The sequence below is a fragment of the uncultured Cytophaga sp. genome, assembly GCF_937863595.1.
GTDB lineage: Bacteria > Bacteroidota > Bacteroidia > Cytophagales > Cytophagaceae > Cytophaga.
In genome coordinates this window covers 1-57671 of sequence record NZ_CALMGQ010000186.1, presented here as the reverse complement: position 1 = coordinate 57671, position 57671 = coordinate 1, and the positions used below count along the sequence as shown (strand labels likewise).

Here is a 57671-nt window from a genome sequence, read left to right as displayed (position 1 = left end):
TTCTTTATGGTAAATATCTTATTGAGTCTGGCATTGCAAAGCCAACAAAATAAAAGTGATGACTTTCCTATTACATAAAAAAAGCAACTCCTTGGAGTTGCTTTTTTTATGTAATAGGAATCAGACAATAGAATTAAACCATTTCCCTTAATTCTGTAACAGAGTCTTCTGATAAGGGTTTCGTTATAAAATGAATAACATGGTCGTTGTCTACAATACGATCAATGTCTTTCTTATTATCTGAACTTGATAATACGATTATTTTACTATTATCTTTAATCGAGTCTGGGAAGCTTTCAAATTCGAATAAAAAGACAAACCCGTCAACAATGGGCATATTTATATCTAAAAAAATAACTTCTGGTATGCGATCTGGATTATTTTTATTCGCTTCCAAATATTCTAATGCTGACTTTCCTGAATTTTTAACAATTATCTCTTCAGAGAAATGCCCCATTTCCAAAACACGTCTATGAATGAAATTGTCGGTTTCATTATCATCAACAAGCATTATTAATTTTTTATACGGCTTCACTTCTATCATCATACGAATGCGTTAATAAATTGGGTAACTCTACAGTAAAGGTTGATTCTTTACCGTATATAGATTCTAATTTTATTTTGCCTTCAAGTTTATCTACTGCACTCTTTACAATATATAAACCCAAGCCTGAACCTTGTGACTTCTCTGACGCCCTGAAAAACATTTCAAATATCTTATTGTGAAATTCTTCAGCGATTCCAGATCCATTATCATGAATTTTTATGACACAATAAAACTCAGAAACATCTATTTGGATGTTAATATAAGGATTATTACTTTCAAAACTATGATACTTGTATGCATTTGATAATAAATTACCTATTATCGTTTCTAGCCGATTGCCGTCTGAATAAAATGCAACTTTTTGATTGATTCGCTTCTCAATGTGTATCGTGCTTGCATTTTCTTCATATTTTAAGTTATTATCAATCTTCGTTATCAATTCATTAAAATCAATAAACTCTTTAACAACTTCCATTCTACTATTTCTTGAAAATTGTGTCAAATCCTTGATAAACACGTCCATATTACGAATACTGCGCGTCATCATTTCAAGATATAATTTTACTGTTTCGTTTGAATTTTCTTTTTGAGACAAATTAATTAATCCCAAAACAGATCGAAGTGGCGCTTTTAAATCATGAGAGACTTTATAAACAAAGCTATCAAGTTCGTAATTCGTATTCAATAACTCTTTTTCCGTTTCAATACGCTCGCTAATATCATGACAATTTACAATGATCCCATTTATAAGAGGGTCATTTAAAAAATTAGCTGCATTTACTTCACAATGAATTATTTGGCCATTTTTATGAATTAATTTTAAATCATTTATGGCAAACGTAACACCATGATTCTTTAAAACTCTTTTAATGGATAACCGATCACGTAATTCAATAAATGTATTCGAATTTAAGCCGAGTACTTCATCAATTTCATAGCCCAACATTTTTTTAATCACAGGGCTTACAAACTTTATTTTAAAATCTGAACTCAACACAATAATAATGTCAAATGCATTTTCCACTAATATTCTAAATTTCTTCTCTCGGTCGATTAATAATCGATGCTGAATTACCCCTTTTGTAATATCCCTTATAATTGCTTGATGTGCACCATCATCAAATAATCGCACACTCATTTCGCCATAAAAAGTGGATTGATCCTTACGAATAAACTCCTGTTGTACAACAATTCCTTTCTCTTGAATCAGGTTTGTTGAAAATGCATTTAATACATCCGTTTTTGAAACGATTAATTCATGAATGGGCCTCTGAACCAATTCATCATGGCTGTAACCAAAAAGTAAACATGCGCTGGGATTGGCATATGTAATTGTACCACTTGTATTCACTAGATAAATAGCATCCGATGCTTCATTTAAAAGCATTTCATATTTACCAGGTTTAAACGTGGATTTCCCTAGATGAATGAATTTCTTTATATATGATTTTATCCTTTCTAGCATTTAAACGACAAAGTTGCTTTTACAAAGTAATAAATTTTATTCGCACTAAGGAGTATGTATGATTAATTCTTGTCCAATTTTTAAGTTATAATCGGGAAGATTATTCCATTTCTTTATATCCTCGACGGTTACGTTCAGTTCTTTTGATATTTTATAGACCGTATCACCTGGTTTTACAACATATTTCTGCTCCCCACCAACCTTCTTTTTATACCCTACAATTAGTTTCTGGTTTACTTGTATAGCATATCCAGACAAATTATTCCAAGCTCTAATGCTGTCAGAATCTGCTTCGTATTTTCTGGAGAGACCAAAAACAGATTCACCAGGTTGTACAATATGAATAATAACATTCGCATCTATGATTGAACTGGGTGCAGAAGTTCCTTTTGTTTCGATTTGCTTTGGTGTAACAAGTACTGTTTGATTCTGCGGTTTCAGTTCTACTACTTCTGTTTTGTTTTCAACCTTAGGCGCCAGTTTCACTGCCTCTTTTACAAGTGGTTTTGGTGATGCTTTATATTCTATTGGTGTATCCTTCGGACGCGTACTTCGCAACCACAATACCCTATTTTCTTTTAAATATTCATTTTTAGACATGCGATTATGCTTGCGAATAGATGCTGTTGTTATTGCATAATTTTGAGCAATGGAGTTTAAACTTTCCCCTTTAGAAACTGTATGATAAGCAACGAGAGCCTTGCTCCTTTTCACTTGCATATAATAAAAATTGCCAGCAGCCACATTCTCATATCCCTTCAATTCATTATAATATAAAAAAGATTGTTTAGACAATCCGGATTTTACAACTAAGCTATTTATGTCATCACCTTTACTCGCTCTAATTGCTTTCACTTTATTAATAGAAACAAATACTGGAATTTTTAAGGTATCTACAAATGCTCTAATATCTGGAAAGGACTTTGGAATAATGAGTACTATATCCTTTTGATTCAGAATAACAATGGGATCATCATCTGGAGCATTTTGTTGAGTGGGTTTATGTTCATCAATAGGAGAAACACTTCCATGGCTTGAAGGAATAATAACTATGTATTCTTTATCACTTGGCACATGGCTATTCGTACACCATTTGTTATATTCTTTCAATAAATCTACCTCTACGTTGGCCTGTTTTGAAATTTCTTGAAACGATTTATCCTTTACACCCTTGTACTCGATTAACGATATTTCTGGGTGGTTTGCTTTACCTACCAAATTTTGATACGCAATTTTATAGGCTAAAAAACGAATAACATACCAGTGAATATCATCATCAATAACCATATGTTTAGCTCCCACATATTTAGTTTTAACATGAGACTTTACACCACCAGGACCCACATTATAAGATAACAATGCATACACCCAATTATCTAATGAAACATTATTTTTTTTAATATAGGTAGCTGCCCCTTTAGATGCGTAGCTAATATGCTTCCGTTCATCAACGTTGCCATTTACAACCACACCAACTTCAATGGCCGTTTCTTTTTTAAATTGCCAAAAGCCAACGGCATTTGAACTTGAAACGGCATCGGAAACCAAACTCGATTCTTGCAAAGCTAGAAATTTAAAATCTTCAGGAAATCCTTCTTGATGAAAGACATGTTCTATAATTGGAAAATATAAATTTGCGCGATCAATTTTTTGTTGTAGATATTTGCCACTACTATAAATCATGGTAACATCTGCTTCAATTTTTCTTTTGGCTGCAGGTGTTAATTCTAGTTTCATACCACCAAACTCAATTACGTCAGGCACTTCGGGCTTTGAAAACGTTTGAGCAGTACTACATAGCGCACATAAACTCAGAATACTTAAAGCAATTAAACGTAACATGTATGGTTATTTTTTTCTAATAAGTGTAATGCCATCTCGAACAGGCAAAATTACATTTTCTACTCGGGTGTCGTTTGCAATAAAGGTATTAAATGCATGAAGATTTTTAGTATCCTTATCCTTAGCCAACACTTCGGGTATTGCAACCTTACCATTCCAAAGAGTATTGTCTACCAAAATAAAACCTCCAGAAGGTACCATATCAAATACCAAATCGTAATAGGTTAAATAATTATGTTTATCGGCATCTATAAAAACCATATCAAACATCCCTTCTAAACTTGATACAACTTTTGTTGCATCACCAATTAAATAAGAAATAGAACGTGATTTATTTGACAGGGTAAAGTACCCTCTAACTCTATCCTCTAATTCTTCATTGATATCGATGGTAATAAGTTCTGCTCCTTCCGGCAAGCCTTCTGCCAAACACAGGCCCGAATAGCCTGTAAAGGTACCGATTTCAAGTATGCGCTTCGGACGTATCATAAAGGATAGCATCGACAACACACGACCTTGATAATGCCCCGAAAGCATGCGCGGCATTAATACATTGGCATAGGTCTCTCTATTTACTTTTTTAAGTAAATCAGATTCTACCGAACAATGTGCCGTAATATATTCTTCAATGACAGGGTTTGTAATGTCTATCATTTTACTTCAGGTTCGTAAATAAGCTTACTCATTTTATTCGGATTCATTAATTGATTTGCCAAATCAATAATTTCTTTTGATTGTATGCCATCAATTTTTCGGACAATCTGCTCAAACGAATCAATCTTCCCGAAGTCTAAATAACTTTTACCCATCATCTGCATAAAATTACTATTGTTCTCTTCAGCCATTATTAATTGGCCTTTTATCTGCTCCTTAAGCTTATGCAATTGGATGGTACTTAATTGTTTTTCCCGTACTTTTTCAAGCTCTTTATGAAAAACGTCTAAGGCTTTTTCAAATTGCTTCGCTTCTGTTGCAAAGTAAAAGCTGAATAAACCTGTATCGGTATAAGAGGTAAAATTAGAATCAATATTATATACATATCCTTTTTTCTCTCTCATAGCCATATTAAGCATGGATGTCATACCAGGACCAGCCAAAAGATTTGATAATAAAAATAAACCCAATCGACGCTCTTCTTTGATATTTAATCCCAAACCACCAATGATACAATGTGTTTGCGAGGCATCAATACTTTTTATTATTGTTGACGGTTTAAAGCCTTTATTTTTCTCTCTTTCCTTTAGAATATGATGCGGCTTAATATGTGAAAGATACGAATCTGTTATACTTTTAACTTCTGAAAAAGAATGCGGAGACAGCACCACAAAAGCCACGCGACTTGTATCTACATTCTTTTTTAAGAATTTTATTAAATCTTCTTTCTTAAAAGAGTAAAGCGTTTTCTCTGTACCTAAAATATTATATCCTAAAGAATGGTTTGGGAAAATTACAGATTCAAATTCGTCTTGAATAGCATCTTCAGGACTATCCGCATACATATGCATTTCTTCCAATACTACTTTCTTTTCTTTCTCTATTTCTTTTTCAGGAAACGTGGAATAAAAAGAGATATCGGTAAGAATATCTACTGCCCGATCTAAATGATTAAAGGGTAAGGACGCGTGAAACCAAATTTTTTCTTTGGTTGTATAGGCATTTAAATCGCCACCCACCTCTTCCAGCTTACTTAAAATTTGAAAAGTTTTTCTTTTTTCAGTCCCTTTAAAAGCCATGTGCTCCCAAAAGTGAGCAAGCCCTTGATTTTTTATATGCTCATCTCTACTTCCTACATCAAAAATATATCCGCAATGCGCAATGCGTGTGGAAGTAACTTGTTTGTGCAACAACGTTATTCCATTTGGATATTGATAAACATTAAATTCTTTTAGCATGCTGATTCTTAAATCGGTCTGTTATTGTTTTATTCCCAAATAATCTCAATCGTTGAAAATGTTTCTGCAACAACAGTAGTTCGAGCTGCATCCTTAGGACGTTTAATTTTCAATTTTCCTTTTTTAACACTCACAAGATCTTGATTGATTACAATCGTAGCATTCTTTTTATTAAATACGACTAACTGAACAGTGATACTTTTTTCAAAGGTATATTTAAACACCTTTTTAGAAATGTGCAACTCCGTAATATTCCCAAAAGTTGCAGCAGTATCTTTTGAAAGCACTAACGCTCTATCCGCTTGCGGAATTCCATACCCAATAAAATTATTTCCATAGGGGTACATATGTGCAGATTTCTGTACAATATCCTTCAACTGAAGATTGGTTAAGGTTGTATCGTTATTCATTAAGCATGCAACAAAACCCGCAATGGCTGGGCATGAGAAAGATGTTCCATTTGGTGAAAAGCATGAAACGTTGGGTTTTAAATAAGGCAAATCTGCAGGCCCAATACTACTATATGAAATTCGATCCCATGTAGCAGATCGTGTTGCACCAATCGACAATACTCCTTCTGCATCTGCAGGTGCTGAAATAATGCGCCAATTTGTATCTCCTTCATTGCCTGCCGAAACTGTTATAAAGATTCCTTTATCGTATACTGCAATTTGTGCAGCCTTCGTAATACGAGCAGTCTTACCATCCATTTCTGATTGCTTGTAATTATCATTCGGGTCATCCATCTTCGTAGCATACCCTAAAGATGTTGTGATTAAGCGTACACCAATACTATCCATCCATTCCAAGGCCATGATCCACATATCTTCTTCACCACGATATTCTCTATCACCATTTTCAGTACGTGCCAAATAAAAAGAAGCATTGACAGCCATACCATATTGCGCTTTCAGTGTTGTGTCATATCCAGCAATCATTCGCACTACCATGCGACCGTGATCGTCGGATGAGGTTGCAGCTTTTGAAATCAAATCCGTTCTGGTAGGATCTATAAAATCTCTTTGAGCTAATATCTTTTTGTCTCTTACCAAATAACTTGTTGCAGGGTCTTCTTGTAATTTATGAAACCCCGCATCAATCACTCCAATTTTCATGTTGGTGCCATCTATACCATTTGAAGTAAATGATTTCGCCTTCATTTGCTTCATTGCAGTATGCATCAATTCAGGCGTTACTTCTATCTTAGTAGAACTTGCAACCATATAGGTAGTAACGATATCAACCGAACGAACAAACGATAACTTTTCAATTTGTGCAACCTGTTGCGGATCTAAATATGCAGTAACCGCGTTGAGCCACTTTGATGTTGCAACAATACCCACATTCATTTTATTCAATGTTGAAATAAACGCGTGTGTAACTGGGATATCACTGTATTGATATAAAGGAATATTAAAATGTGTTCTATTTATAATTGTTTGTGCACTTAAATTATCTTTATAATTATAGCCCGATATTTCTTTATCTTTAAAAGAAATCCAATACTTTTGTATTTGCGCATTTCCTTTAAAGAATATTGCTATAATAAAGGAGATTACAAGAATAGCACGCTGAATCGTTTGCATATACGTTGATTTATTAATTGCTTCAACTATAAATTTAAGGAAAATGAAATACACCCCCATCGATAATAGCTTATTTATTCTTAATAGAAGTAAATTAGTAGCAAAATTAGTTCCGAATTCGATTGCTGTTTTTCATTCGAATGACATTTATCCCACCAATGCCGATGGAACATTGCCCTTTAGACAAAACAATGATTTATTTTATTTTTCAGGCATCGACCAAGAAGATACTATTTTATTGCTTTTCCCAAATGCTTTAGATCCTAAATATAGAGAGATGCTCTTTATATTAGAGACAAATGAACACTTAGCAATTTGGGAAGGTCATAAATTCACAAAATCTGAAGCAAGGACGCTATCTGGAATCGAAACTATTTTTTGGTTTCATGAATTTGATGACATCCTTAAGCAACTGATGTATGATGCCACAACGATTTATTGCAACCAGAACGAACATGGCAGAGCTAAAAAAATCATAGACACCCGAAACGACCGGTTCATTAAACAATGCCAAAAAGAGTATCCTCTACACCAATACATGCGGTTGGCACCTATTACAAATGAATTAAGAAGTCAAAAAGAACCACAAGAAATCGAAGCAATTCAGAAAGCGTGTAACATCACGAAAAATGCGTTTGAACGTATCCTTAAAACAATTAAACCTGGAATAAAGGAATATGAAATTGAGGCAGATATTATTTATGAATTTATACGCAATGGGTCAAGAGGACATGCTTACCAACCAATAATTGCTTCCGGCAAAAATGCTTGCGTATTACATTATATTCAAAATGATAATATATGTAAGGATGGAGAATTGATTTTAATGGATTTTGCTGCGGAATATGGCAATTATGCCTCAGACATGACTCGTGTAGTACCAGTAAATGGCAAATTCAATCCGCGACAAAAAGAAGTATATACTTCCGTATTAACGATCTTTAAAGCGGTCAAAAAACTGATTAAACCTGGTATTACACTACAGGAATTAAACAAAGCAACAGGAGAATTCACAACAACTCAACTAATATCATTGGGTTTGTTAAGTAAAGAAGAGGTTGCCCTACCAAATGGAAATTTGGCTTATAGAAAATATTTTATGCACGGCTTTGGGCACCATTTAGGATTGGATGTACACGACGTACATATAAAAAATGCCCCCTTAAAAGAAGGCATGATTGTAACATTAGAGCCCGGAATATACATTCCCAACGAAGCAATTGGTATTCGTTTAGAAAATGATATATTGGTAGTTAAGGATGGAAACGTGGATTTAATGGCCCACATCCCACTTGAATTAGAAGATATAGAATCGGTAATGCTTTCATAGTTTGAATGTTATAAATTCTAACTATTTCAATCAAATTTAATCCAAAAATTAACAACCTAAGGAGTATAACGCCCGTTTAAAAGATTACTTAAGAATCAAAATCATCTTTTTTTTTCTTAACAAACCGTAAATACCATGAAAAGAATTATACCATACTGTACGATTTTAGCGCTTTTGTTTTTAGGAACATCCTTTAATCAACCTGATGCTAAGAACTATTACGATACTGGCTTAACTAGCTTAAATCAAAAGGATTATATTAAAGCAATTGGCGATTTCACGAACGCTATTAGCTTAAATCCAAAATTTGGAGACGCCTATTATTATAGAGCGTATTCTAAGGAGTTACTTGGTAAGAAAATGGGCTTTGAAAGTTCTGAATTATGTTCAGACTTGATTTATTCCATGGTTTATGGAAAAGAAGAAGCATCTGATAAAATAAATGAATTGTGTACAGGTGAATGCTTCAATATGGAAGCTGCTTTTGTAGAGCCTGAAATTGTATACTGTGCAGACTTTAGCTCTCAAGTTTTAACTGATTTGCCTGCAAACGTTGAAAATTTACATTACTTAGTTAAATTGAACATGTTCAATAACAAACTAACAACACTTTCTCAATCTTGGACTCATTTAGATAAATTAATTTCTTTGGATTTAGGCAGCAATAGATTAACACTTTTACCACCAGTTATTGGCAAATTAACAGAGCTGAAAGAATTAAATTTAAATAAAAATTTACTTTCTTCATTACCTGCCGAAATTGGAAATTTAAAACATCTGCAAACATTAACATTAAGACAAAACGGTTTGAAATCGTTACCAACAAACGTTGGTTCCTTAACAGAACTTGAGACCTTGGATTTAGCATTAAACATGCTTACTGTATTACCATCTGAGGTAGCATATATGAAGAAGTTGAAAAAACTTGTACTTGTTGGAAATGAAATTTCTTCGAAAGAACAACAACGCATTAAAACGTTATTACCAAATACGGATATCACATTTGAGTAATCAATAAAAAAGAACATAAAAAAACCGACTTAAATTAATAAGTCGGTTTTTTTATGTCTTTAAAAGAATTAAGCTAAAGCAATACGCGCAAATTCAGATACTGTCAAACCTTTTTGGTATGTATCTAACATTTGAGAAATTGTTTTAGAATTGTCTTTTACAAATTCTTGATTTAACAACGTATTATCTTTGTAGAATTTATTCAATTTACCTAGAGCAATTTTTTCAAGCATTGCTTCTGGCTTACCTTCAGTTCTAGCTTGTTCTTTACCTATTTCAATTTCACGCTCTACAACACTTGGATCAACACCATCTTTATCTAAAGCAATTGGCTTCATTGCAGCAGCTTGCATTGCTACATCTTTACCAGCTTCAGAGCAATCTTTTCCGCCTGTATTTTTCAATGCAACCATTACACCCAATTTACCATTAGAGTGAACATAAGGAACAACTTGTTCGCCGTCCATAGATACATAAGAAGTAATAGCTACTTTTTCACCAATTTTACCTGTAAGGTCAATGATGTGATCGTGAACAGTACGACCATCAGCTAAAGCTAAAGCAGAAAGTTCTTCTGTTGTTTTAGGATTTTTAGCAACAGCAACATTCATTATTGCTTCTGATAAATTTTTAAAATCAATTACTTTAGAAACGGGTTCTGTTTCGCAAGCAAGTGCAATTAATTTGCCATTTTTACCATCTTTAGAAATCGTAATTGCAACGATTCCTTCAGAAGTAACGTTTTCTGCACGTGCTGCAGATACTTTTTGTCCTTTTTTACGAAGAATGTCAATAGCTGCTTCAAAATCTCCACCTGATTCAGTAAGAGCTTTTTTGCAATCCATCATACCTGCTCCGGTCATTGTTCTAAGCTTATTAACTTCAGCTGCCGTTATTGTTGACATGATTAAATGTTTTATGGTTATGAATTGATTTAATTTTAAAAAAAATTGAACATTGGAGACCAATGTTCAATTTTTAATATGATTTAGAAAACAGATTATTGAATCTCAGCTTTATCAGCAGCCTTTTTTGATTCTTCGTCTTCTTTTGTTTTTTGATCATCTTTTTCTCTTTTTCTTTCAGACAATGCCTCTTCAATTGCTTGACCGACAGAGTGCGTTAAGATAGAGATAGATTTAAATGCATCATCGTTTGCAGGGATTGGGAAATCCACGATTGTTGGATCAGAGTTTGTATCAACAATAGCAAAAACAGGAATACCTAATTTTTTTGCTTCAGCGATAGCAATGTGTTCTTTTTTAACATCCACAACAAATAATGCAGCAGGTAAACGAGTCAAATCAGCGATACCACCTAAAACTTTTTCAAGTTTATCTTTCTCGCGAGACAATACAAGTCTTTCCTTTTTGTTTAAAGAGATGTAAGCTTCATCCTTCATCATTTTCTCCATTGAAGACATTTTCTTCAATGATTTACGAACTGTTGCGAAGTTTGTCAACATACCACCTAACCAACGTTCTGTTGCGAAAGGCATTTTCAATCTTTTTGCTTCTGCTGTAACAACCTCTTGAGCTTGTTTTTTTGTAGCAACGAATAAAACTTTACGTCCTGAACGAACGATCGTTTTAAGTGCCGCATTAGCTTCGTTTAAACAAACGATTGTTTTATTTAAGTCAATTAAATGTATACCATTCTTCTCCATGAAGATATATGGTGCCATTTTTGGATTCCACTTGCGTGTAAGGTGACCGAAGTGAACGCCTGCATCCAATAAGTCTTTATATTCGATTTTCTTAGCCATCGTATTATAAAATAGAGAGAAATATTAACGTTTACTGAATTGGAATCTTTTACGAGCTTTTCTCTTACCGTATTTCTTACGTTCTACCATACGAGAATCTCTAGTCATCAAACCTTCTTTTCTCAAAGGAGATTTAAATTCACTATTTACTAATACAAGTGCACGAGCAATACCTAAACGGATTGCTTCAGCTTGGCCAGTAACACCACCGCCTTGTACATTTACTCTGATATCATATTTTCCGGCTTCAGATAATAAGTTAAGAGGGCTCTCAACAGATATTTGAAGGGGTTCCGTTTTAAAATATGTTTTGAAATCAAGACCGTTTACTACAATAGCACCTTTACCTGATTGCAGGTAAACGCGAGCTACAGACGTCTTTCTTCTTCCAATGGCGTTTAATACTTCCATCTAAACAATAATTACAGTTGAATAACTTTTGGTTGTTGTGCTTCGTGCGGGTGTTGAGTTCCTTCAAACACATGTAATTGTCTGAATAATTCTCTACCGATACGATTTTTTGGCAACATACCTTTAATCGCTCTTTCTAGAACTCTTTCAGGATATTTTGCTAATGTTTCTTTTGGTGTTTGAAAACGTTGTCCACCTGGATGACCTGTATGTGTTGTATATACTTTGTCATTCATTTTGTTACCAGTTAAACGAATTTTCTCAGCGTTGATAATGATGACATGGTCACCACAATCTACATGTGGAGTATAAGAAGGCTTATTCTTTCCTCTTAAAATCATCGCAACTTGGCTGGCAAAACGACCTAGTGTTTTACCTTCTGCATCAACTATCACCCAGTTCTTCTGAACTGTAGCTTTGTTTGCAAATGTTGTTTTGTAGCTAATGCTATCCATTTTCTTTAATCAATAAATAATTCGCCCTTCAATTCAAAAAGGGATACAAAGATACCTGTTTATAAAATTAAATGCAAACCTAGTTCAAAGAAATCATGAAGAATACTCTTCTAATTTCTTTACAAGCACACTAAAATCCTTCGGATAAGGTGCTTTTATATCTAAAATCTGCTCATTAATATCTGTAAATATCAGAGAATTAGCATGTAATGCAAATCTCTGCATTAAGGGGCGTTCCTCAGAATCTTTTTTCAAATTAAATTTTTTTCTTTTAATTTCTGAAAGAAACAGTGGTTTTCCCCCATATGTTTCGTCTCCTACTATAGGAGCACCTAAATGAGAAAGGTGAATTCGGATTTGGTGCATGCGACCTGTAATAGGAATACACCTTACCAACGTTGCAACTTTAAATGCTTGAATAGTAAAGAAAATGGTTTCTGCAATCTTACCTTTTGCTTTATCAATTTTAACAACTCCAATTGGTAATGCTAATATAGGCAAAAAAACATCAACTCCATCCAAATCATGCGTACCATTCACTACAGCGTGATATTCTTTAGTCACATTTCTGGCTTCAAATTGCATCGATAAATGTCGATATGACTCAGGGTTCTTTGCAATCGCCAATACACCTGATGTTTCTTTATCGATACGATGACATAGCTGGGCATCTGGCCAATATTCTTTCGCTAACCTAAGTACACTTATAGTACCTCCTGTACGTTCATCTAAAGAAGATATATGAGGAGGTTTATTAATAAAAAAGTAATCATCGTTTTCAAAAATGATCCAATCTTTAATATCAACCTTTTTCATTTATTACTTTTCCTTTCTTTAAACGGAATTGAAATTCCGTTCCCTGATTTAATTTACTCAATACGCTGATTCTAGAATCATGCGCTTCGAGTATGTGTTTTACAATCGCTAAACCCAATCCTGAACCACCTTGATCTTTGGATCGGCTTTTTTCTACGCGATAAAACCGTTCAAAAATACGATTTAAATGTGTCTCTTCTATACCAGGACCATCATCTTTTACAGAAATAAGTACAGACTCTCCTTCTATTGAACATGAAAACAAAATAATTCCATTCTCTCTTCCGTACTTTATTGCATTGACTAACAGATTTGTAACTACTTGTCCAATCCTTAATTTATCGGCAAAAACATAACAAGATTTAGGAGAATATTTATAAAATTTAAGTTTAGATCCACGCTTTGAGGCCGCATCTTCTAATTGTTCAAAGATATCTTCGGCTAATTTATGGATATCAAAACTCTGAAAATGCATTTTTATTTCTCCGATTTCAAGTTGTGAAATCGTAATTAAGTCTTCGATTAATACATTCAGTCCGTCTAAACTATAGGCTGCCTTTTGCAGAAAACGATCTCGAACCTTAATATCCTCCATGGCGCCTTCTAAAAGAGTATGCACAAAACCTTGTGCAGCAAATAATGGTGTTTTTAATTCATGAGAAACATCGGCCAAAAATTCTCTTCTAAATGTTTCAAGTTTTTTTAATTCTTCAATTTCGCGTTGTTTTTGTACCGCAAAATCTGACAATTCTTTTTTAATTTTTACGATTGGATCTGTTGTATTTATATAAATATTACGTGCAGGGTTTTCAGCCTTCTTCTTATAAGGTTTTAATAAATCGGAAATTGTATCCAACTCTTTATACAAGGTTATATTTAATAATACATAACTCGCCCCTGTAATAACAATAAAGATAACAGCTAATAAAAGCTGCCAATTATGAAGGCTTGGTATAACGGAGAAGGCATAGAGCATAACCCCTACAAGTAGTGTTACAAATACACCAATAAAAAGTGCGACATTTTTGGGATGGGTTATCAAATTGTTTTTTTATTATTCGTCGATTGCAAACTTATATCCGATTCCTTTAATTGTTGTGATGTAATCGTCTCCAATTTTTTCTCTAATTTTTCGTATATGCACATCAACAGTTCGTGCAACAACATAGACATCTGTACCCCAAATATTTTTCAATAACTCATCTCTATTGAAAACAGTATTTGGCTTATTAGCTAGAAAATAAAGCAATTCAAATTCTTTCTTCGGCAGTATTATTTTATTGGCACCTTGCATTACCGTATAACTTGAACGATCAATAATTAAATCTTTAATTACAACACGTTCTTTTTCGGTGGTTATTTTTATCCCTCTCCTAAAAAAAGCAGACACCCTACTAATTAGTGCTCTAGGTTTAATTGGCTTAGTAATAAAATCATCAGCACCCGCATCAAAAGCTGCAATCTCAGAAAACTCTTCCGAACGTGCTGTTAAAAAAATAACATAAGTTTCTTTCAACTTAGGAATTTCTCTTATTTTCCGACACGCTTCAACCCCATCCATTTTAGGCATCATGATGTCCATCAAAATAAGTTGCGGTAAAAAATCCTTTGCTTCTTCGATTGCTTTTAAGCCGGTATTGGCTGTACGAACATCGTAGCCTTCTTTCGTAAGATTATATTCGAGCAACTCAACTATATCTTCCTCATCATCTACTACTAAAATACGATTATTCGTTTTCATTTCTTATGGTTTATTTAATAATTCAGCCAATTTAGCATTCAACTCTTCACCGCGTAGGTTGGTCGCTACAAGCACTCCTTCTTTATCAATTAAAAACGTTGCTGGTATACCTTTTACTCCGTATAATTTTGCAGCGTCAGACTGCCATCCTTTCAAATCTGAGACATGGCTTGTCCATGCCAATCCATCCTTTAAAATTGCAGCTTGCCATTGATCTTTGTTATTATCTAAGGAAACACTGTATACCGTAAATCCTTTATCTTTATATTGATTATAAGCAGCTACTACATTTGGATTCTCTCCCCTACAAGGCCCACACCAAGATGCCCAGAAATCAATCAACACAACTTTACCTCGCAGCGAACTTAAGGAAATGATTTTACCTGAAGCATCCATTAAAGATAGTTCTGGAACAGGCTCCCCAACAGTTGATGCACCTTTGGGCAATTGCTCTTTAAGTTGTTTCGCCTCTAAAGAATTTGGATATTCTGTTATAAATCGATTACACAACTGTTTGGTATATTGCAAATCATTTTGGGTAAATAAGGGTATGATAGAGGAGTATACAACCTGTCTATTATCCGAACCTGGAGGACAAGCACTAACTAATTTTTCAGCAGCGGCTTTCCAAGAGTTTATATCTTGAGGAACCATGTATTGAAAATAATTCTGGACTTTAGAATAGAGCATATCACCTGCAGCATATTGTTTGTCTGTAAATTCATCTGGTCCAAAGAATGTCTCAGCCGTTTTACCTTCAAACATAAACATGTTAATTACCTTCGTCATAAACATGTTTGGATATTGCTTAGCAAGGTTTTCCATTTGCACATTATATACAGCATTAGACGAATCACTTTTAGCCTTCAACACTTCAATATATTGATTAAACAGCTCTTCCGTCATCCCTGGTTGTTTTTGCAAATCTTGAGCTGTTTTATTTAGAGCAGCATTTTGCGCTGCTTGTATTTTATTCAGGTTGCGATATAATGCATATTCTTCATTCTCTTTGGAATCTAAAATTGTGATGCTACGCTCAATGTCCAAATTACCTGAAATCACCATACTCTCAGAACCCGCAACGATAGTGAAAGCAGATTCCTTATCAAAACCTATCTTATAAAACCCTATTGCAATAGGTTCATTGTATTTAAACTCAAAAACACCTGCTTTTATTTTGGCAGAATCAAATACAGTAATTGTATTTCCTAGATATTTATATAAATAAATAGTTGAGTTATTAGACGGTGTAAGCTTTCCTTTTATTATTACAGGCTTAGCCTGAACTAGGCATACCACTGATAATAGTGCTAGTAAAGAAAGAGAAACTCGTTTAAGGTATTTCATGCGAATCAAATTTATATATAATAAAATAGAAATTACCCGTAAATTAAGTGAATTGATCAATATTAACAATTCCTTAATCTACGGGTAATACAAATATAATTTTAGAAAACTTATTTTTTTGTAAATACAATTGGATGTTTTAATCCTGAAAACTTTTTCAAGTCTACCTCCACTTTACCAATAAACATATCCGCTTCAATCTTAACGGGAATTTTATTGGCATCGTCTGATAACCACATACGTATGGAGTTACCACCATCAAACATTTCGTTATCAGGCATTACAGGTTGGATTTTAATGGCATTAATATATCCATAACTCGTCTTTACACGTTCTTTACCTGCATAACGTACTGTAAAGTCATATAATTTATCTTCAAAGAATGCTTGCAGATTAATATTCGTACCGACAGCCATTTTCGAATAATCTAATGTACGCAAATAATACGCACCACTTACGATGTCTTGAATATTGTGAGAAATAGAATAACTAGCAGTAGATTTGTCTAAGGTTTTGCCACTTTCCCGAATCACATTTGCCTTTTTATTGGCATAATCAAACATTACCATTTCTTTTAATTTGTAGTTTCCTTCTTCAATATCACGTAAGCTTCGTTGAGGAATTTTTGTAGCCGTATCGATATAACTCGTCCATTGATCACGTACGTGCATAGCCAAATCAAAGGTTCCGGTAGTAGTCCCAATAACAGCTGTTTTATAACAAACTTTATTATTTATAAAATATAAGGTAGGATCTACCTCAATACGTGCCTCTCCTGCATTGATAAACCCATAATGCAATTTATATAACAATGCTTCTTTTGGACCATATGCTGAAACCGTAGATTGAGGAGCTTGCGTTTCGTAGGCAAAAGACGTTATAGTAAATAATATGATTGAAAGAATAGTCAAGCGTTTCATAAGGGTATATTTTAAATATATGTATTGATATACAAATCGCATACCAATAATTTAATATAACATATAATATACCTTTTTTTTTGCAGAAATACTGCTTAATCTTTCAAAAATAGATGTTGATAAATCCAAATATGGCTTATACTAAAAGTTTGTATCTTAGCAAGATAAAATTATTTTAGATAAAAATGCTAAAATAATTAGTAATTATCTTGCTAATTATTTTAGCATTTTGTAGGTTTGTATCGTCGGTTAAGTAATCGGCGTTATTTGACAGTTAAGATGAAAGAGTAGAATATTTCTTCCTAGCATATCTGATAACAACATTTCAAACAATCAGTAAAAAAACATTGCCATGAGTAAAACTGCACCAAACCAAGCAAATGAAAAATTAAAAGCACTTCAGCTTACAATTGACAAATTAGAAAAAACATACGGTAAAGGTACCGTAATGAAATTAAGTGACGAAGTGGTTATGGATGTCCCTGTCATTTCAACAGGTTCTTTAGGCCTTGATATTGCCTTAGGCATTGGAGGCTTACCTAAAGGTAGAATTGTTGAAATATACGGACCAGAATCTTCTGGTAAAACAACCTTATCCATGCATTGTATTGCTGAAGCACAAAAAGCAGGTGGTATTGCCGCATTTATTGATGCAGAACACGCTTTTGATAAAGGTTATGCAGAAAAATTAGGCATCGATACTACTAATCTACTAATCTCTCAACCAGATAACGGTGAGCAAGCATTAGAGATTGCAGAACACTTAATACGTTCAGGTGCAATTGACATTATCGTTATTGACTCTGTTGCAGCCTTAGTGCCTAAAGCAGAAATTGAAGGCGAAATGGGCGAAAGTAAAATGGGCTTACAAGCACGTTTGATGTCACAAGCCTTACGTAAATTAACGGGTGCAATTAATAAATCAGGATGTTGCTGCATATTCATCAACCAGCTAAGAGAAAAAATTGGTGTAATGTTCGGTAACCCTGAAACAACTACAGGTGGTAACGCTTTGAAATTTTATGCATCGGTACGTTTAGACATCCGTCGTATTGGGCAAATAAAAGAAAGTGCTGACAACATTACTGGTAACCGTACAAAGGTTAAAGTAGTTAAAAACAAAATGGCCCCTCCATTTAAAGTGATTGAATTTGATATCATGTATGGGGAAGGTATTTCTAAAATTGGTGAAATCATTGACCTTGGTGTTGAATTAGGCATCATTAACAAAGCTGGGTCTTGGTTCTCTTACAATGGAACAAAATTAGGACAAGGAAGAGATTCGGTACGTACAATATTCCTTGATAATCCAGACATGCAAGACGAAATTGAAGCGAAAATTCGTCAGAAAGTGCAAGCAAGCGGAACACCCGCAGCCATGGAAGCATCTAAAGAAGAAGAACTCGAAGAGGAAGAAGCTTAATCTTCCCCTGCGAATTCTACCGCAGGAATTTCTCATGGCAAAAGGCATCGCATTCAGAAATGAATCGATGCCTTTTTTTATGGCAAATTCATCCATTTTCGACAATTAATACTCTTAGGAACATTAGCTAATTTTAATTTTGTTGTTCTATTTTCAAAGTACCTCCTATATACAATCTGTTTTATAACACTATTAACTATTCAAATTCCTAAAAAACCGATATTGATTCAATAATTTACTCTATATTCGATATCTTTTTAAAACGATTTTTTAAAGCGAATATGAATAAAGAACTCATATCACTCGATAAAACCAGTACAGCCTTCAAAATGTTGGAGCTCTCTAATGATATATATGTATTGACAGATACGATTGATAACACAGTATTAGATTTTAGTCCTAAACTCTCCACCCTAACGCAGTATCCCTTAAATAAAATTATTGGACAGTCACTACACTCCTTATTCAACGTTGATTCTAAAGCAGAATTTAATAGCATATTTGGAGGTTATTTTCAATACATAGACGAGAAATATGTCCAACAACTATACCTTCACAAACAAGACGGCACTCGTATACCAACGATTGTGACAGCTTACCAAAACCGAACAGATTTTGGACCCAAACACGTTCATTGCTTTTTTATTCGAGAAGTACAGGACAAGAAACTAGAGCAAGACGTTTTGGAAATAAAAAAAATGTTTCAAACGGTACTCAATACCATTCCTTCTCGTATTTTTTGGAAGGATACCAATTTAAATTATTTAGGTTGCAATAGTAAATTTGCGGTAGATGCAGGTCTTGAAGATTACAAACACATCATTGGAAAATCTGATTATGAATTGGCTTGGACTAAAGAGGAAGCCGACTTCTATAGATTAATAGACAAGCGTGTAATTGAAAGTGGACAAGCAGAATTGAATTATGAAGAGACTCAGTTAAATGCAATTGGAGATGCTACATGGTTGGAAACAAATAAAACACCTTTAATAAATATTAAAGGTGAAACGATTGGTATGCTAGGTACTTATACGGATATAACCGAACGAAAAAAATCTGTCGACATCATTAAGAATACGAATCGCGAGCTCGCACTCAAAAATAAAGAATTAGAACAATTTGCACACATCACTTCGCATGATTTACAAGAGCCTTTGCGTAGTATGTCTAGCTTCATCGATTTATTCTTATTAGAATATGCGGACAAAATTGATGAAAATGGAAAAATGTACTTAAAGTTTGTAGATGAAGCTGCAAATCGCATGCGCAATCTAATCACAGGATTATTGGAGTATTCTTTATTGAGTCTTGACACAGAGAAAGAGCAGGTTGATTGCAATGAAGTTTTACAAGATGTACTTGATGATCTTTCATTAAGCATACATGAAAACCAAGCACAGATTATATCAAAAAACACGTTACCCATACTCTTATGTAATCGCATTCATATTCGAATTATATTTCAAAATATGATTCAAAATGCAATGAAATTCAAATCAAAAAATATCCCTCCAATAATATTTATATCTACCACAGAACAAGGCGATTTCCACCAATTTACAGTTACAGATAATGGTATCGGTTTTAATCCAAACTATACCGATAAAATATTTATCTTATTTCAACGCCTACATAATACCAAAGAGTATAGCGGATCTGGAATTGGTTTGGCATATTGTAAAAAAATTATAGATTTGTTGGGAGGGAGCATTTGGGCAGAATCTCAAGAAGGCAAAGGTAGCTCATTCTTTTTTACCATTAAAAAAGCAGTATGACGGTAAGTAAACTCAACCAAATTTTGTTAATTGATGACGATGATGCGGTTAACTTCATCAATAAAATCATTTTAACTAAAATTGAATGTGCAAATGAAATTGTTGCTATTCAAAGCGCACGTATAGCATTAGACCTATTAGAGCAAAATGTACTTTCAGATCCAGAAAGACCAGAACTTATTTTTTTAGATATCAACATGCCCGGCATGGATGGATGGGAGTTTCTAGAAAATTATGCAAAACTGCCTAAGGATTATATTGAAAACATTAAACTCATCATGCTCACAACTTCCATAAATCCCGAGCATAAAAAACGTGCAGAACAATACAAAGAAGTTGCAGGTTTTAGAGTAAAGCCACTATCTATTAAAATGGCTAGTGAGATAATGGAAAGTTACTTTCAATAGTACTATTGAAAAAATAAAATCTGAATATCTCATACCGTCTAAAAGCCTTACGTATATAGACATTTCGTATATCCGTAAGGCCGTTACCTTAATTCATTTTTTGAAAAATAATTGACTGCAACATTCCGCCCAAAAACTTTTTTCTTATTATTCTTTTAAATTTATTTAACAATATTTGTTGCTCTACATCTACAAGTCTCTTTGTTTTCAAATACGTTGCTAACCTAAAAAAATGAAAGAGTACCCATAAATTTATTTTGGAAATATAACTCTGCAGGGATTGAGAAGTATATAAAACAAAGTCTGTAACATACAATATACCGTCTGGAGATAATGCTGAATAAAATTGTTGCAAAAGCCCCTGAACAATTTCATCTTCAAATAAATCTAAAAAATAATTGCACACAATCACATCATAGGTTTCAAATTTAAAATCTGCAACATCTGCACATATAAAATCTACTCGGTTCAAATCAGCAGGCAGGTACTTTAGAATACGTTGCTTAGAGTATTCTATCATCTTTTCAGACGCGTCTACATATGTAATCTTTACAGATTTATTTATTATTAATAATTGATGAAGAAAATCGCCTGTACCACCGCCTAGTATTAAGCAATGTGATTGCGTGGATAGATGTGATATAAAAGTAAGCTGACTTTTATTGATTTGATTGAAAGAAGCGATAGCCGCCATCTTATCATAAAAAAAAGCAATCCGATCAAAACCTTTCCCGACTGATCTACTATTATTTGATTGTTTATTAAACACACGTATTTATGGTTAAGTAATGCGTAACATACTATTAATGTATCAATAAATGATTCGTAAGGCTATTTTGTAATAAACAAAAATCTACTTTTATCTTTCCGAAGATATTAAATACAGCGATATTATTTTGCAAACGACATATTTAAATATATTTTTTAATTCTAAACATCCAGTTGCTGTTATGTGTTCGTATCTAACATACACAAATTATAAAAACTTAACTATACACCTATGAAATCGATCAATTTAAAATCACTTGCTGCAGGTATTGCTTTATCAGCTATCGTTTTTTCTTCTCAAGCACAAACAATGGATAACACGGTACTGGTAGGTGGCGAATCAATGTATCCATCAAAAAACATTATTGAAAATGCAGTAAATTCTAAAAAGCACACAACATTAGTAGCCGCAGTTAAAGCAGCAGGCCTTGTAGAAACATTGCAATCTAAAGGACCATTTACAGTATTTGCACCAGTTAACGATGCATTTGAAGACTTGCCTGAAGGAACAGTTGCAACACTTCTGAAGCCAGAAAACAAAGCAACGCTTACTAAAGTATTGACATACCATGTAGTTAGTGGAAAATACGATTATGCAGCCTTAGAAAAATTAATTACAGCTGGAAAAGGCATGGCTACATTGAAAACAGTGAGCGGTGGCACACTTACAATTATGAAAAATGGTGCACACAACATTGTTGTAAAAGATGAATCAGGCAACATCGCAAATATTTCTACTTATGATGTAATTCAATCAAATGGTGTAATACACGTTATTGATTCTGTATTGTTACCTAAGTAATTGTATTTTTAACGTGTAATTAGAACAATAGCTCATTGAGTAATCGTTCTAATTACACGTTATTTTTATTTCTAGTAATAAGATTAGCTTCACTCTTCCTTTTTATAAAATCCCTCAAATTCAAATACTTAATAACAGATTCTGGAATAAACACCTTTTACTCCCTAAAAATGCGTATCTTTGTGACTTGTTATTTTATATTTAAAATTTAATACCGTAATATTAAATGAAGTTATCCGAATTCAAATTCGCCCTTCCGGCGGAACTTGTTGCACAACACCCCGCTGCAAACAGAGACGAAGCAAAAATGATGGTTATTAACCGCAAAGCTGGTACCATCGAACACAAAATTTTCAAAGACATTATCAATTACTTCGACGAAGGCGATATCATGGTTATGAATAATACCAAGGTTTTCCCAGCGCGTTTATATGGTAATAAAGAAAAAACAGGCGCAAAGATTGAAGTATTCTTGTTGCGTGAATTGAATGCCGAATTACATCTTTGGGATGTTTTGGTTGATCCTGCTCGTAAAATCCGTGTAGGTAATAAATTATACTTTGGCGATAGTGATTTAGTAGCGGAAGTTGTTGACAACACAACATCTCGTGGACGTACGATTCGTTTCTTATTTGATGGAAACTCTGAAGATTTCGGAAAAATAATTGAAACAATTGGCGAAACTCCCCTACCTCGTTATATTAAACGTCCGGTTGAAGAAGCAGATAAAGATCGTTACCAAACAATATTCGCTGAAGTAAAAGGCGCTGTAGCTGCACCAACTGCAGGCTTGCACTTTACAAAGCAAGTAATGAAACGTATGGAAATTAAAGGAATTAACTTTACTCCATTAACATTGCATGTTGGCTTGGGTTCTTTCAGAACAGTAGACGTTGAAGATTTGACGAAACACAAAATGGATTCTGAAAACTTCATTGTAGGACCCGATACTGTAAGCGTTGTAAACAAAGCATTGGAATCTAAAAAACGTGTATGTGCTATTGGCACAACGTGTATGCGTGCATTGGAATCTTCTGTTTCTGCAAGCAATCGTTTGAAAGAGAATGCTGGTTGGACAGATCGTTTTATCTTCCCTCCGTATGACTTTAAAATTGCAAATGCAATGATTACAAACTTTCACATGCCTGAATCTACACTGTATATGATGGCTTGTGCATTTGGTGGATATGATTTAATGACTAAAGCTTACAAAACTGCAATTAAAGAAAAATATAATTTCTTAAGTTACGGTGATGTCATGTTGATTATTTGAGATTAAAAATTGTTACGTAATAAAGCAAAGAAGCTCCTGAGAATATACTCAGGAGCTTCTTTGCTTTTAACTATCCAAGACTTCTTTTTTCCAACTGTAGCGATCATCTTTCAACTTCCAAATATAGCCATCAATTATGTAATGACTTATTTGTGGCACTGACAACAACGGGATTATAATGGATAATAAGATAGAATTATTGATTGAAGGTAAGTCCTTAAAAATGGCAAAATAGTTTTGATGTTCATTCCAAATCAATGAATCCCAAAGGCCTTCTTCAATAAATGCAAACACAAGTAATACCATGGAATACAGTACTATTCCTTTCCAATTGAATAGAAGACGGTACCAATGTGGTGTTGCTGTATCTCCCGATTTCTTTGAGCCATAAATCCAGATTAATACCATATAGGGTATACCATGTGAAACTACATTAAATAGCGTAAATATTAAATCGGAGTTGAAATATACAATTCCCATATACCAAGAAATAAATGTCCCTAAGAGCAATACATTTTTAGGAATATTAAGATACTTTCGTCTATACGATTCAACTATTTCAAAGACAATATATACGCCTATTATCAATGCCAATAAAAGTTTGAAATAGGGAACCATGAATTCAAAATTCAATGAAATAAAATCGTTTTTTACAAACCATACAAATATGCGATCGGGACTACAGTGCCAAATTAAAATAGGAATACTCGTAATTGCATACATCACATAAATGGTATACGTATACAACCAATCATTTTTATTCTCTGTACGCATATAAATTTTAAGAAATCCATACTGCTGCCGAATAAAATGATAGACGGCTAAATAAGCGAGTATACGCCAAAATAAGAGTGAACCGAATATATAGAAAATGACACCTGCAATCCATACCACAAGAGGCACAAGTAATAAAAATGAACGATGCTTTTTATAGGTTATTGGATCTAGATATGTTCTAAATAGTGTACTATATACATGCGATACATCAACCCCCATCACAATCAATATCCAAACGATTGGACTCACGTCTGCATGCTCATTAAAATAGTGGGGAAACAAAATGATAGATACTAAAATAATAAAGGGCCAAGCCAAAATACCCAAGCCATCAACTGCAGCTGAATGTATCCACGTTTGTTTTTTAATTAGATGCATTGCCTTTTTTTAATACCGCTGTAGCAGCTGTGATACCTTGATAAAAAGCTTCTTCAAAAATAGAAATCCCACTTAAATCTGTATGAGCAAAATAAATGGAACCTAATATAGGTGTTAATGCCTTTCTTTTTTCTTCTCCCCAAATAAAACCCACTTGTGGCTTTATCATAGCATGTCCCCAAATAAACGCATCATAACGAATAATGCTTCCCTCAATATCACTGTACACCTGCTTTAAATCGTTAAGCATCATGTGTGTCAACTCTGCATGACTTGTTTGTAGCAATTTCTTACGACTCATTTGTTTTTCGTCAAATGCATAGTAATAGGTTAGATTAATTTCTGGTTGATGTCTCTGCACATATTGTGCATTTGAATTTATATAGCCAAGGGCAGGACTATTATAAATAACATTATCCCACGACAAAGGAGCCCCGCCTTTTTCTATTAAATTATTTTTTACCAATAGATTGCCAACCATCCAAGAAGAGTAATGGAATGCATCGTATGATCGGTTTTTCAATTCAGCAATATTGGTGCGTATATGTCCGATTACAAACTGCGGACAAGCAAAAATAATATTGGCGCAATTCCATTGTTCTACGTTTCCCGTTATAGTATCTAGACTTACCACTTCATACCTCTCCCCTTTTTTATTCACTTCATAGGCCAGATTACCAACACGGATATTAGAAGCTATGGGCTGCTTTAATTTTTCCATTAACCATGCATTTCCTTCCGGCCAAGTTAATTGATCGTGTTCTTCTGAATTCGCTGCAACTCCTCTTCTAGAACAAAAATAATGTAAGCCTGCCCAAGCGGACGTATCTTCTGTCGAGGTTCCAAAATCATCTTTGCAACAATAATTCACATACCAATATAAATACGTCGAAGTATATCCTTCTTTACGTAAATAATGTTCCATGGATATTGCATCAAGATTGGCATAGGTCTTATCTTTAGAAGAATTCTTTAGTGGAAGTGAAAATGCATATAAACCATCGGAGCCCTTCACATGTTTCAGCCTTTTCATTTCAGACTGGAATCTACGTATCTGCTTTTTATCGTCTTCTGCTAATCCAAAATTGGGAACAATGCCGCTTTGCCAGTGTCCATGTATGTACAAGCGATCTTCTGGTGCAGCACACAAATATTGTTCATTATAGATGGGCAATCCATTTTCAGAAAAAGATTCAATCACATCTATCTCTTTTAAAAAATCAATCAGTTCTTTCATTTCCAAAGACGGTAAGGGCAAGTAATGTGCACCAAATGGATATTTTCCAGCAACATTTTCACCATTGCGCGCATTGCCACCAGCAGTAGGCTCTAGCTCTAATATGACAAAATTAGATTCGCCTTTTTTAAACAATTCATTTGCTGCACTTAATCCCGAAATTCCCGAACCAATTATGACTACGTTAACTTCATGAATTCGATCTGTCTTTTTAAAGGGTGTATTCCAAAGTAGATGTCCAACTTTATACGAAGCCGATTTAATTTCTCCAAGGATAGGTACATGCAACAGTTTCTTTTTTATCCATTGATATATATACCCAACTAATGGGATAGCAAAAATCCCTAGAATAATAAAAATGATAAATTTCTTTCTTGAAAATTGACGCATCGTTATTGAACAAACTTGCTCCATTCTTGATCAAAATACTGCACGAGTACTTGATTGTTTAAGCGATTAATTTCTACAGGTCGTTCGCTCATGTCCTTTGAAAAGAAACACATCTGATCAAATAATATCGGACTAATATATTTCAAATCCTTTGGGTAAGATTGAGCTTGATTGAAACTTTCTTTGTAGCCAATGATGTAGCCCCATTCGCCAAAGGATGGAATGTACGTATGATACGGCAGTGTATTAAAGCCACTTTTTTTCAAGGTAGCATTTACACACCAAAAGGATAATGGAGCAAAATAGGGGGAAGTAGATTGAATAACTGTACAACCATTTGGTTTCAACAGTTGGTACAAGCGATTATAAAAGGTAGATGAGTATAATTTCCCTAAAGAAAAATTTGATGGATCTGGAAAATCGATAATAATCGTTGAAAAAGTATTCTTTTGATTGAGTGCCCAAATAAATGCATCGTCGTTTATAATTTCAACTCTGCTATCTGAAAAGGAATGATTGTTTAATTTTGACAATGCGGGATGTGATTTAAACAACTTTGTCATTTCAGGATCTAAATCCACTAGAATAATTTTTTTAACATCTGGGTATTTTAACAATTCACGAACAGCCATGCCATCGCCACCTCCCATGATCAACACCGTATCTCTATCTATAGCATTGGCCATGATTGGATGCACGAGTGATTCATGATATCGATATTCATCTAGAGTAGAAAATTGCAAATTGCCATTTATATATAAACGCAATTCGTTTTTGCTGTTTGTTACAACAATACGTTGATAGGGCGAAGATTTGGAAATAATAATTTTATCGTGATAAGCGATAGACTCGGTATATTGTTGAATGTAATCTGCCAAAACAAAACATGTCAACATAAGTAAGAACACCAACCAAGCAACCGAAATTAAACTCCGAATATATTTTACTTGATTTTTGAACGTGTAAATAACCCATAATGCAACTGCGGTGTTTATTATTCCAAAGAATAAGGATGTGCGAATAAGTCCAACATGAGGCACAAAAAATAATGGAAATATCAACGATGCCAATAATGCACCGATATAATCAAATGTAAAAACCTCCGATACAAGATCTTTAAATTCAAATTCTTCTTTGAGTATGCGCATAAGAATTGGAATTTCCAAGCCAACAAACATGCCGGTTAAAGAAACAATTGCATATAAAATTACTCTAAAGTATACAACTTGATCAAATACGAGAAATAATAATGTAGAACTAAATCCACCTATTAAACCTACAAGTAATTCAATTTGGATAAACCATACAATTAAATTTTTATTTAAATAACGCGACAGATATGAACCAATACCCATTGCAAATAAATAGGTACCAATGATGGTTGAGAATTGCGTAATAGAATCACCTAACAAATAACTTGCTAAGGTACCTGCAACCAATTCATATATCAATCCGCATGTAGCTATTACAAAAACGGATAATAGTAAAAGCGTTGATTTTGTAAGTCTTCTTTTATGCAATGTATTATCCATGTATCGCTGAAGAAACAATGATTGCAATGGCAATAATAAATGCACCAGCAATGATTGCCAAAGCATGATTTTTATTTACCAGTATTTCTTTCCATAAATTTTCTGGTGTTATTTTTTCAATAACCCAAAAAGCAAAAACCAAAATAAAAATTCCGATGAATGAATATAAAATAGAAGAAATAACGTATTTGATTTGAATGTAATTTTCCATGAGTATATGTGTTTATTTGTGATTGTTTTTATGTCCTTCGGGTGCCCATTTCTCAGCGCTTGATCCGAGCAAGCGCCAGCCAGTCATACCTGCGTATATGAATAAAAGAATACATATAAACATGAGGCCAACCAACCATTTAACTTTTAGATATTCCTTTATCATTATCCTGCTGAGTTACTATTTTTCCACCTTGATTCGTTGAACGTATGAATATAAATCATACAACCTATTGGCATAGACAAACCAATTACTAACAAAAGTATAAAATTACTCCATAGGTTTACTCCTTTTGTGAGGGTTAATCTATATGAAGTTGGCTGAGTCAAACTATATGTTTCAGCAAATGATTTTATTACAATGCGGTATGTGCCATTCTCACTTTCTGAAAGTGTGATGGTATGCTCTGTCGACCCTTCCGTCCAATCACTTCCAAAATAATATTCCACTCCATTTTCTAAGAAATATTCTTGTCCAGTATTGTCATTAATCATTTGGCAGGATACTTCAAACCAATTATTACTTACAGGGGCATATAAAGAAACATCTACTGCCGTAGAATTGAATAAACTTGATATCTTAAACGGCTCGGAGACAAACATATTTGAATCTGGGTAGTACGTACCCCTATCTGTTATTTGTATGTGGTGCAAAGCACTTACTTGAATAGAATCAACATTTTCATACGACAACGTTGAACTTGGATTTATCTCCTGCTGCAAATCAAATACAGTTGCCTCATCACTCATAAAAAGTAATATATAAACGGCACCAATCATTGCTAATAAAAAAAAGAAGGCAACTTTCCTTAAAATAGAATTAGAAAAATCTAAAGGTATTGGTTGAATTGAAAATACACCTGAGCGACTAGGGAGCCAAACATTTTTGCCGAAATTGAAAATCGTTTTTAATTTAGATTGAGTAATATACTCGCTTTTATACCAGGTAACGTGGGTATTTTTTTCTTCTACAGTTAATCCATATGGAGGATAAATGAATTCTCTAACACGCGGTTTTTCTTTGTCTATTATGTCCCAAAAAAATTCTCCTTCGGCTGCAACGTGAACGGTTCTATACGAATTAAAATATAAAAAATAATTTCCCTCATATAAAATCTCTCCTCGCGTGTTAGATTTTATTGAATGCGGCAATCGCTCCACATAACTCCAATGTCCTTCATACTGGATAAAAGAAGCAACCGTTTCATCTTCATATTTAATTGTATAATCATTCCAATAATAACTTGTTCGGTCTTCTTTCACCTCCACAACTCCGATCAATTGGAATTTCTTTCCTTTATATTCGCCCGTTGTGCCAATAGGTATAACCGAATTTAATGTTCTTTTAAAGTGCGCATAAAAAGTAAGTGTACCTAAATGATTTTGAAAAAGATTATTGCACTTTTTACAAACAATATAAAGTGCTTTATCACCTAACATGCTGCTAATTTTATTGCTACACTTAGGGCAGGTATAGTGTATATAATCTTTCTCTACTACCGGTTTCCAGCTCATTACAATTTGATATTTAAATCTTTTAAATTAACAGTTTGCCCTGTAAACATTTCAATAACATTATTAGAATATAAATTAAAGTGAATTAGCTCCTTGTTATTACTGCATTCGATACTAACGCCTTTTGATTGCGAATAGTTAAAATCGGGTAATTCTCCTTCCATATAATAAGCATAAAACAAACTTAATTCATCCACAGTATATTCCATACCCTTATAATCAAAGACATGCTCTACTCTCAATTTTGCAACAGGTATCGCAGAAACATCTTTTTCAGGTTTAAGAATAAACCACTCGCCTAAACACTCACACAACCAAATGTATGTATTGTGGCTGTATGCAGCCCATTGATATAAATATCCTTCCGTATAAAAGTACCGAATGTATCCTGTAATTTGATACTGCTGGTTATTATATAAAAAAGAAGTATGCATTAATTCATTTCTGTACTCTTGAGGTTTTTTTGTTTTTTTTACCTCTACCATTGAATGGGTATTTCTTGAAATGAGTTCTTTACAATGACTACATAAAATAATTTCTGTATATAGATATTTTGTATGTGAATGTACCTTACAATATGGACACATTATTAAATCCATTATCGTTTCACTTCATTTTTATCTACAGAAGTTGCCTTAAAATAGTGTACACACGCATCAAATAAACCACGCGCTTTAGCATCGTTTTCTTGCTTAAAATTTGATAAAAATATATCTATTGTAATTAAATTATATTCTGGCCAAGAGTGAAATGCAATATGTGATTCTGTTAAGCAAATCATACCCGTATATCCTGCACCATCAAATGCATGATAAAATTCACCCAATGGAGTTAAGGTATAACTAATAATTTTTTCAGTAATCCATTGTTTAAAAGGAGAATAATCGCTTAAAAGTACGACTTCGTTGGTGTGTATTGTACCTAATACATGCAAGCCAGGGGCGTACCCATCCTTATTAAACATATTCGAAAATATAAAATATTAAAATTCTCTAAAAATATCCTTTTTGAAAGGTTTTAACAATTTTTTCACGCAACTATAAATTATTATAATATATAGCCCGCATAAACGGGCTATATATTAACTAAATTCCACTTCGATAACAGCAATCGTAGGGATGTGAACGCCACCTTTTAGGGTGATAAATTGATTGTCTGCAGACCAAATCGTGGTATTTACCATCATCATCTTTCCCTCTTCTGTCATGAAGGTCATTTTAACTTTTCCATGATATGCATTCCCTAGACGTTCTGCTCTTTCCAAATATATTTGTCTCAATCTTCTTTTAACGGGATCTTCTAATACGTCAACATTTGAAAATAAAATACCTGCTAAATCCTCTTTTTCTACCAACGTTACTTCCTGGTGTTCCATGTTTCCCATAATACTCGCCCTCATTTTAACAATCAAATTCCAATATGTTATATTACGAAATACTCGAATTATTGTTACTAATTATTTTTAAATCAAAAAAAGGGATGCTCTTATGCATCCCTTTAAATTTAATATTTAATTCTGAAGGAAATTAGTGTCCCATTTTAGTATTTGCATCGAATGAATTCAAATCTTCAAATGCTTTCTTTAAACGAGCTACAAATGTGTCTTCACCTTTACGTAACCAAACGCGTGGATCGTAGAATTTCTTATTTGGTTGATCTGCACCTTTAGGGTTACCGATTTGTCCTTGTAAGAATGCTTCGTTTCCTTTGTAGTAATTTAAGATACCTTCCCAGAATGCCCATTGCAAATCTGTATCAAGGTTCATTTTAACTACACCGTAACCGATTGCTTCACGAATTTCTTCTTGAGTTGAACCTGAGCCACCGTGGAATACAAAATCCAACGGATTTTCTTCTGTACGACCGTATTTAGATTTGATAAAATCTTGAGATTTTCTCAAAATTTTCGGCTCTAATTTTACACTACCAGATTTATATACACCGTGAACGTTACCAAATGCAGCTGCAATTGTGAATTTATCACTTACTTTTTTAAGTTCTTCGTATGCGTAAGCAACTTCTTCAGGCTTCGTATATAATTCGTCTTGGTGAATACCAGAATTATCTACACCATCTTCTTCACCGCCTGTAACACCTAATTCAATTTCAAGTGTCATACCTATTTTGCTCATACGATCTAGGTATCTTTTGCAAATTTCGATATTTTCTTCTAATGGCTCTTCAGAAAGATCCAACATGTGAGAAGAATACAATGGCTTGCCATGTACTTTGTAAAATGCTTCACCAGCAGTTAACAAACCATCAATCCAAGGAAGTAATTTTTTTGCTGCGTGATCTGTGTGCATGATAACACCTACACCGTATAATTCAGAAACTTGATGTACGTGGTGCGCACCAGAGATTGCACCTGCAATTGAAGCTTCTTGGTTGCCGTTTGGCAAAGATTTACCAGCGTAGAATTGGCTACCACCGTTAGAGAACTGAACAATAACTGGAGAGTTAGCAAGTTTTGCCGTTTCCATTACTGCATTTACAGTACCCGTGCTTACTACGTTTACCGCAGGGAAGGCAAGTTTTGCTTTTTTAGCTGCTGCAAATAAATCCTGAACTTGATCGCCCGTGATTACGCCAGTTAGCGCTTTGCTTGTTACATTTTCAACCATACTATTTTGTTTATTATTTCTTTGTAGTTGGATACATTACTTCCTATCAAAAGGAAGTTTTAAATATACAAAAAAAGCATAAAACACTGTATCAAATAGCCTTAAAATTGATTTTAATGTAATAATTCCTGTTTTTTTGGATAATACCATGTTCCTTTATGAACTGATTTAGATAGAATACACCCATTTTTAACATCCATTCGGCTAATTTTATATTTGCTGAGAATACTTAAGTACCTTGCAAGGATTATGCGTCTTCGGTCTAAACCCATTTTATGCAATTATTACGTAACCTATCGCTGCAATGCAAGTTGCAGCTTTTGTGATATATGGGAAAAACCATCGCCTTACGTTACCCTTGAATCTGCCGCTCAAAACCTGGGAGATTTAAAACGCTTGGGTGTAAAAGTAATTGACTTTACGGGTGGCGAACCCTTATTACATCGAGACATAGACAAACTGTTGCGCATGGCCAAAGATTTGGGCATGATCACAACAATCACTTCAAACGCGATGCTGTACCCAAAATGGGCCGAGCGTTTGAAAGGCTTGGTAGACATGCTGCATTTTTCCTTAGACTCGCCTGATAAAGCAGAGCACGATACATTGCGTGGAGTGGCTTGTTTTGATTTTGTAATAGAGTCGATTAAAATAGCTACATCGCTTGGCGAACGTCCAGATATCATTTTTACGGTATTCGACCACAACATTCATTTAATAAAACGGATGTATGAAGAGATCTGTTTGCCCAACAATTTAATTTTGATTTTAAACCCTTCCTTTGAATACAACCAAGTAGACATTGGCTCGAGTTTAAAAGAAAAGGATTTGGCAGAACTTAGCTATTGGGCGAAGAAAAAAAATATTTATATCAACGAAGCCTTTATTCAATTGCGCTTAGACGGTGGCAATCACATTGTAGACCCGATTTGTAAAGCGGCTTCTTCTACCCTAGTTATTTCGCCCGAAAACAAATTGATTCTGCCTTGCTATCATTTGGGTACAGACTCTTTCGATATCAATAATAATTTGTTCGAACTCTATCATTCAAAAGAAGTCAAAGCAATCATTGCTCAAGAAGGGAAACTCGAAGCCTGCGAAGGTTGTACCATCAACTGCTACATGCAACCGTCGTTTGCGGTGGAGATTAATAAGTATTGGTTTAAAGCATTGCCTAGTACGCTGAAGTACAGTTGGGAAAAGGGAACTTGGAAGCGGTTGTTGGGGTGAGGAAAATGGTTTAAAATTGCAGTCAAAGACTGCCCAATAAATGACACCAGTGACGCTTCACTTAACACTGGCGCCAGATGGTTATTGGGGTGAAGATGTCTGAATTTGGATCCGTAAGATTAAAATGATTAGTTGGATTGAATGAGCTGTTGGAGTCATCATTTCTCACCTAAGTACTAGTCAACGCGTTGTTGCGCCTTTTCTGGCCAACAACCTGCAAATGTATGGTGTTACTTTTTATCTTTATTAGCTAACACCATTTGTCTGAATTGGGATTCGTAGGATTAAGGGATTATTTGGATTCAATGAGGTATTGAAGTGATCAATCGCCCCACACCCTTCGCCTAAGTTCGGCTTTTCAACCAACCCCCAACTACTCTTTGATGATAAATTTTTCACCCTTATTACCGCTACCGATCCCAGCGGGATCGCATATTTATAGAAAAAAATTACCATAATATCATACGCGCAATACCGCAGGTATTATTTTATGTAATCTCAATGCCTACGACATCGCGCGTATTTATTTTTGTATGGGTTTTACTATAAATATGTGACCCCTCTGGAGTCATGACGAAAAGGTTGAGTTTAGCTCTTTTACGTGGTTGGTTTCACTCTGCAACGATCAACCAAAGCTCGTCGAGGTTGTGCCTTTTCTGGCCAACAACCTGCAAATTTATGGTGTTACTTTTTATCTTTTTAACGCTCATTCTTTACGAAACCTATGAGGTCTTTCCTCCATCACCTATACGCATTCGAATTACCTGCACCTTAACGTAGAAGACCTCATAGGTTTGGCTCGCTAATGTAGACGCAGCAAGAAATAAATACAGTCAAAGACTGCCGAATAATAGACACCAGTGACGCTTCGCTTAACACTGGCGCCAGAAATTCTCGTAACGAAATGTTATTATTTTAGCATTGACCTGTAACCTTTTTGCATAGTTGAATATGCAAAATATACTAAAAATGTATAGTCGGCTATACAATTCGCTTTCACATGTACGATTCCCGCCTTTACTTCTATCGTTTTGGGTACAAATACAACAACGGGTACATTTGCTTTTAGGTGACAGCTATATTAGCTAATTGCTGCATTCAAATCTAATTACCCATTCCCCAACATTCACATATCCCCTAATCCCTTCATTTTATTCATTCACTTTGTTATATTTACATATATACATTTACACCTAAGCCACATGAATCTTCGTATCTTTTTTGATCCCGTTAGTATTGAGTTGCAACCTTCGGATTTATTAGAGCCGTATATATTTGCCAATACCATTCATTTTTACAAAGATACCTTTCCAGATTTGAATGGGGTACACATTGCTTTGGTGGGTTTATCTGAAGAACGTGGCTCTACTACCAATCGGGGTGCTGAAAATGGTGCAACTGAAATTCGAAATAAATTATACAGACTACGCCGTGGTACGGGTAGCAACAATATTGTTGATTTAGGAAACTTACGCGTTGGTATCAACGTCGAAGAAAGTTACCTGCGTATCAAAGAAGTATGTGAATACTTATTAGAACTAAATATCATTCCGATTTTATTTGGTGGCACGCACGATCTGGATTTAGGACAATATCAAGCCTATGCGAATACCAATAAATTGATTAGTGTATTGAATGTGGATGCACACATTGACATGAATATTCCTACGGAAGATACCAGCAAAACACATTTGCACCGCATCTTACTTCATGAACCGAACTTCTTATTCAACTTTTCCCAATTGGCCTATCAAACCTATTTGACAGACCAAGAAACGCTGAATGTTCTTGAAAAATTATACTTCGAAATGTATCGCATTGGCCAGATGCGTGAAAATTTAGAAGAGATTGAACCTGTTATTCGCGATGCCGACATGCTCAGCTTTGACATTACCGCCATACGCAGCAGCGATGCTGCAGGCAATGCAAATGCACAACCCTTTGGATTGACAGGCGAAGAAGCCTGCCAAATTTGTTGGTATGCAGGATTGAATTCGAAGTTAACATCTTTTGGTGTTTACGAATACAATCCTTTATTCGACGAACGCAAACAAACGGCATCCGTCATAGCAACCATGATTTGGTATTTCATAGAAGGGTTCTACAACCGTAAAGACGATACCAATTACAGTGGAGAAAAATACGTACGCTACATCGTACCTATGCAGGGAGATCCTGCGCAACTTACGTTTTACAAACATTTGCAAACAGAAAAATGGTGGATGGAAGTTCCTTTCCCAAACAACAAACACCAATATGCACGTAACTCTATTGTTCCGTGTTCCTATACAGATTACCTAACCGCCAACCGCGGAGAATTACCTTACCGTTGGATTAATACGCATGCAAAACTCATCTGATGCTGCTCCGCTGAAGGAGTATACAAAGAATCAATTGGCGCTGCGCAACGGACAAGACAAACCCGAAATTTGGTGTGCGTTTAAAGGAATCATTTACGACGTCTCAAAATCAAAATTATGGCGCAATGGAAAACATTACGAACACTGGGCCGGACAAGATTTGACAGACGAAATGAAAGACGCCCCACATACGATAAATGTGTTTGATACATTGACGGTGGTGGGGAAACTAAAAGAGTACGGAGTATAGAGTACTTAGTACGAAGTAAAAAAAACGCTAATATATAACGTTGCAGGTGGTTGGTCGAAAAGACACAAGCCACGGCGAAAATTTAAGCATTTCCGAATATATATAATTTAAAATTTTCAACCTACTTTGTACTTTATACTCAGTACTTAGTACTTCTTCAAAAGCATGATTGCAATCGTCGATAGTGGTTCAACAAAATCAAATTGGTTGTTCACGGGTAAAAAAACCGGGGCTGATTTTTCCATACGTACAACGGGTATCAATCCCTTTTATCAAACAGCTGAAGAGATTCAGGAAGCCTTGCAAAAAGAATTGGTTCCGAATCTTCCACAGGCAAGTTTGATTACGGAGGTTTATTTCTATGGGGCGGGTTGCGAAATGCCCGCACAACAAGCGATCGTGGCTAAGGCCATTTCGCCCCTATTTAATAATTGCATTGTACATGTAGATAGCGATTTGATTGCGGCTGCACGTTCGGTGTTGGCAGACGAAGCAGGAATTTGCTGTATCAGCGGAACGGGGTCGAATACCTGTTATTACGATGGCCGTAAGATTGTGCGTAATATCAACTCCCTGGGCTTATACATGGGCGACGAAGGTAGTGGTGGCTTTTTAGGCAAACTGCTTGCTCGTGATTACATACGGGAGTCTATGCCCGCAGGTATACGCGCACGCTTTGAAGTATTCACTGCGGATCGTAAAAGTGACATTATGGATAAGGTGTATAAAAAACCGTTTCCCAACCGCTACCTAGCATCGCTTGCACCTTTTGCAATTCTACATAAATCAGAAGCATATATCAACGCATTGATTGAAGAAAATTTTCGTTTGTTGTTTGACAATTGCATTTGTAGGTACGATCATTTTGAAACATTACCTGTTCGGTTTATCGGATCTATTGGTTTGCACTTAAGGGAAGCCCTTGAAAAAGTTGCTGCAGATAAAAAAGTAACCATTGATAAAATAGTGGCCGACCCGATGCAGGGTTTAAAAGAATATCATTTGAAACACACGATATGAACATCACTGAATCTTCATCCAATTATTCAAATTTGGAACAGATGTCTGTTTCAGATTTATTGACAAGTATCAATACCGAAGACAAAACCGTACCGCTTGCGATTGAAAAAGCCTTGCCTCAGTTAGAAGCACTTATTCATTCCATCGTGCCACTTATGAAAGCAGGTGGCAGATTATTTTATATTGGTGCAGGTACCAGCGGCAGACTCGGTGTAGTAGATGCATCTGAATGTCCGCCTACGTATGGCGTACCACAAGGCATGGTTGTTGGCATCATTGCTGGTGGTGACTCTGCCATTCGCAAAGCGGTTGAGTTTGCAGAAGATGATGCAACACAAGCCTGGATCGATTTGAAGGCATACAACATCAATACAACTGACACCGTTATTGGCATAGCAGCATCGGGCAGAACGCCCTATGTAATTGGCGGATTAACGGCTGCAAGAGAAGCAGGAATCAATACGGGTTGCGTTGTTTGCAATCCATATTCTGCAGTAGCTGCAGCTTGTGTGTTTCCAGTTGAAGTGATCACGGGTCCAGAATTTGTTACAGGAAGTACACGCATGAAAGCAGGAACGGCACAGAAGCTTGCACTGAATATGATTTCTACTTCCGTTATGATTCAGCTGGGTAAAGTGAAAGGGAATAAAATGGTGGACATGCAATTGAGCAATTTGAAATTAATTGATCGGGGTGTCCGCATGATTATGGATGAACTTTCTATGGATGCAGAAGCCGCAAAAAAACTGTTGACTGAAAATGGCTACAATGTACGCAACGCCATAAACGCATACAAAGGCCATGCATGAAATCGAACCTTTTTATAATTGGGAAGAATATTATACCTCTGTAGAAGATGTGCAATCGCCTTTTTATGAAGCGGAGTATAATACCGAATCGTATAGCAATGCTATTTATGGATATTACATTCATCCGTTTTGGGATTCGATCGGATCGGAAACACTATATGTAAAAATACTTTTTGCAGATTACGAGGAACAAGTCGTAGTCATTGAATTTATAGGAGAATGGAATGACACCTTGCATAATGACATCATGCACTTCAAACGCAATGTACTTGACATCTTGCTTGCAGAAGGAATTACAAAATTTATTTTAATCGGAGAAAACGTCATGAACTTTCATGGTTCAGACGATGAATATTATGCCGAATGGTTTGAAGAAATTGAAGATGGATGGATTGCAGCCATCAACTTTAGAGAACACATTCTAGAAGAATGGAAAAAATACGGATTGGATTATTACATTAATTTTGGAGGTACGCTTGAAGTCTTGAATTGGCGGACGATGAGACCGCAGGTATTTTGTCAGACAGTTGAAGGTTTGATTCAAAAAAGATTAGACTAAATGAAAATAAAGATGGTTGGCCGAAAAAGGCAAAACCATAGCAAAAAACGAAGTGGAAATTATAAAAAACAAATTCCAAACTACTAGAGTATTCTAATCGTTTGGAATTTGTTTTTTATCTTTTGGAATTTTCTTTTGGGAGAATTATTTTCACTTCGCCCTGGTTGTTTCTTTTCGACCAACCATTTACCAATTCAATAATTATTTTTTTCCTCTAATAAATCCTTGTTGTTTCATCCTTGAAATTACGGCGTCCCATACTTCATCAATTGTTTTTTCAATATAAATTGGATTCGTAGTGGTTGTTATGCCAGACCATAAGACTTTATTTTGTGACACAGAAAACACATTGGTTTCAATCACATAATTTTGATTTTCTGTATAATATCCTGGAGAATAATAACCTCCATAATACATTCCATACCAACCATAATAACCACCTTGATACGTACCAGGTACATAAGTTGTAGTTTTTTGATCATCAATTAAATTCATAGTAACAATACCATCGTAGCCATTTTGGGCTAAAAAATTTTTCACTCCAGGCTCATCCATATCTTTTTGTTCAACACCAAAAACTTCATAGGATTGTCTGAATGTAGTATCCTTCGATGCCAATTTATCTTCTGCAATCCTTCTTGTTGTTTCATCTTTTAGTAAGGCAACAACCATCACCTTTTTAAATTGCTCTTTCGTGTATGTTGCACCTGGTGCTTTCCAACTACTTTGTAATGTAGTTGAGGTGCAAGCACCGAAACTGAATAAAAATAAGAGTACTAGCGAGGCGAAAGAATATTTTTTCATATTATATGTATTTTGAATATATATAATATACTTATATTTTATAAAATAAACGAATTACAAATCTCCTTTTTTAACCTTCATCGCTTTAGCTACGCTATACTTTCTTCCTGTAGCAAGTTGTATGCAGAGTGCACGTTTTGTTTTAAACTCTTCGATTTTAAAGGAATCACTCTTAATTAAAAACACATCCCCTACTTTTAAATCTTCTAAGAAAATATAGTGATCTGCATCTGTATCGTATCTACTCAATACCTTCATCAATGCAATATCTCCGCAGGATGAAGCCGATGGTTCGTTGTACATATGTGCATGCAATGCTACCAATACATCTTCGGGAAAAACATCAGGCTTTAAAATGGGGTACATGACTTCTTTAAAAGCAGACTGCCATTCTTCTCCATGTGGCTTTACAGAAACGCCATGACGAATGGTTGTAACGAGATGCGCGACTTCGTGTAAATAGGTTACTAAAAATGAATACCTATTCAAACCTCTATTGACCGTAATGGTATGTTTCTTTATTCTCGGATCGAAGGTATAATCACCCAATTTTGTTTCTCTATCGCGGCTTGCTTTAAAATGAAATCGACCTAATTTCCACAGTTCAATAACATACGCTATAGCGGTTGGAGGAACATGAGCACGCAGTATATCAGGTGTAGAACGCATAGCTGAAGATACGTATTTATATAAAAAAAGAAAAACCGCTCAAAGAGCGGTTTTTCTTAGCATTCAATGGACCGAAGTCCAGTGAATTACTTAACAACTTCAGTTGTAGTAGTAGTTGTAGTAGTATCTGGAGCCATTGTAGTAGTATCTGGAGCTACTGGAGCAACTTCAGTTGGAACTACAGTAAGAGTATCTTCGTTAGATACTTCAACTTTTTTTTCTGCGCAAGAAGCGAAAGCTAAAACTGCAGCAAGAGATAATAATGTGAATACTTTTGTCATGATTGTAATAATTTATAGTTTATTTTCGGATACAAATTTAGTACTTTTTTCAATTATCCAAGGTGAATCGATGGTTTTTTTATTAAAAAAACTCTTATAAATATATATTTATAAGAGTTTTAACAATTAAATTTTATTTTTTTCTAAAAACGATCGAAATAGGCACTCCTTCAAAATCAAAATATGCTCTAATCTTATGTTCCAAGAATCGTGTGTAGGATTCTCCTACATATTGAGGTAGGTTACAGAAGAAAGCAAAAGTTGGAGACTTTGTCGGCAATTGAGTAATATACTTGATTTTTACATACTTCTGCTTTGTTGCAGGAGGTGGGTTATAGTCAATTTCTGGAAGAATCTTGTCATTTAATTCAGAAGTTGGTACGCGTTTCCCTCTATTTTCGTACGCTTTCAAAATTGCTTCTACCGATTGAAACAAACGTTGCTTATTTAATACTGAAATAAACATGATGATTGGATAATCAATTGGTTTTAGCGCATTACGAATATTTTCTTGAAATTCTTGTGCTGTTTTAGAATCCTTTTCGATCAAATCCCATTTATTCACTAAAATAACAATACCCTTTTTATTGTTGTGAGCCATCCAGATGATGTTCATGTCTTGTGATTCAATGCCACGTTCTGCATCAATCATAATAACGCACACATCTGATTCCTCTAGGGCTTTCACAGAACGCAATATAGAATAAAATTCTATATCTTCTTTTATACGAGATTTCTTACGAATACCCGCTGTATCTACGAAAATGAATTCCTTACCAAACACATTGTAATGTGAGGTAATTGAATCGCGTGTTGTACCAGCAATTTCTGTTACAATGCTACGATCTTTACCTAACAATGCATTTACATAAGATGATTTACCAGCATTTGGTCTTCCCAAAACAGCAATTTTAGGAATTCCTGCATTTGGATCTTCATCGCCTTCTGTTTTGAAATGTGAAATCACTTCATCCAACAGCTCTCCTGTGCCAGTTCCGTTTTGAGAAGAGATCGGATATATTTCACCGATGCCTAACGAATAGAATTCAGCACTCATGTGCAAACGTCTGTTATTGTCGGCTTTATTAACCACCAACAAAACAGGTTTTTTTGTACGACGAATTTTGTTTGTAAATTCTTCATCCAAATGATGTACGCCTACTTCTGCATCTACTACAAACAAGATTACATCTGCTTCTTCAATTGCAATATCAACTTGCTCTCTAATTTGGCCTTCAAAAATATCACTTGATCCAGTTACATATCCACCTGTATCAATAACGGTAAAGAATTTACCACACCATTCTGCTTCACCATAATGACGATCTCTTGTTACGCCACTTTCATTATCCATGATGGCTACACGAGCACCTACCAAGCGATTGAATAAGGTTGATTTACCAACATTGGGTCTACCAACTATCGCTACTATATTTGACATATTATTTCTTAATCTAATTTATACCCAAACTGACGCAAGTAAAATTCTTTACTTCTCCAATCTGGCTCTACTTTTACAAATGTTTCTAGGAATACTTTTTTGCCGAAGAATTCTTCCATGGATTTACGGGCCTGGGTAGCCGTACGTTTCAAGGCCTCACCACCTTGTCCAATTACAATTCCTTTTTGCGATTCACGCTCAACAATGATTACTGCTTGTATGCGCAACAAATCTTTCTGGTCTTTGAAAGATTCTATCAATACTTCCGAACTATACGGAATTTCTTTGCTGTAATTTTTAAATATTTTCTCTCTAAATATTTCGGATGCAAAAAAACGCTCGGGTTTATCCGTCAATGCATCTTTATCATAGAATGGCGGGTGATCTTGCAAATGCGACAACACCCACTTCAATACCATATCTGAATTAAATCCTTTGATAGCCGAAACAGCTAATATGGATTCTGCTTTTGGAAACTCTACTTTCCATTTTTCAATCAAGGCATCCATCTCTTCTTGTGTGGAGAGATCTACCTTATTCAATACCAACAATACAGGAACGTCAACATTATTCAAACGTTGCAATACCAAGCCATGATCTCCAGGATCTTTTACATCCAACACCCACAAAACCATATCGGCATCTTCCAAAGAAAAATCCACAAAACGCATCATAGACTTCTGAAGTTCGTATTTAGGCTCAATTACACCAGGTGTATCCGAGTAAACGATTTGAAAATCAGGATCATTTATAATACCCATTACACGGTGACGGGTAGTTTGTGCCTTAGGTGTAATAATTGATAGACGCTCACCTACCAAGCAATTCATCAAGGTTGATTTGCCCGCATTCGGACGACCAACAATGCTAACAAAGCCGGCTTTATGTGTTTTTGGGTTCTCCATTTGTATTTGTAATGTGCAAAGGTACAAAAAAGAATTGGCTTCAATACTAAGCTATTAGGATTGAATATGATATAAACATGGAGTTTTCATACATTGACAACGCTCAAGGCCTCGTAAAAAAACAAATAACAAAAGACAAATTTCAAACGGAGGGAATGTTCAAGTAATACTGTCGTTTTCCTTAACAGAATATAGAGTGCTAAAGACCTTCGTTTTGTTTCTCGCTTGTAAAAGAGTCTCTAATAATAAAGCCATCAGACCAACTGGGAATTTGCTCGGATGGTTGCTCATAAAATATTCCTTCCTTCCTTCCTTCCTTCCTTCCTTCCTTCCTTCCTTCCTTGGGTGATTACGAACATATTAAAAGAGGTTCATGGTTTTGTAATTCTATTTATCCATCTGTTAAAAGTTCTAAATGCATTTGATTGACCGTATTGAAACAAACATTCGATATTTGTATTATTCTACTATTCTATCTACAGTATGGAAACTGTATGGGAACTGTATGGGAACTGTATGGGAACTGTATGGGAACTGTATGGCTAATGTATGGGGAGTGTATGAAAAAGAAAAATATGCTGTTTAATTGAATACTGCATACTATATGCGTAAAGGCAGTTTGTGCAAAAGGTGTGTTTTGCATCAAAATTGTATTATTTTAATAATATTAAGTCAATGTCGTTTCCTTGAGAGAATTTAGAGTGCTGGTATCCTTCGTTTTGTGATTGTTTCAAGCTTTACGAAGGGAGATCAAATAATTAAATCGTCTTACCAACAGAAAAAGGGATCGACCGACTATTCAAAATGAATATATTTGCTCATTACCTCCTTAGGGAAACGACATTGATTCATGTACTAAAATTGTTGGGATCTAATTAGTTTAGCGATTGGTTGTTGGTTTAAAAGACAAAACCTATCCCGAATTTAATTGAGTTCAATAACGATTCATTCCATCCATTTGGAATTTGCCTTTTGTTTTTTGGAATATAAGTTTTCCTCTGCTACTTCAAGCGTGTCCATGTTTCCGTACTGTATAAAAAACCAATGTAGCCTCTCATGCTTAAGGTTCCATCATCGTTCAGCCACAATTTACCTGTATATGTTTTCCCATCCCGTACATCGTAAATTTTCCCGTCAATATATTCTCCATCATCGTAAATAAACTTATTAAAAAGAATTGACCCTAAAACAGGCTGGCTTCGTTTGGTTGCATCTGGATTTTTAGTGTCTAGTTGGGGCTTCCCGGTTGCTGGGTCATTGGGTTGCGACAGCCAAACAACTTTTCCATAATAGATATTGTTGATTTTATACATTTCAACATGGGCTTTTTTATCGGCAGAAAGCCATGTTCCAAGTATTTTATCTGCTTGAGCAAACGATGACATTGCAATTAAAAGGAGTGGTATAATAGGTAGTAAACGTTTCATAGCGATTTGGCTTACGGTTTATAGATTCACAAAACAGCATTTAAAAATAAAACGATGTGTAGTTATAAAAATTGCTAAAGCGTACCGAACAATAAATATACATTATTCAGAATAAAATCTCTCAAAGGCTCTACCACCTCTACTAGAAAGGCATGATGAAATAGCAGTGGCATGGGCAGTATAAGCCATGCAAATACCCAAACATGTGAAAGCACGGGGTGTGCATTTATTTTTTTAACGAAGGCGATTTTACCTTCTGCAAACATAGCCAAGCCGTGCAATACAAAATATAAAAAAGGCAAGCCATACCCTACTTTTACAGGAAAGGAAATTGCAATTTCATGCAAGAGCCCCGATACCAGAAATGAAGCAATCATTGCCAGAGGAATACCGTACATTAACTTCAACGGTTTATATACAACACTCGCGGTCATTTCAGAAAACGCCATATTCCAGCGTTTTCCCCAAAACTCTTTTAAGGATTTAGCCTTATAAGGAGAACGAAATAATTCCTTTACATCTACCCCAGAAAAACGCCATGATGCCGTACTTAAATTTAATATTCCGAAATGGAGTATAAAGCTTAATCCAACAAGCATCACCAATTCATACAAAAAAAATACGTTGGCATAATTCTGTTGCAAATAGACAGATCCAATTAATAAAGCAATACCAAGTATAATACGTGTTGTACCTTTTATCAAAAAAGGTACAACACCATTCAAGGGTTTTGAAGGAAAGGCTTCGAACAAACGTGGACGCATACCAAACCAACCGAGAGCAAATGCCAGCCATTGAAGTATTGTTACATTTGGTTTTCCTCTGTAGGCTTCCACCATAACAATTAACTTCATGGAAAGTAATTGTAAGGATGCGATTGCAATCATGCGATGAGTAGGACTTTCTGTAGATGTTGTCCATATTGAAAAAACAGCTGTTCCAATTACAAATGACCAACCCAATATTCGAGCAAGTTGAATACGTGTGACATATGGAAGCACATATCCCATTACCAATAGGATAACTCCCCAACCAATCAAGGCACCTAACATTAAATCCATGTGATATTATATAAGAATACGATAAAATAAACTGCTGCAAATACGATAAATAAAACAACCAATGCTACTTCACCTAGTGTAAAGAACAAACCTTTAGGTGCATCTGTTTTGTCAAAATAAAAGAATTGGATTCCAATACGTGTAAGCCAATACAAACTTATGAAAAGTGTAACACAAGATGCTAGAAAAGATTGATTGAGTAATTCATCTACCCCAAAAATAGATACCAATCCAAAACACACATTAATGACTAAAATATATGCGGCATAGGTCCAAAACATTTGTCGAATCAGCGGCTTGACTTTTGCCAATTCTACCTTCCAATTTAACACTTTTGGAATAATGCTACTACCAATTGCTAAAGCAATATGAAGTATTCCGCAAATAAAAATTAAGGTATGAAGGAAATTAAATATCATATCAAAAATAAATTTTATTGCATAAATATACGTTAATTTATCTATTCGGTTGTACCATCGAAATTTTCAGGATTGCGTTAAACTACTAACTCTTTGTTATTAAAAAACAACGCATAAGTCCCCTTTGGCTATTGTTGGTGTTTCCGCCAGTGCAATTAAATAATAATGTACAATCGCTTTTGCGGTGCACCAACAATCCAGTGAGCAAAAGTAGACGGTTGGTATTCTATATTTATCTTGGAATAGATTGTTCATCGTTTTTGTATTTTTTAATTCCATATTTAAAATAAAGCATTTATAATTTCGAATAACGATTTCTTATCCTTTGTTAAAACTTCCCTACCTTTACTCCATGAATCCATACCCCATTGCAGAAATAGTTGAGGAGATAAAGAACGCATTAAAACTGCATACGACCCTCATTTTACAAGCACCTCCCGGTGCAGGTAAAAGTACCATTCTGCCTTTGGAATTATTGCATTCGGATTGGCTTGGGAATAATAAAATAATCTTGCTTGAACCTCGCCGGATGGCTGCGCGAAGTGTTGCACAACGCATGGCAGATTTGTTGGAGGAAGAAGTTGGCAAAACAGTTGGATATCGAGTACGTTTTGATCAGCGCATTTCGGACCAAACACGTATTGAAGTAGTAACAGAAGGCATTTTAACCCGTCGCTTGCAACAAGACTCCACATTGGAAGGTGTTGGTATGGTTATTTTTGATGAATTCCACGAACGTAGTTTACATAGCGATTTATCGCTTGCTTTATGTAGAGACTTACAACTTATTTTACGGGAAGATCTGCGCATATTAATCATGTCAGCTACATTAGATGGCGCACAGCTGTCTTCTATTCTTGATAATGCACCAATCATTACCAGTAAAGGACGACAATATCCAATTGATGTACGTTACAATCCCATTGATACAAACGCACACATAAGCGCACAAGTAACAAGCGTCATTAACAAAACACTGAAGGAAGAAACAGGCGATATTCTTGTATTCTTACCAGGTGTGCGCGAAATACAACAAACGGCAGATGCTTTATCAACGATACACTCGGACATTTCCATTCGTCCACTGTATGGCGAACTATCTTTAAACGCACAACAAGAAGCCATCAAACCCGATGCGCAACTACGGAGAAAAGTAGTACTTGCTACATCGATTGCAGAAACGAGTTTAACTATTGAAGGCATTCACATTGTTATTGATAGTGGCTTGGCGCGTGTACCGAAGTTTGACCCCAATAGTGGGATGACGAAATTGGATACCGTTAAGGTAACACAAGATGCTGCAGATCAACGAGCGGGTCGTGCAGGCAGACTTGGTCCAGGAATCGCCATTCGTCTCTGGTCTGAAGCCACACACAACTATTTAAAACCGCAACGCATCCCTGAAATTTTAGAAGCAGATTTAGCACCTTTGGTATTAGAACTTGCACAATGGGGCGTAAAAGATATTAGCTCCATGACATGGGTAACCGTTCCGCCTAAAGGATCGGTGGAACAAGCAAAATCTTTGTTGCAAGAATTACACGCATTGAATCGGGATGCGATTACAGAAGAAGGCAAACGCATTGCCAATCTCCCTACGCATCCGCGTACAGCACACATGTTGCTAAAAGGCAAGGAGAATAACATGCTTCCGCTTGCAATTGATCTGGTTTGTATTTTGGAAGAACGAGATGCCTTGGGAAAACATGCAGGAGCAGATATCGCTTTAAGAGTTGAAGCTTTACGTGCTTGGCGCACAGGCAAGCGTTTCCAAGGAGAGAAACAAATTTTTGAACGCATAGAACGTTCGGTACAATCTTGGAGAAAAATTTTCTCCATTAAATCATCGGATTACTCATTCGATTTAGATTCCATCGGCTTACTCATTGCCGCAGCCTATCCTGAACGTATTGCAAAATTAGTAGATGCTGCATCGGCACGATACCGTATGGCCAACAGCCGCAATGTGCGCTTGCACGATCAAGATGTATTGGTTAAAGAAGAATGGCTTGCTATTGCACACGCCGATGCAGGTGTTGGAGAAGGCCGTATTTATTGGGCTGCAGCATTAAATCCTTTGCTATTAACAGATAGAATGGAACAACACGTTCGCATTCGTTGGGATGAGGCAAAAGGTATTTTGATCCAACAAGAAGAGACACGTATAGGAAGTTTAATCGTTTCGACAAAACCACTAAAAGAAGTGGACGAAACGCTACGCTGCAATGCTTTATGTGCAGCGGTACAAAAAGAAGGATTTAAACTTTTTAATTGGGATGAAGATTGCGCGCAATGGCAAGCACGGGTATTGTCACTAAGACTGTGGCGTTCAACAGAAGAGTGGCCAGATGTACGGTTCGAAGAATTGCTTTCAACCGTTGACTCTTGGCTTCCCTTCTACTTAAAATATGTAAAACATAGAGAAGATTTCAAGAAAATTCCAATGTTGGAAGTTTTAAATACCATACTTCCTTGGGAACAGTCGCAGATACTTACTAAACTTGCACCTACACATCTGAATGTTCCGAGTGGCTCTTCCATACTTCTGGAATACAAAGTAGATGGAAGCGCTCCTGTTTTATCCGTTCGTTTACAAGAACTCTTTGGTTTAACAGATACACCTGCAGTTAATGATGGCAAAAACAAGGTAATGATACATTTGCTTTCGCCTGGCTATAAACCTGTTCAAGTAACGCAAGACTTAAAAAGTTTTTGGTCGAACACCTATCCGGACGTTCGCAAAGAACTGCGGATGCGTTACCCAAGACATTCATGGCCCGAAGATCCTTGGAACGCAGAAGCGGTACGAGGTGTTAAAAGAAAAACGATTTAATTATTCATGTTCAAATACATAGGTCTATATATTTTATTTCTATTCACAACAGTATCACATACGCTTGTTGCACAATCTACTTGGCTATTAGCGGAGTCGATTGACAAAAACAATCTGTGGAATGAACCCTATTATAAACCGTTCAACTCGGCAGACAATTTAGTAGTATTCCGTACAGACTCAGCAAAATTTTGTACCGATTGTAGTTTACCAAATACCTTATGGAAAGGAATAGAATCTGGGAAAATAACCGCTTGGCAATTATCTAAAAAAATCGTTTTAGTTCCACAAAAATACAGCAGTATAAAAAGTCAATTACTTAACCAAGTTGCAAAAACAAATTCCATTGCATCGATTCAAGAAGCACTAACTTCTTCTGAAGTTACGATTTATAGAAAGCCCCTAAATGAAAATGCACAAACAATACATGAATTACCTATTGAATGGATCGCATTAAAAATTCCTTTTGAAAAAGACACAAGCATACTTTATTTAAAAGCGGCACAGTGTATTCCTTTTTTAAACACACCCACGTGCAAATGGGTACTGCCAAGCAATTACCATTCAACATTGAATATGGGAGATGCTTTAATCCAACGAAAGTATGTAGCCTCAAAAACGACACATATCGTTGCATCTGTAAACTTGCAACAAAGCATTTCTTTAAAAAAGAGTACACCTACTTTATTTATAACACTACTTAAAAATACTCAACCGTCCCTCTCTTTAGAAAATGCAGATACCTTATATATTCGTTTGCAAGCAATGTACAGCGCAAGTACTACAAGTGCATACAATAGAGGATTAAACAAAGCACATTTGATTGAATATCTATTAACCTCGCATGCAGAACAAAAAATCACAGTTTACAACTATCACGCAGAAGGATATTTTACTAAAATAAGTAAGAAAGAAATTGCCAATCATTTACTTGTTGAAACCATTGAAGACGAAGAATATGTTGTAAAAAGATATTCTTCAAAAGCCTTTACACGCATACATGTATTAAAAACATCAACCAAAATATCTACTGAAGAACGCATAAGCACTGACTGGTTTATCATTGGGATGGATACAAGTATTTCCACGAATGTATATAATACGCATGCCCTTGCTTTCAAGTATACGGATGTCATAGAGTTGATTCGCACAACCAATATGATGTGGTATAATGGGTTAAATGAAAAAGATTCGGTTCGTTTAGACGTAGCATTACAAAAAGATTACATTGATTACGATGCTATGGTTTTATCGAATATATATGGAGATACAATTGCTTCTTTTTCAAAATACCCGAATTGGGTAGAACAAAAAAACGAACAGGAGCCCATGTCGATCTTATATTCCTATGGGAGTAATCTCATAAAATCATTTAAAGGAAGCACGTTAAACATTCCTGTTTCAAAAAATAAAAACACAAGTCACACATACTATTTAAGCTACCAATTCACATCTGGGAATACAGCGTCCAGTTCAACGGATGCAACGCTTATAGATGCATTGATTGATGGCATTCAGCATAAGAAAATAGGAGTTTATACAGACCCAAAAATGGAGCATAAAACATCTATGAACAGCGTATTAAACAAATTGGACAAATCGCGGTTTTACAAAACTGGAAACACGAAGAAAGACAGTATCTATATCAGTAAAATACCGCTAGAAGAACGCTATATTAAAACTTCCGAGCTCTCCGATTATGAGTTGATTAGTATGTATACTTCTAACGGTAAAAAATCAATAAATACGGGTCTTTCATTCGGTGTATTTATCCCCGCTGAATTAAATCCACAATACGAGACCGACACCTTGTGCTATGTTTCGTATGGAGAATTTTTATCTTTCATCAAAAAAAGTAAAGCATATAAAAAATTGACCACGCAATTTGAATCGCTCTTAAATCAACATTCCATTATCCTTGTAACAGATTTTTATGATATCGTTACGTACGATGCATCTAATGAAAATACAACTGTATGGAGTGATTTACCAGAGTATGTTAGGGAGCGCTGTTTATTGCAGTCAATGACAGCTGAATAATACACACCTGTCTGAAGACTGGCGGGAGGTAAAATAAGGCCTGCCTGTAGATTGATTTAAGTGTACTGATATCTTATTTCAGATTAGTTCAATCTTTAAGAATGGTTAGTCAGAAAGACACAACCTTGGCGAATTAATATAGGACTGAATGTAATTGGATTTGGTATAATGCACACTAGTCAATGAATAGATTGCAATAATTTAAAAAATAAAAAAGTCCCGCTTTCACGGGACTTTTCACATACTCAAAATGAGCAAAAATTATTTTTTGAATGTCACATTGTACAATTCAATGCTTTCTTTCACGATACGGAATGCATCTTCTTTACCTAAGAAACCTTCAACAACAACTTCTTTGTTTTCAAGAATTTTATAATCTTCGAAGAAACGTTGCACTTCTAAAATTAAATGTGGAGGCAAATCTGTAATATCATTGTAGTGATTCACCGAAATATCGTCAGCTGCTACAGCAATGATTTTGTCATCACTTTCGCCACCATCTAACATACGCATTACACCAATTACTTTTGCATTTACAATGCAAAACGGAACTACTTCTATTTGAGAAATAACCAATACATCTAAGGGATCTTTATCGTCGCAATACGTGCGAGGAATAAAACCATAGTTTGCAGGATAATGAACAGAAGAAAAAAGCACACGATCCAAACGCAATAAACCAGATTCTTTATCTAATTCATATTTTGCTTTGCTTCCGCTAGGGATTTCAATAATACATTGAACAATTGATGGAGAATTTTCTCCATAAGAAACATCATGCCAAGGATTCATATTTTTAAAATTATTAGTATCGCAAATTACGAAATTTATCGCTTTTTTGATACTATTATTAACAACTGATTTATAACAAATTACAATTAATTCGGCATTTTATAATGCGAAGCTATGATTTTTTCAAACCATTTTTTAGGGACCAACCTACGTACAAGGATGGAAAGCTTTTGCATGGGCTTTCCTACTACATAATTGATATCTGGATTTGACGCATGAATCATTCTCTCAATTGCTTTTCCCATTAATATAGGATCCGATGAATGCGCCACTTCTGCATTAATCATTGCTTCAACTCGGCTTATTTCTGCAACATAAACAGATCCTGACCTACCGGCCTTTGCCACTCTTCTATTTTCGCTGATATTAGTTGCAAAATCTCCCGGATCAACCACACATGCACGCACGCCATATGGTTTCAATTCCATACGCATCGCTTCGGTTATCATGTGAACAGATGCTTTAGTAGCGCTATAGATGCCTCTATAGGGCAAACCCATGTAACCTGCAATTGAACTTACGTTTATAATCAATCCGCTTTTACGTTCGCGCATATGAGGCAGAACAGCCTGCATGGTACGTAAAATACCATATACATTTGTTTCAAATACTTCTTTTACCTCTTCGGCAGTACTATCTTCAATAGAACCCAACATTCCGATGCCTGCATTGTTAATCAACACATCCAATTTGCCTTCTGCATCAATGATTGTTTTTAATGCAGGAGTTATTGTTGATTCATCCAATACATCTAGCGCAATCAATTTAAAAGGTACTTCATCTTTATACCGATTTGGATTTCTGCTTGTACCATAAACAACAAAGCCTCTTTGATGCAAGTATAAACAAATGGATTTCCCAATACCCGAACTTCCGCCCGTAACTAAAACGACTTTATTCATGTTATTTTTTTTGAAGCAACACTGCTACTTTATTAAAATCAGCGGCTGCATTTACAACACTTCTGTACTGTTCAAACTCTGATAGAGGGTAATGTAACTGAGAATAAAATTCCTCGATGGAAACAATAACTTTCGTTCCTTCTATCTTATATTCGGATTTGAATTTACAGGTCACTTCTCCTTTAGCATTTTTAATCTCTTTAAAAAGAATCAATTGGTCTAGATTTTCCATTTTATAACCATCCGGAATATTGATTACAATTTTACGCATATACGAACGATTGTAATCACATTCAACAGGCTGTTTACGTTGTTTTTCTTGATACAATTGAGATTGTTGCCCAATGACTTTCCCAATATTGAAAATAAATTTATCTCCAGCACTTTCTAATAACGAAGAGGATTCCATTTTCAAATCCAATAAAAGAGGCACATAAAATGTACAGTTATTTCTATCTGTATTTTTTGCTTCACCTTTTATCATTTGTGCATCTTCAACGGTACTTTCAGCCAATTCTTTAAGAATTTTATTTTTATCCTCATCACTAATTAAATCGTAAAATGCTACAATTCCATTACCAGAATACCCGCCTAAAGACCTAGTCAAATCTATCAACACCTTATCATCTTCCATTTTAAATGAAAGATTTATATCTAAGTTATCATACGTTTCTTTAGAAGAGTTTTCTCCTATATACCGAACTTCCGATACCGCAGACTTTATTTCTCCAATAACAACTGGCTTTATGAATAGGCCATAATTATCCAAATAGCTATACGGAATCATTGGATAGCGCATGCCCACTTCAGTTGGAGCAAAAAACTTTTCTGTAGTAGAGAAATAAAATACATATTTTGTTAAATAATCCCAAGATTCGAAGGTTTCATCAAAGGGTAAATCCATACGATCGGATGTCATTACCAATTCGTATTTAATCTTAGCCAGTTCAAATATTTTATTATACAAAATAACCAAGCCCGTTTCATTTGCTTGCTTGCCCTTCAATATAGACGACAAGGTGCTAAATTGCGTGGAGCCAGATTCTACCAAAACAATATTATTTTTTACATATTTCTCAACGGCTTTAATTTTATCTTCTGGATTAACAAGGCTTGACAAACCAATTGTGCTAATTAATTTTAAAACAGCCTTATCGGATTTTGTATCAACTGGGTGTGTATTTGCATAAATATTTTTTGCAACTTCAGCATATGTAAACAACTTAGATTTACCATCGTTGCGATAGGTGTTGTAAGAGAGTCTGTATTCAACACGCATTCTATTGCGTTCATAATTTGCGAACTCTTCTTCAAGCAAAACGGGTACAGAAACATTTTGTACTGTTAAATAATTCTTTTCATTATACGTGGTATCCTTCATTGTCGGAAAACCATTGAATGATTTCGTTTCAAAAGTTAGGTTCTCTGGACAAATAATTTTTATCGTTACATCTTTATTTAAGGTTCCAAGCTGTACATATTCACGACCATAAAACTCAGGTGTACGCTTTAATATATATATGTATTCAATTTCAGAACCAACCTCTACTCCTTCAATAGCAAATATTTTATACCCATGATTTTTTTCAACATCATCAATCTCCTTAATATTACCTTTATCTAATTCTGTTATTTTACCAGACTTACTAATGGAACGAACATGAAGCTGAAGTAAATCACTCACATCACGCATAGAAATAAATACTTTATTATTCTCATTCACTGCAGCATCGTTGTTTACTCGAATGATTTTATGAACGACTTGTATCATTTCTAATAAACGAGCATCATTGTATGCGTATTCGAGAATACGCACATCTTTAATGCGAACAGTATTTTCAGCTTCATCCTCGCTTGTTAATGCATGTCTTTTGGGACTTGCCTCCCAAGTATAGTCTGCATTTTCAAATTCTGCAAATGTTATAAGTGAAACAAAAAATAAGGAGATACCTATTAAACATTTTTTCATTTTTATATTATTTATTTTTTTTCAATGTAATATTTTCCTTGTATGATTTATTCATTTCTGAAATCATTTTATTCCATTCGTTAAATTCTTTCTTTTCTATCATTAACGAATTCATATAAATTGACTTTCTCAATGTAATCGTCCGTCCCGATTTTTCATATACAAAATCAAATCCTGCTTTATCATAGGAATACGATTTATTTAAGGGAATATTTTTCACATTATACCCTTCTGGAATTTCAAATACAATTACTTCATTTAGAAGTGTGGTATTATCATGCATGAAATCCAATTTTCTCGTTAACGTATCAACGAGGTCTGCGTTAAACATTTTAAATAAATGAAGGTTTACAAATACCTCATCTTGATAGCTTACAACATAGTCTGGCAATTCGTAGTCATAATTAAAAATAAGTTTCGAATCTCGATCTTCAATATTTTTTACACTAGCATTACTTATGCTACACTTATTATTACCAAATTTCAAATAGCTGTTTAAATATTGAGTCTTTTCTTCTTTATGTGCATTTACATATCGATAGGTAAAATTTATTTTAGGATAACCCGCAACGGTTCTATAACCCACGCCTTTTAAACGCATATTTGTTAATGTACACTTTACACTATCGTACACTGTATTTCTTTCTTTAGGTAATACGGGTACTTCAACAATTTTAAATGTTTTACCCGTTAAAGAAATCAATGCTTGCTTTCCTTGAATGTGATCCGTCGGAAAACCAAATGGTTGATACTTGCCCGTTGCATCTAAGAAATAAGTAGAATCATTTATATTCACTTCTGCAATCATGTGATTAAAATTACAAGGCGAAGGCATTGTCGTAATTTTATACGCAATATCCCGCGTACCTATCCATGCAATATGTGCATCCAAGCCAGCAGATTTATGGATAACCGAAATTAAATTGGCCATATCCTTACAGTCACCATACCGCTTTTTATAAACATCCGAAGCAGCTCTAGGTACAAATCCACCATACCCATCTTCAAAGGCTACATAATTCACATGGTCTTGTACCCAATAGAATATATTTTTTGATAGTTCATAATCCGTTTTAGAAACAGCTTTAAGTGAATCAGACAATTGTTTTATAGAAGGATCTTTTTCATTTTGAACTTTCTCTACAAAGGTATATAACCAATTGTACAAGCCTTGTTGGTTTTCAAAGTAAATTCGATTCCCATTTGGCGTATTGATTTTATTTACCTTAATAAATATTTGAGGTGAATAGTATCCAATGCTTAATGAGCGTCCCTCAAATACAATGGATGGCAAATTTTTCATACGCCATGTATGTGTGGTATAATTTCCTTTTTTAATCTGAGTATATTCAATTTGACTTGGTGCTACATTATACAAAAGCGTATCAAATTCAATTGAATTGTTACACACCAACACCAACTCTGAAAGATCGCATGGATACTCTGCGGCAAAATTATACGGAGAAATAAGTTGAGGCAATAAATAATTAGTTGTATATGAAAGCTTTGTGATTGAACCTTCTTTCAATTGAGGATATACAAATTTATATTCCTTCATATCATCATAAAATACCCCAGAGCTATATGAAGGCGATAAGCTAAATTGCTTTACTGGATATATTTTATATTTCCCTTTTTCATCAAGTGCTTTGGTTTCTGCATGAATGTTAGAAACTGGATTTAATGTACCTGAATAAATTTTATCCTCCGAACGATTTTTTGCATTTTCATTCAAGTAGAAGCACTCATCTAAATGCTCGGCATTTAAACTTAAGGTGTCTTTAATTAAGTCCATCTTAAACGTTTGTCGCTTTACCAGATAAGCAGCATTTTCTCCTGGATATTTCGACAGATATTCTTTTGTAGAAAGTGTTTGTGCTATCCCAGAAAATGAGAGTAGCATCAATATGAAAAGAAATGTACTTTTTGTTTGCTGCATGTGCATGATTTAATAAACAATACCGTCTCTATAAAATAATTTTCTCGTTAACTTACCCATCTGATCGTAATACATGCAGGTTCCATTTAATTTACCCAAAACATATACTTCAACCGATTTCACCGAACCATTTGCATAGAATGTTTTGCATACACCATCTTTTTCACCGTATAGATAGTTTTCTTGTTTAGATATTTTTCCATTTAAGAAGTACTCCGTAGCTTTTCCTTCTTTCATTCCGAACACATAATTTATTTCAGAATGAAGTACACCGGTTGAAAAGAATTCTTTATACGTTCCATCTCTACGTCCCTTTATAGACGAATACTCAATAGCTTTAGTTCCGGAAGGATACGTAGACTTGTAATCGGCCGTTTCGTAATATACAGGAATTGCAGCAACAAGTTTCCCATCTACCCCAGGATAGGAATAACTTTTAACAACATCATCTTCAAAATTACGAACAAAAATAACCACGTTAGGAAGATCTGCTGAGTAATAATTAATTGCTCCGTCATATACATCCATATCCCAATTAATATCAAAGTCTTTATAGCCACTTTCTAAATAATCAACCCACAAGCTATCTTTCGACCCTCTTTTATAAACTCCAATTGACTCAATTTTTTGATTTGGATAATAATATTTCCACAATCCTTCTCTAAGATTGTTTTTAAAATTCCCTAAAATAGCTAGGGTACCATCTTCATCAAAATTTTTGATTTCACCTGAACGTTTCCCTCGAACATATTTCAAAGTCTCTTCCACAGAGCCATTACTATATTTAAAGGTCAACACACCATCGATTAATCCGTTCTTCATTTGATACTGCACTTTGGATTTTCCATTTGGGTATACTGTTTTATATTCACCCGTTCCTTTGGGGAAATTATTTGTATAAGCTACAGCACCTAAGGTATCAAAATGATTTATAAATTTCACAAATCCATATTCGTAGTATTCTTCCCTTTTTTTCAATTCAGTTTCCGAGTATTCTGTATTATACCGATACTTTTCATTATCCAAATAATAATATTCATATTCTTTTTTACCATTTGGGTAATAACCCAACCAATATCCTTGCTTTTGATCTTCTACTAAATAGCCAATACGTTCAAGTTGTTTGTTTCTATAATACGCTTTAAATAAGCCATCCCCGATGCCATTTTTATAATATTTTTCAGACTCTACAAAACCATTTGAATAATAATTAATCGTTAAGCCATTCAACTCACCTTTTGAATATTGACTTTTGGTTTCTAAAAAATCATTTTGATTGTAAAATTTCCATTCACCTTCTTGCATCCCATCTTTAAATATTCCTTCCGCACTCAAGGTTTTGCCATCTGGGTAATACGTTTTATAAACAAGTGTACCGCCTTTTACTTTACCAGTAGAAACAACAACACCTTTCTTATCATAAATGGTATAAGACGTTAATTGATTGTCTGAATAAATATAAACACCATGAAGTATTCCATCAACATCATATTCCTTTTGATCTCCCGACTTTTTCCCTTTAAGGTCATACTTCGAAATTTGTTCAAGATTCCCATTCTTATAATAACTAACCCATTTCCCTACAAGAGCACCCATATTGTTATATGATCCTGAGTCCAACAATTGTTTGTTATCATAATAACTCAGCCAAACTCCAGTCATGGTACCTGCAGCATATTGACCCTTCTTTTTCAATATCCCATTTTCATGATACTCTTCAAA

55 protein-coding genes (1 of these 55 running past the window's edge) are annotated in these 57671 nt (G+C 34.9%); 17 read left to right on the top strand and 38 right to left on the bottom strand.

The window, feature by feature from the left end; translation table 11 throughout:
- On the top strand, window positions 1–53 hold the final stretch of the coding sequence (locus tag Q0543_RS16705; RefSeq protein ID WP_299255738.1) for a hypothetical protein. It extends 880 nt beyond the left edge of the window; 53 of the gene's 933 nt are visible here — the last part of the coding sequence; its start codon lies beyond the left edge, outside the window; its stop codon occupies window positions 51–53.
- An 80-nt stretch (window positions 54–133) separates the two neighbouring features.
- Here Q0543_RS16705 and Q0543_RS16700 read toward each other — a convergent pair whose 3' ends face one another.
- Genes Q0543_RS16700 through Q0543_RS16675 form a run of 6 tightly spaced genes read right to left on the bottom strand, consistent with a single transcriptional unit; the run spans window position 134 to window position 7332 of the window.
- Window positions 134–547 (bottom strand): response regulator, encoded by a 414-nt coding sequence (locus Q0543_RS16700; protein ID WP_299255719.1) that lies wholly within the window; start codon window positions 545–547, stop codon window positions 134–136.
- On the bottom strand, window positions 522–2012 hold the full coding sequence (locus tag Q0543_RS16695) for a PAS domain-containing sensor histidine kinase (RefSeq protein ID WP_299255717.1): 1491 nt from the start codon (window positions 2010–2012) through the stop codon (window positions 522–524). Before Q0543_RS16695 ends, Q0543_RS16700 begins: the two co-directional genes overlap by 26 nt.
- A gap of 45 nt (window positions 2013–2057) precedes the next feature.
- On the bottom strand, window positions 2058–3854 hold the full coding sequence (locus Q0543_RS16690) for a LysM peptidoglycan-binding domain-containing protein (RefSeq protein WP_299255715.1): 1797 nt from the start codon (window positions 3852–3854) through the stop codon (window positions 2058–2060).
- 6 nt (window positions 3855–3860) lie between these two features.
- Window positions 3861–4508 carry an O-methyltransferase gene (locus Q0543_RS16685; protein WP_299255713.1) on the bottom strand — a complete coding sequence of 216 codons (648 nt, stop codon included), beginning with the start codon at window positions 4506–4508 and terminating at the stop codon, window positions 3861–3863.
- The gene (locus tag Q0543_RS16680; RefSeq protein ID WP_299255711.1) at window positions 4505–5746 is read right to left on the bottom strand and encodes a pitrilysin family protein; all 1242 of its coding nucleotides are present in this window, start codon (window positions 5744–5746) and stop codon (window positions 4505–4507) included. Before Q0543_RS16680 ends, Q0543_RS16685 begins: the two co-directional genes overlap by 4 nt.
- Before the next feature lie 29 nt (window positions 5747–5775).
- Entirely contained in the window at window positions 5776–7332 is a 1557-nt protein-coding gene (locus tag Q0543_RS16675) for a S8 family serine peptidase (RefSeq protein ID WP_299255709.1), read from the bottom strand.
- A 43-nt stretch (window positions 7333–7375) separates the two neighbouring features.
- On the opposite strand from Q0543_RS16675, the gene Q0543_RS16670 reads away from it, so the two are divergent.
- Together Q0543_RS16670 and Q0543_RS16665 are read left to right on the top strand one after the other, a co-directional pair.
- Window positions 7376–8662, top strand: coding sequence for an aminopeptidase P family protein (locus Q0543_RS16670; RefSeq protein WP_299255707.1), 1287 nt, complete (start codon window positions 7376–7378; stop codon window positions 8660–8662).
- A 135-nt stretch (window positions 8663–8797) separates the two neighbouring features.
- Window positions 8798–9673 (top strand): leucine-rich repeat domain-containing protein, encoded by an 876-nt coding sequence (locus Q0543_RS16665; RefSeq protein WP_299255705.1) that lies wholly within the window; start codon window positions 8798–8800, stop codon window positions 9671–9673.
- Between the two features lie 68 nt (window positions 9674–9741).
- Here the strand turns inward: Q0543_RS16665 and tsf are convergent, their stop codons facing one another.
- The 9 genes from tsf to Q0543_RS16620 form a co-directional block, all read right to left on the bottom strand.
- Window positions 9742–10578 carry a translation elongation factor Ts gene (gene tsf / locus Q0543_RS16660; protein WP_299255703.1) on the bottom strand — a complete coding sequence of 279 codons (837 nt, stop codon included), beginning with the start codon at window positions 10576–10578 and terminating at the stop codon, window positions 9742–9744.
- 95 nt (window positions 10579–10673) lie between these two features.
- Window positions 10674–11438 (bottom strand): 30S ribosomal protein S2, encoded by a 765-nt coding sequence (gene rpsB, locus Q0543_RS16655; protein ID WP_299255701.1) that lies wholly within the window; start codon window positions 11436–11438, stop codon window positions 10674–10676.
- A gap of 24 nt (window positions 11439–11462) precedes the next feature.
- Complete coding sequence (gene rpsI, locus Q0543_RS16650) at window positions 11463–11849, bottom strand: 30S ribosomal protein S9 (RefSeq protein ID WP_299255699.1); 387 nt, start codon at window positions 11847–11849, stop codon at window positions 11463–11465.
- An 11-nt stretch (window positions 11850–11860) separates the two neighbouring features.
- On the bottom strand, window positions 11861–12304 hold the full coding sequence (gene rplM, locus Q0543_RS16645; RefSeq protein WP_299255697.1) for a 50S ribosomal protein L13: 444 nt from the start codon (window positions 12302–12304) through the stop codon (window positions 11861–11863).
- 93 nt (window positions 12305–12397) lie between these two features.
- Window positions 12398–13120 carry an RluA family pseudouridine synthase gene (locus Q0543_RS16640; protein WP_299255695.1) on the bottom strand — a complete coding sequence of 241 codons (723 nt, stop codon included), beginning with the start codon at window positions 13118–13120 and terminating at the stop codon, window positions 12398–12400.
- Entirely contained in the window at window positions 13107–14162 is a 1056-nt protein-coding gene (locus tag Q0543_RS16635) for an ATP-binding protein (protein ID WP_299255693.1), read from the bottom strand. The genes Q0543_RS16640 and Q0543_RS16635 overlap by 14 nt, the downstream gene beginning before the upstream one ends.
- Window positions 14163–14174: 12 nt before the next feature.
- Window positions 14175–14861: a response regulator transcription factor gene (locus Q0543_RS16630; RefSeq protein ID WP_299255691.1), complete on the bottom strand. Its 687-nt coding sequence runs from the start codon at window positions 14859–14861 to the stop codon at window positions 14175–14177.
- Window positions 14862–14864: 3 nt separating this feature from the next.
- Window positions 14865–16208, bottom strand: coding sequence for a TlpA disulfide reductase family protein (locus Q0543_RS16625; protein ID WP_299255689.1), 1344 nt, complete (start codon window positions 16206–16208; stop codon window positions 14865–14867).
- 110 nt (window positions 16209–16318) lie between these two features.
- A complete protein-coding gene (locus Q0543_RS16620) occupies window positions 16319–17128 on the bottom strand; it encodes a DUF3108 domain-containing protein (RefSeq protein ID WP_299255687.1) in 810 nt (269 codons plus the stop codon).
- A 352-nt stretch (window positions 17129–17480) separates the two neighbouring features.
- On the opposite strand from Q0543_RS16620, the gene recA reads away from it, so the two are divergent.
- The 3 genes from recA to Q0543_RS16605 all read left to right on the top strand — a co-directional run bounded on the left by recA (window position 17481) and on the right by Q0543_RS16605 (window position 20733).
- Window positions 17481–18551 (top strand): recombinase RecA, encoded by a 1071-nt coding sequence (recA, locus tag Q0543_RS16615; protein WP_299255685.1) that lies wholly within the window; start codon window positions 17481–17483, stop codon window positions 18549–18551.
- A gap of 281 nt (window positions 18552–18832) precedes the next feature.
- Window positions 18833–20326, top strand: coding sequence for an ATP-binding protein (locus tag Q0543_RS16610; protein ID WP_299255683.1), 1494 nt, complete (start codon window positions 18833–18835; stop codon window positions 20324–20326).
- On the top strand, window positions 20323–20733 hold the full coding sequence (locus Q0543_RS16605) for a response regulator (RefSeq protein WP_299255681.1): 411 nt from the start codon (window positions 20323–20325) through the stop codon (window positions 20731–20733). Before Q0543_RS16610 ends, Q0543_RS16605 begins: the two co-directional genes overlap by 4 nt.
- Window positions 20734–20821: 88 nt before the next feature.
- On the opposite strand, the gene Q0543_RS16600 is transcribed toward Q0543_RS16605, so the two are convergent.
- Window positions 20822–21502, bottom strand: coding sequence for a class I SAM-dependent methyltransferase (locus Q0543_RS16600; RefSeq protein ID WP_299255679.1), 681 nt, complete (start codon window positions 21500–21502; stop codon window positions 20822–20824).
- Window positions 21503–21733: 231 nt separating this feature from the next.
- Between Q0543_RS16600 and Q0543_RS16595 the strand changes: the two genes are divergently transcribed.
- Both Q0543_RS16595 and queA read left to right on the top strand, forming a co-directional pair.
- Complete coding sequence (locus tag Q0543_RS16595) at window positions 21734–22303, top strand: fasciclin domain-containing protein (RefSeq protein ID WP_299255677.1); 570 nt, start codon at window positions 21734–21736, stop codon at window positions 22301–22303.
- A gap of 226 nt (window positions 22304–22529) precedes the next feature.
- Window positions 22530–23576 carry a tRNA preQ1(34) S-adenosylmethionine ribosyltransferase-isomerase QueA gene (gene queA, locus Q0543_RS16590; protein WP_299255675.1) on the top strand — a complete coding sequence of 349 codons (1047 nt, stop codon included), beginning with the start codon at window positions 22530–22532 and terminating at the stop codon, window positions 23574–23576.
- 66 nt (window positions 23577–23642) lie between these two features.
- On the opposite strand, the gene Q0543_RS16585 is transcribed toward queA, so the two are convergent.
- From Q0543_RS16585 to fbaA, 9 genes are all read right to left on the bottom strand, one after another.
- Entirely contained in the window at window positions 23643–24731 is a 1089-nt protein-coding gene (locus Q0543_RS16585; RefSeq protein ID WP_299255673.1) for a hypothetical protein, read from the bottom strand.
- Complete coding sequence (locus Q0543_RS16580; protein WP_299255671.1) at window positions 24718–26358, bottom strand: FAD/NAD(P)-binding protein; 1641 nt, start codon at window positions 26356–26358, stop codon at window positions 24718–24720. The genes Q0543_RS16585 and Q0543_RS16580 overlap by 14 nt, the downstream gene beginning before the upstream one ends.
- A 2-nt stretch (window positions 26359–26360) precedes the next feature.
- Window positions 26361–27890 carry a polyamine aminopropyltransferase gene (locus Q0543_RS16575; protein WP_299255669.1) on the bottom strand — a complete coding sequence of 510 codons (1530 nt, stop codon included), beginning with the start codon at window positions 27888–27890 and terminating at the stop codon, window positions 26361–26363.
- The gene (locus tag Q0543_RS16570; protein WP_299255667.1) at window positions 27883–28101 is read right to left on the bottom strand and encodes a DUF350 domain-containing protein; all 219 of its coding nucleotides are present in this window, start codon (window positions 28099–28101) and stop codon (window positions 27883–27885) included. The genes Q0543_RS16575 and Q0543_RS16570 overlap by 8 nt, the downstream gene beginning before the upstream one ends.
- Window positions 28102–28265: 164 nt before the next feature.
- Window positions 28266–29615 (bottom strand): DUF4178 domain-containing protein, encoded by a 1350-nt coding sequence (locus tag Q0543_RS16565; RefSeq protein ID WP_299255665.1) that lies wholly within the window; start codon window positions 29613–29615, stop codon window positions 28266–28268.
- Complete coding sequence (locus Q0543_RS16560) at window positions 29615–30100, bottom strand: DUF4178 domain-containing protein (protein ID WP_299255663.1); 486 nt, start codon at window positions 30098–30100, stop codon at window positions 29615–29617. Before Q0543_RS16560 ends, Q0543_RS16565 begins: the two co-directional genes overlap by 1 nt.
- 113 nt (window positions 30101–30213) lie before the next feature.
- Window positions 30214–30579, bottom strand: coding sequence for an S-adenosylmethionine decarboxylase family protein (locus tag Q0543_RS16555; RefSeq protein WP_299255661.1), 366 nt, complete (start codon window positions 30577–30579; stop codon window positions 30214–30216).
- 117 nt (window positions 30580–30696) lie between these two features.
- The gene (locus Q0543_RS16550; protein ID WP_299255659.1) at window positions 30697–30990 is read right to left on the bottom strand and encodes a hypothetical protein; all 294 of its coding nucleotides are present in this window, start codon (window positions 30988–30990) and stop codon (window positions 30697–30699) included.
- 151 nt (window positions 30991–31141) lie between these two features.
- Window positions 31142–32239, bottom strand: coding sequence for a class II fructose-bisphosphate aldolase (gene fbaA, locus Q0543_RS16545; protein ID WP_299255657.1), 1098 nt, complete (start codon window positions 32237–32239; stop codon window positions 31142–31144).
- A 249-nt stretch (window positions 32240–32488) separates the two neighbouring features.
- Between fbaA and Q0543_RS16540 the strand changes: the two genes are divergently transcribed.
- From Q0543_RS16540 to Q0543_RS16515, 6 genes are all read left to right on the top strand, one after another.
- A complete protein-coding gene (locus tag Q0543_RS16540) occupies window positions 32489–33469 on the top strand; it encodes a radical SAM protein (RefSeq protein ID WP_299255655.1) in 981 nt (326 codons plus the stop codon).
- Between the two features lie 1202 nt (window positions 33470–34671).
- Window positions 34672–35829, top strand: a complete 1158-nt coding sequence (locus tag Q0543_RS16535) for a formimidoylglutamase (protein WP_299255653.1) — start codon at window positions 34672–34674, stop codon at window positions 35827–35829.
- Complete coding sequence (locus Q0543_RS16530) at window positions 35813–36079, top strand: cytochrome b5 domain-containing protein (RefSeq protein ID WP_299255651.1); 267 nt, start codon at window positions 35813–35815, stop codon at window positions 36077–36079. Before Q0543_RS16535 ends, Q0543_RS16530 begins: the two co-directional genes overlap by 17 nt.
- A 165-nt stretch (window positions 36080–36244) precedes the next feature.
- Entirely contained in the window at window positions 36245–37099 is an 855-nt protein-coding gene (locus Q0543_RS16525) for a hypothetical protein (RefSeq protein WP_299255649.1), read from the top strand.
- Window positions 37096–37908 (top strand): N-acetylmuramic acid 6-phosphate etherase, encoded by an 813-nt coding sequence (murQ, locus tag Q0543_RS16520; protein WP_299255647.1) that lies wholly within the window; start codon window positions 37096–37098, stop codon window positions 37906–37908. Before Q0543_RS16525 ends, murQ begins: the two co-directional genes overlap by 4 nt.
- Window positions 37901–38467: a hypothetical protein gene (locus Q0543_RS16515; RefSeq protein WP_299255645.1), complete on the top strand. Its 567-nt coding sequence runs from the start codon at window positions 37901–37903 to the stop codon at window positions 38465–38467. Before murQ ends, Q0543_RS16515 begins: the two co-directional genes overlap by 8 nt.
- A gap of 201 nt (window positions 38468–38668) precedes the next feature.
- Here Q0543_RS16515 and Q0543_RS16510 read toward each other — a convergent pair whose 3' ends face one another.
- The 5 genes from Q0543_RS16510 to era form a co-directional block, all read right to left on the bottom strand.
- Window positions 38669–39271 carry a hypothetical protein gene (locus tag Q0543_RS16510; protein WP_299255643.1) on the bottom strand — a complete coding sequence of 201 codons (603 nt, stop codon included), beginning with the start codon at window positions 39269–39271 and terminating at the stop codon, window positions 38669–38671.
- Window positions 39272–39325: 54 nt separating this feature from the next.
- The gene (locus Q0543_RS16505) at window positions 39326–39940 is read right to left on the bottom strand and encodes a SprT-like domain-containing protein (RefSeq protein WP_299255641.1); all 615 of its coding nucleotides are present in this window, start codon (window positions 39938–39940) and stop codon (window positions 39326–39328) included.
- Window positions 39941–40026: 86 nt separating this feature from the next.
- Window positions 40027–40221 (bottom strand): hypothetical protein, encoded by a 195-nt coding sequence (locus Q0543_RS16500; RefSeq protein WP_299255639.1) that lies wholly within the window; start codon window positions 40219–40221, stop codon window positions 40027–40029.
- 133 nt (window positions 40222–40354) lie between these two features.
- On the bottom strand, window positions 40355–41662 hold the full coding sequence (der, locus tag Q0543_RS16495; RefSeq protein ID WP_299255637.1) for a ribosome biogenesis GTPase Der: 1308 nt from the start codon (window positions 41660–41662) through the stop codon (window positions 40355–40357).
- An 8-nt stretch (window positions 41663–41670) separates the two neighbouring features.
- Window positions 41671–42567, bottom strand: coding sequence for a GTPase Era (gene era, locus Q0543_RS16490; protein ID WP_299255635.1), 897 nt, complete (start codon window positions 42565–42567; stop codon window positions 41671–41673).
- 415 nt (window positions 42568–42982) lie between these two features.
- Between era and Q0543_RS16485 the strand changes: the two genes are divergently transcribed.
- Window positions 42983–43153: a hypothetical protein gene (locus Q0543_RS16485; RefSeq protein WP_299255633.1), complete on the top strand. Its 171-nt coding sequence runs from the start codon at window positions 42983–42985 to the stop codon at window positions 43151–43153.
- A gap of 415 nt (window positions 43154–43568) precedes the next feature.
- Here the strand turns inward: Q0543_RS16485 and Q0543_RS16480 are convergent, their stop codons facing one another.
- From Q0543_RS16480 to Q0543_RS16470, 3 genes are all read right to left on the bottom strand, one after another.
- Complete coding sequence (locus tag Q0543_RS16480) at window positions 43569–43994, bottom strand: DUF2147 domain-containing protein (RefSeq protein ID WP_299255631.1); 426 nt, start codon at window positions 43992–43994, stop codon at window positions 43569–43571.
- A gap of 74 nt (window positions 43995–44068) precedes the next feature.
- The gene (locus tag Q0543_RS16475) at window positions 44069–45055 is read right to left on the bottom strand and encodes a membrane bound O-acyl transferase family-domain-containing protein (protein ID WP_299255629.1); all 987 of its coding nucleotides are present in this window, start codon (window positions 45053–45055) and stop codon (window positions 44069–44071) included.
- Window positions 45046–45474 carry a hypothetical protein gene (locus tag Q0543_RS16470; RefSeq protein ID WP_299255627.1) on the bottom strand — a complete coding sequence of 143 codons (429 nt, stop codon included), beginning with the start codon at window positions 45472–45474 and terminating at the stop codon, window positions 45046–45048. Before Q0543_RS16470 ends, Q0543_RS16475 begins: the two co-directional genes overlap by 10 nt.
- A 352-nt stretch (window positions 45475–45826) precedes the next feature.
- On the opposite strand from Q0543_RS16470, the gene hrpB reads away from it, so the two are divergent.
- On the top strand, window positions 45827–48307 hold the full coding sequence (gene hrpB, locus Q0543_RS16465; protein ID WP_299255625.1) for an ATP-dependent helicase HrpB: 2481 nt from the start codon (window positions 45827–45829) through the stop codon (window positions 48305–48307).
- Between the two features lie 6 nt (window positions 48308–48313).
- Window positions 48314–50347, top strand: coding sequence for a hypothetical protein (locus Q0543_RS16460; RefSeq protein WP_299255623.1), 2034 nt, complete (start codon window positions 48314–48316; stop codon window positions 50345–50347).
- 261 nt (window positions 50348–50608) lie between these two features.
- Here Q0543_RS16460 and Q0543_RS16455 read toward each other — a convergent pair whose 3' ends face one another.
- The 5 genes from Q0543_RS16455 to Q0543_RS16435 form a co-directional block, all read right to left on the bottom strand.
- Window positions 50609–51139: an inorganic diphosphatase gene (locus tag Q0543_RS16455; protein ID WP_299255621.1), complete on the bottom strand. Its 531-nt coding sequence runs from the start codon at window positions 51137–51139 to the stop codon at window positions 50609–50611.
- A gap of 86 nt (window positions 51140–51225) precedes the next feature.
- Window positions 51226–52041, bottom strand: a complete 816-nt coding sequence (locus Q0543_RS16450; protein WP_299255619.1) for an SDR family oxidoreductase — start codon at window positions 52039–52041, stop codon at window positions 51226–51228.
- Between the two features lies 1 nt (window position 52042).
- Window positions 52043–54010 carry a DUF3857 domain-containing protein gene (locus Q0543_RS16445; RefSeq protein ID WP_299255617.1) on the bottom strand — a complete coding sequence of 656 codons (1968 nt, stop codon included), beginning with the start codon at window positions 54008–54010 and terminating at the stop codon, window positions 52043–52045.
- A gap of 7 nt (window positions 54011–54017) precedes the next feature.
- Window positions 54018–55949, bottom strand: a complete 1932-nt coding sequence (locus tag Q0543_RS16440) for a transglutaminase-like domain-containing protein (protein WP_299255615.1) — start codon at window positions 55947–55949, stop codon at window positions 54018–54020.
- Window positions 55950–55958: 9 nt separating this feature from the next.
- Window positions 55959–57671 (bottom strand): toxin-antitoxin system YwqK family antitoxin (locus Q0543_RS16435; protein ID WP_299255613.1); only part of this gene is annotated, 1713 nt, incomplete at its 5' end.

Bases quoted from the DNA above. Each gene is read 5' to 3' on its own strand.
- Q0543_RS16475 (WP_299255629.1), bottom strand. From the start codon at position 45,055: ATGGATTTAATGTTAGGTGCCTTGATTGGTTGGGGAGTTATCCTATTG.
- Q0543_RS16675 (WP_299255709.1), bottom strand. From the start codon at position 7,332: ATGCAAACGATTCAGCGTGCTATTCTTGTAATCTCCTTTATTATAGCA.
- Q0543_RS16700 (WP_299255719.1), bottom strand. From the start codon at position 547: ATGATGATAGAAGTGAAGCCGTATAAAAAATTAATAATGCTTGTTGAT.
- queA (WP_299255675.1), top strand. From the start codon at position 22,530: ATGAAGTTATCCGAATTCAAATTCGCCCTTCCGGCGGAACTTGTTGCA.
- Q0543_RS16585 (WP_299255673.1), bottom strand. From the start codon at position 24,731: ATGCATCTAATTAAAAAACAAACGTGGATACATTCAGCTGCAGTTGAT.
- Q0543_RS16460 (WP_299255623.1), top strand. From the start codon at position 48,314: ATGTTCAAATACATAGGTCTATATATTTTATTTCTATTCACAACAGTA.
- Q0543_RS16455 (WP_299255621.1), bottom strand. From the start codon at position 51,139: ATGAATCCTTGGCATGATGTTTCTTATGGAGAAAATTCTCCATCAATT.
- Q0543_RS16625 (WP_299255689.1), bottom strand. From the start codon at position 16,208: ATGAAATACCTTAAACGAGTTTCTCTTTCTTTACTAGCACTATTATCA.
- Q0543_RS16535 (WP_299255653.1), top strand. From the start codon at position 34,672: ATGAATCTTCGTATCTTTTTTGATCCCGTTAGTATTGAGTTGCAACCT.
- Q0543_RS16575 (WP_299255669.1), bottom strand. From the start codon at position 27,890: ATGGATAATACATTGCATAAAAGAAGACTTACAAAATCAACGCTTTTA.
- hrpB (WP_299255625.1), top strand. From the start codon at position 45,827: ATGAATCCATACCCCATTGCAGAAATAGTTGAGGAGATAAAGAACGCA.
- rpsB (WP_299255701.1), bottom strand. From the start codon at position 11,438: ATGGCTAAGAAAATCGAATATAAAGACTTATTGGATGCAGGCGTTCAC.
- Q0543_RS16515 (WP_299255645.1), top strand. From the start codon at position 37,901: ATGCATGAAATCGAACCTTTTTATAATTGGGAAGAATATTATACCTCT.
- Q0543_RS16530 (WP_299255651.1), top strand. From the start codon at position 35,813: ATGCAAAACTCATCTGATGCTGCTCCGCTGAAGGAGTATACAAAGAAT.
- Q0543_RS16580 (WP_299255671.1), bottom strand. From the start codon at position 26,358: ATGCGTCAATTTTCAAGAAAGAAATTTATCATTTTTATTATTCTAGGG.
- murQ (WP_299255647.1), top strand. From the start codon at position 37,096: ATGAACATCACTGAATCTTCATCCAATTATTCAAATTTGGAACAGATG.
- Q0543_RS16500 (WP_299255639.1), bottom strand. From the start codon at position 40,221: ATGACAAAAGTATTCACATTATTATCTCTTGCTGCAGTTTTAGCTTTC.
- Q0543_RS16665 (WP_299255705.1), top strand. From the start codon at position 8,798: ATGAAAAGAATTATACCATACTGTACGATTTTAGCGCTTTTGTTTTTA.
- recA (WP_299255685.1), top strand. From the start codon at position 17,481: ATGAGTAAAACTGCACCAAACCAAGCAAATGAAAAATTAAAAGCACTT.
- tsf (WP_299255703.1), bottom strand. From the start codon at position 10,578: ATGTCAACAATAACGGCAGCTGAAGTTAATAAGCTTAGAACAATGACC.
- Q0543_RS16605 (WP_299255681.1), top strand. From the start codon at position 20,323: ATGACGGTAAGTAAACTCAACCAAATTTTGTTAATTGATGACGATGAT.
- Q0543_RS16540 (WP_299255655.1), top strand. From the start codon at position 32,489: ATGCGTCTTCGGTCTAAACCCATTTTATGCAATTATTACGTAACCTAT.
- Q0543_RS16680 (WP_299255711.1), bottom strand. From the start codon at position 5,746: ATGCTAAAAGAATTTAATGTTTATCAATATCCAAATGGAATAACGTTG.
- Q0543_RS16445 (WP_299255617.1), bottom strand. From the start codon at position 54,010: ATGAAAAAATGTTTAATAGGTATCTCCTTATTTTTTGTTTCACTTATA.
- Q0543_RS16620 (WP_299255687.1), bottom strand. From the start codon at position 17,128: ATGAAACGCTTGACTATTCTTTCAATCATATTATTTACTATAACGTCT.
- Q0543_RS16690 (WP_299255715.1), bottom strand. From the start codon at position 3,854: ATGTTACGTTTAATTGCTTTAAGTATTCTGAGTTTATGTGCGCTATGT.
- Q0543_RS16630 (WP_299255691.1), bottom strand. From the start codon at position 14,861: ATGAAAACGAATAATCGTATTTTAGTAGTAGATGATGAGGAAGATATA.
- Q0543_RS16440 (WP_299255615.1), bottom strand. From the start codon at position 55,949: ATGCAGCAAACAAAAAGTACATTTCTTTTCATATTGATGCTACTCTCA.
- Q0543_RS16565 (WP_299255665.1), bottom strand. From the start codon at position 29,615: ATGAGCTGGAAACCGGTAGTAGAGAAAGATTATATACACTATACCTGC.
- Q0543_RS16450 (WP_299255619.1), bottom strand. From the start codon at position 52,041: ATGAATAAAGTCGTTTTAGTTACGGGCGGAAGTTCGGGTATTGGGAAA.
- Q0543_RS16470 (WP_299255627.1), bottom strand. From the start codon at position 45,474: ATGATATTTAATTTCCTTCATACCTTAATTTTTATTTGCGGAATACTT.
- Q0543_RS16555 (WP_299255661.1), bottom strand. From the start codon at position 30,579: ATGTTTAATAAGGATGGGTACGCCCCTGGCTTGCATGTATTAGGTACA.
- rpsI (WP_299255699.1), bottom strand. From the start codon at position 11,849: ATGGAAGTATTAAACGCCATTGGAAGAAGAAAGACGTCTGTAGCTCGC.
- Q0543_RS16640 (WP_299255695.1), bottom strand. From the start codon at position 13,120: ATGAAAAAGGTTGATATTAAAGATTGGATCATTTTTGAAAACGATGAT.
- Q0543_RS16695 (WP_299255717.1), bottom strand. From the start codon at position 2,012: ATGCTAGAAAGGATAAAATCATATATAAAGAAATTCATTCATCTAGGG.
- era (WP_299255635.1), bottom strand. From the start codon at position 42,567: ATGGAGAACCCAAAAACACATAAAGCCGGCTTTGTTAGCATTGTTGGT.
- Q0543_RS16485 (WP_299255633.1), top strand. From the start codon at position 42,983: ATGCATTTGATTGACCGTATTGAAACAAACATTCGATATTTGTATTAT.
- Q0543_RS16505 (WP_299255641.1), bottom strand. From the start codon at position 39,940: ATGCGTTCTACACCTGATATACTGCGTGCTCATGTTCCTCCAACCGCT.
- rplM (WP_299255697.1), bottom strand. From the start codon at position 12,304: ATGGATAGCATTAGCTACAAAACAACATTTGCAAACAAAGCTACAGTT.
- der (WP_299255637.1), bottom strand. From the start codon at position 41,662: ATGTCAAATATAGTAGCGATAGTTGGTAGACCCAATGTTGGTAAATCA.
- Q0543_RS16685 (WP_299255713.1), bottom strand. From the start codon at position 4,508: ATGATAGACATTACAAACCCTGTCATTGAAGAATATATTACGGCACAT.
- Q0543_RS16595 (WP_299255677.1), top strand. From the start codon at position 21,734: ATGAAATCGATCAATTTAAAATCACTTGCTGCAGGTATTGCTTTATCA.
- Q0543_RS16480 (WP_299255631.1), bottom strand. From the start codon at position 43,994: ATGAAACGTTTACTACCTATTATACCACTCCTTTTAATTGCAATGTCA.
- Q0543_RS16670 (WP_299255707.1), top strand. From the start codon at position 7,376: ATGAAATACACCCCCATCGATAATAGCTTATTTATTCTTAATAGAAGT.
- Q0543_RS16560 (WP_299255663.1), bottom strand. From the start codon at position 30,100: ATGGTAGAGGTAAAAAAAACAAAAAAACCTCAAGAGTACAGAAATGAA.
- Q0543_RS16510 (WP_299255643.1), bottom strand. From the start codon at position 39,271: ATGAAAAAATATTCTTTCGCCTCGCTAGTACTCTTATTTTTATTCAGT.
- Q0543_RS16550 (WP_299255659.1), bottom strand. From the start codon at position 30,990: ATGGAACACCAGGAAGTAACGTTGGTAGAAAAAGAGGATTTAGCAGGT.
- Q0543_RS16525 (WP_299255649.1), top strand. From the start codon at position 36,245: ATGATTGCAATCGTCGATAGTGGTTCAACAAAATCAAATTGGTTGTTC.
- Q0543_RS16610 (WP_299255683.1), top strand. From the start codon at position 18,833: ATGAATAAAGAACTCATATCACTCGATAAAACCAGTACAGCCTTCAAA.
- fbaA (WP_299255657.1), bottom strand. From the start codon at position 32,239: ATGGTTGAAAATGTAACAAGCAAAGCGCTAACTGGCGTAATCACGGGC.
- Q0543_RS16570 (WP_299255667.1), bottom strand. From the start codon at position 28,101: ATGGAAAATTACATTCAAATCAAATACGTTATTTCTTCTATTTTATAT.